The sequence below is a fragment of the Halosimplex halobium genome, from assembly GCF_051414055.1.
Classification (GTDB): domain Archaea; phylum Halobacteriota; class Halobacteria; order Halobacteriales; family Haloarculaceae; genus Halosimplex; species Halosimplex halobium.
On the sequence record NZ_JBLKNX010000009.1, the window covers coordinates 1 to 55,045 of the forward strand.

The window sequence follows — 55,045 nt, forward strand, 5'->3', positions numbered from 1 at the left end:
GCCGATTCCGAGATGAATCGGCTCCATGGGATCATATCGGGCACCGCTGGCGCGGTGCCCTTGCCCTCTTCGACTTTCAGCCGCAGCTCTCGCCGTCAACAATCTACTTCGCAAGAGCGTACCCATGTTTTTGGCTCGGGGGTCGCGCCACGCACGACCCCCCGAGCGACAAAGATGGATGGCAACGCTTGTATCGCGCCGTGCCCGTGTACCGTCAATGAGCCACTCCTCGCCGCCGGTCCGCCGCGTCGCGGACTGGGACTCCGACCAGCTGTCGTCGCTCGCGGCCGACCACGGCACGCCGCTGTACGTCGTCGACCTCGACCGTGTCGCCGAGAACTACGAGCGGTTCGCGTCGGCGTTCCCCGACGCCCACGTCATGTACGCGGCGAAGGCCCACACCGGCCGCGCGGTGCTCGCGACGCTGCTGGAGGCGGGCGCGGACATCGAGTGTGCGGCCCGGGGGGAACTCCAGCGGGCCATCCAGGCGGGCGCCGACCCGGACACGCTGCAGTACACGGCGGTCAACCCGCCGGACGCCGACCTCGAGTACGCCGCCGAACTGGGTGCCGACCACCCCGGGCTGACCGTCACGGGCGGCGCCCGGGATACGTTCGACCGGCTGGAAGATCGGGGGTACGACGGCCGCGTCGCCATCCGGGTCAACCCCGGCATCGGCACCGGCCACCACGAGAAGGTCGCGACCGGCAAGGACGCCAAGTTCGGCATCCCCTACGACGAGGTGGTCGAACTGGCCGACGACCTGCGCGAGCGGTTCGACCTCGTGGGGTTGCACGCCCACATGGGGTCGGGCGTCCTCCACGACGACCTGGACGACCACTGTCGGGCCATCGCGAAGGTGGCCGAGCTGGCCCGCGAGGTCGGCGACGCGGACCTGGAGTTCGTCGACTTCGGCGGCGGGTTCGGCGTCCCCTACCGCGAGGACGAGGAGCCGCTGGACATGGATGTCGTCGGCGAGCAAGTGCGGGAGGCCGTCGGCGGCCTGGACGCGCAGATCAAACTCGAACCGGGGCGTTACGTCGTCGCCGACAGCGAGGTCATCCTGACCGAGGTCAACACTGTCAAGGAGACGCCGGAGACGACCGTCGTGGGGGTGGACGCGTCGCTGGCGACGCTGATCCGGCCGGCGATGTTCGACTCCTACCACCCCATCGGCAACGTCTCGGCGCCCGACCGGGCGGCCGAACCCGTCTCGGTCGGCGGCCCGTGCTGTACGAGCGCGGACGTGTTCTGCACGGACCGGCCGGTCGCCCGGCCCGAGCGCGGGGACCTGCTGGCCATCGGCAACGCCGGCGCGTACGGCTACGAACTCGCCAACCAGTTCCACTCCCAGCCCCGGCCGGCCGAGGTGGCCATCGAGGACGGCGACGCGCGGGTCGTCCGCCGCCGGGAGTCGATGGACGACGTGACCCGCGTCGAGCGCGAGGCGGGGGAGCGCGCCGCGACCGACGACGCCCCGGACGGAGGACTATGACCTTCGACGCGCTGGAGTTCCACGAGCGGGCGGTCCGCACCGGGTCCCACGAGTCCGTCGACGAGATGCGCGACCTGCTGGTCGAGACGCTCGAAGCCGCCGGCGCCGACCCGGTCGTCGACGAGGCGGGCAACACGCTCGCCACGCGGACGGGCGAGGGGTACGAGCCCGGCGACGAGGCGAAGAGCGGTTCTGACGAGGGAACCCACCTCGTCCTGAACACCCACATCGACACGGTGCCCCCGCACGTCCCGTTCGCCGAGCGCGAGGACGGGGCCGTCGTCGAGGGCCGGGGCGCCTGCGACGCGAAGGGGCCGCTCGCGGCGCTCGTGGACGCCTTCCTCAGCGCCGGCGTCGGCGAGGACAACCGGCTGACGCTGGCGATCACGCCCGACGAGGAGACGGTCCAGTCGGGCGCCGCCCACCTCAAGGGGACGCTCGACGCGGACGGCTTCGTCGTCGGCGAACCCACGGGACTGGACGTGTGCAACGCCGCCCGCGGTCAGTACGAGGGGACGGTCACGATCACCGGCGCCGCGGCCCACGCGGCCACCCCCGAGAGCGGCGCGAACGCGGTCCGCGCCATCGCTCCGATACTCCAGGCGATGGAGAGCTACGATGAAAAACGGGGTCCCGGCGAACACGAGTCGCTCGGTCGACCGACGCTCACGCCGACTGTCGTCGAGGGCGGCGAGGCCTCGAACCAGGTGCCCGAGGAGTGTGTCCTCACCTTCGACCGGCGGCCGGTCCCGCCGGAGACGCCGGAGGAGTTCGAGGCGGGGCTGGCCGAACACCTCTCGCAGTGGGTCCCCTCGGGGATGGACCTGGACGTGAATCTCTCGCCGCGGGAGACGCCGTTCCTTGCCGCGTTCGCGACCGGCCGGGACGACCCGCTCGTCGAGGCGCTGGCGGCCGCCAGCGGCGGCGAGGTGCGGCCGTTCGGCGCCGCGACGGAGGCCTCGTACTTCGCCGAGCACGCCCCGACGGTCGTGTTCGGCCCCGGCGACCTCGCGGACGAGGAGGGCGCGGTGGCCCACAGCGAGCGCGAGTACGTCCGCCGCGACGAGATCCGTGCGGCCGCGCGGGCCGTCCGCGACGCGGTCGACGCGTTGCTGTAGAGCAGTCCCGGTGGGGCTGTGCGGGCCGACTTACTCGACCAGCGGCGCGACGACGCCGAACACGAGCGGCGAGAACAGCCCGAGCGCGATGCCGAGGACCTCCATGTCGAACAGCAGCGTCTGTTCCCAGCCCGGGAGTCCGCCGAGGACGGCAGCGCCGACTATCTCGCCCGCCCCGCCGAGGACGAACAGCGCGACGCCGAGGAAAAAGCCCGCCTTCGCGTACGTGGCGTAGTCCATGCTCGCGTGGTGTGTCATGGATTCCGGTATCCCGCCCCGTGGCAAAAATCCACTGTGAGAGTTCGTCACGCTGTCTCACGGAAATCCTTTGGTCGGGTGTGGCATACGGGGTGGCAATGCGAGAACTCCTGCTCGGACCGGTCGCCGAGGCGCTCGGCGTGGTCCTGTACGTCGTGGTCGCGGGCGCGATGGCGGTCGTCGGCGTGCTCGCCGAACAGGCCGGAATCGACAATCTCGGCGCCGGACAGACGACGCTGGGACTCTGGGAGGTCGCCGTCGGCGCCCTGCTCATCTACGGCGCGCTGAACGTCGCCTACCACATCGTCCTGCCGCGCCTGCGCGGCGCCGAACCGACGGCCTGAGCCGGCGGGAGCCCGCCCGAGTACCGACGCGGCGTTCACGCCAGGTACGACATCGCCTCCTCGTCGCTGACCTGTGCGAAGTTCCGGTAGTGAGCGCCGACCGCCCGGAAGTTCCGGGGGCGCTCGACGGCGACCACCTCGTCGGCCAGCGCCGCGAGTTCGTCGAGTGTGTCCGGCGGGCCGACGGGGACGGCGACGACCAGTGATTCGGGCTCCTCGTCGCCGACGAGCCGTAGACAGGCGCGCATCGTCGCGCCGGTCGCGACCCCGTCGTCGACGACCACGACTCGCTTGCCGGTCAGATCGGGACGGTCGCCGTCGCGATAGGTCGCGGCCTTCCCGGCGGCGACCTCGCGCTCGCGCTCCCGCTCGCGGGCGAGGTAGGCGTCGCTCACGTTCAACCGGTCGAGCGCCTCGTCGTTGAGCCACGCCGCGCCGTCCTCGGCGACCGCGCCGATCGCGTACTCCTCGTTGTGCGGCGCGCCGACCTTCGAGGCGACGACCACGTCCAGCGGCGCTCCGAGGCGGTCGGCGACGACGCGACCCAGCGGGAGGCCGCCGCGGGGGATCGCGAGGACGATGTCGGCGGCGACTCCCCGCTCTTCCAGAGCGTCCGCGAGCCGTTCGGCCGCGGCAGTCCGGTCGCGGAACATGTCTGTGGGTACGGCTCACACGGACAAAGGTCTGTGGCCGACCGTCGCCGGTGTCCGATGCGGCCGGTGTCGAGCCCGCTACTCCCGCGCGTCGTCGACGAGGTTGCTCGCGACGCCGGTGTAGCCCGCCGGCGTCAGCGCGTGCAGTTCCGCGCGGACATCCTCGCTCACGTCGAGGTCGTCGATCATCGCCTCGAAGTCGGCCATCGACACGTCCCGGCCGCGGGTCGCCTCCTTCACGTGCTCGTAGGCGTCGTCGAACCCCTCGCGGCGGAGGACCGTCTGTACCGCTTCGCCGATGACTTCGGGCGTCGCTTCGAGGTCGTCGCGCATGACCTGCTCGTTGGGGACGACCTTCCCAAGCCCGTTCTCCAGCTTCGCGTAGCCGATGAGACAGTGGGCCAGCGCCGCGCCGATGTTCCGCTTGACCGTCGAGTCCGAGAGGTCCCGCTGGAGCCGCGAGGTCGTCACGTAGTCGCCGAGGAAGACCAGGTCGGAGTTGGCCTTCGAGAGGTTGCCCTCGCTGTTCTCGAAGTCGATCGGGTTGACCTTGTGGGGCATCGTCGACGACCCCGTCTCGCCCTCGGCGGCCTCCTGGCCGAGGTACCGATCGGAGACGTAGAGCCACACGTCCAGATCCAGGTCCAGCAGGACGTTGTTGGCCCCCCGGAGCGCGTCGAAGACGGCCGCCAGGTCGTCGCAGGGGTTGACCTGCGTCGTCAGCGGCTCGTGTTCCAACCCCAGGTCGCGGACGAACGTCCGCGAGAAGGCCCGCCAGTCAACGTCCGGGTAGGCGGCGTCGTGAGCGGCGTAGGTGCCCGACGCGCCGGCGAGCTTGCCCGAAATCTCCGCGGTCGCCCGCTCGATGCGGCCGAGCGCCCGGCCGAGTCGCGAGGCGTAGACGGCCAGTTCCTTCCCGTAGGTCGTCGGGGTGGCGGGCTGGCCGTGGGTCCGGGCGAGCATCGGCAGGTCGCGGTGCTCGCGAGCCTGCTCGACGAGGGCGTCACGCACGTCGCGCAGTTGCGGGACCAGCACCTCCTCGACGGCGGGCTTGACCAGCAGCCGGTGGGCGAGGTTGTTCACGTCCTCGCTGGTGAGCCCGAAGTGGATCCAGTGGGCCGCGTCGAGGTCCTCGGGCAGGTGCTCGCGGACGAAGTACTCGACGGCCTTCACGTCGTGGTTGGTGGCGGAATAGTCGCCGTAGCCCTCCGTCTCGATGCGCTTGACGAGCGCCGCGTCCTCGTCGTCGAACTCCTCGTAGACGGCCCGCAGGTGGTCGCGCTGGGCGGAGTCGATCTCCAGCGGCGTCTCGGGCAGGTCGGCGAGCGCGATCAGGTACTCGATCTCGACGCGGGTACGCGCCCGTATGAGCGCCGCCTCGCTGGCGTAGTCGACCAGCGGTTCGGTGTACCGCGCGTAGCGGCCGTCTAGCGGCGAGACGGCCCGCAGTGGCGATCGGTCGGTCATGGTCGCCCCTGCGGCGAGTCGGCCAAAGAGCGTGTCGGTCGGCGGTCGCGGCCGCGATCGAGTCGTTGAACGCCCGGCGGATCGCTCGGGCGCCCCTACTCGCCGTGGGTCGGGCGCTCCCCACCGACAACGGATCGCTCGGGCGCCCCTACTCGCCGTGGGTCGGGCGCTCCCCACCGACAACGGATCGCTCGGGCGCCATATGGCGCCCGAGCGATTGTGTCGACCGTGTCGACTGTGTCCCTCGCCATTCGCAACTACTTTGCGCGGCCGCGGCGGCCCTTCGAACATGAAACTCGCAGGGATGGCGAGCAACCGCGGGCGGAACCTGTTGAACGTCGCCGACCGCGCCCCCGGGGGCGCCGAGTTCTCGGTGATCCTGACGAACGACGCCGACGCACCCGTCCTCGACGCGGCGGCCGAGCGAGAGATTCCGACCGAAGTCGTCGAGCGCGAAGCCGACGAGGACCGCCGCGACCACGAGCGGCGGGTCCTCGACGCGCTGGACGGCTACGACTTCGATCTGGTGACCCTGGACGGCTACATGCGCCTGCTGTCGGACACGTTCCTCGACGCAGCGCCGACGACGCTGAACGTCCACCCGTCCCTGCTGCCCGCCTTCCCCGGCATGGACGCGTGGGGCGACGCGCTCGACTACGGCGCGGACGTGGTCGGCTGCACCGTCCACGTCGTCACCAACGCCATCGACGAGGACGGGGAGATCATCGAGGAAGAAGTCGACGGCGGCCCCGTCGTCACCCAGGAGCCGATCCCCGTCTACGAGGGCGACGACGAGGGCGACCTCAAAGACCGGGTCCTCTACGAGGGCGAATTCAAGGCCTACCCGCGTGCGGTCAAATGGTTCGCCGAGGGCCGCGTGACGGTCGACTACGACGCGAACCGCGTCTCTGTCGAGGGCAACACCGGCGGGGACCTGCCGACCCGCCTGTTCAGCTCCGAGGACCGCGCCGCCGACCTGCGCTACGGGGAAAACCCCCACCAGGACGCCGCCGTCTACGCCGACAACACCGTCGACGAGGCCAGCGTCGTCGGCGCCGACCAGCTGAACGAGGGCGCCAAGGCCCTGTCGTACAACAACTACAACGACGCCGACGGCGCCCTGAACCTCATCAAGGAGTTCGACGAGCCGGCCGCGGCGGTCATCAAACACACCAACCCGGCGGGCTGTGCGACCGCCGACACGCTGGCCGACGCCTACGCCGACGCGCTGGCGACCGACCCCAAGAGCGCCTTCGGCGGCATCGTCGCTCTGAACCGTGAGTGCGACGAGGCGACCGCCGAGCAGATCGTCGACTCGTTCAAGGAGGTCGTCGTCGCGCCCGGCTACACCGACGCCGCGCTGGAGACGCTGTTCGAGAAGGACAACCTCCGCGTGCTCGACGTGAGCGACCAGTACGAGGTCACGGAGACGACGACGGAGAAGAAGCTCGTCGGCGGCCGGCTCGTCCAGGAACGGGACACCCAGTCGCTCACACCCGACGATCTGGAGGTCGTCACCGAGCGCGAACCCACCGACGAGCAGGTCGAGGCCATGCTCTTCGCCTGGCAGACCATCAAGCACGTCAAGTCCAACGCCATCGTCTTCGCGACGGGCACCGAGACGGTGGGCGTCGGCGCCGGGCAGGTCTCCCGCGTCGACGCGGTCGAGATCGCGGGGATGAAAGCCGAGAAGGACGCCGAGGGCAAGACGGCCGAGGGCGCCGTCATGGCCTCGGACGCCTTCTTCCCGTTCCCGGACGGCATCGAGAAGGCCGCCGAAGCCGGGATCGAGGCGGTCATCCAGCCCGGGGGGTCGAAGAACGACGACATCGTGACCGAGGCCGCCGACGAGCACAACATCTCGATGGTCATGACCGGCCAGCGGGCTTTCAGGCACGATTGAGGCGCCGTGCCGCCCCGGCGACCGGCTGACCGGGTTCCGCCCCGCGGCTCGTTTCTCCCCGACCGGGCGATTTACAGTCCGCTGGGGCGGGCGATACGCCATGACCTACCGCGTGATCCAGGTCGGGACCGGCGGCCAGGGCGGCCGCTGGTGCGAGACCTTCCTGCCACCCAATATCGAGAAGGGACTGATAGACGTCGTCGCCGCCGTCGACGTGGACCCCGGCGCCCACGAGAACGCCGTCGAACACCTCGGGCTCGACCCCGAGGACTGCTACACCGACGCGGCGACCGCCTTCGCGGAGCACGACGCCGACTTCTGTACGGTCGTGACCCCACCGTGGGCCCACGAGGAGGTCGTCGACGCCGCTGTCGACCACGACCTGGACATCCTCTCGGAGAAACCGATCGCCGACACCCTGGAGGCGTCGGTCCGCATCGCCGAGAAGGTCGACCGGGCGGGCCTGAAGATGGGCGTGACGATGAGCCACCGCTTCGACCGCGACAAGACGACCGTCCGCCGGCGCCTGCGCTCGGGCGAGCCCGGCCCGCTGGACTACCTCGTGGGCCGCTTTACCTGCAACGCCCGCACCTACGGCCGGTGGGGCGAGTTCCGCCACGAGATGGACAACCCCCTCCTCGTCGAGGGCGCGGTCCACCAGCTGGACTACCTCGCGGACATGGCCGGCGCGAAGTGCGAGCGGCTCTACGCCGACACGTGGCTCCCCGAGTGGGCCGAGTACGAGGACGACGTGCAGGCCACCGTCCAGATGCGCTTCGGGAACGGCGTGCGGGCGACCTGGGAGGGCGCGAAGGCCAACGCGACGACGCTGAACGGCTGGGGCAGCGACTACCTCCGCGCGGAGTGTCGCGACGAGACGCTCGTGCTCGACGACCGCGAGATCGAGCGCTACCCCTACGAGCAGGAACGGGAGTCGGTCGTCGGCGCGACCGACGCCGAGGGCGAGCCGGTCCCGCTGGACGAGCAGGACGCGTGGGGCAACACCTGGCTGGTCGAGCAGTTCGTCGAGTGGCTCGACGGGGGCGAACCGATGGCGACCGACGTGGGGTCGAACCTCCAGTCGGTCGCGCTGGTCGAGGCGGCCATCGAGAGCAGCGAACGCGACGAGGCCGTCGACCCGCAGGCGTTGCTCGCCGAGGCCCGCGAGTCCGTCGAACTCTGAGCGATGTCGAGGCTTTCGGGCGGCGACCCCCGGACGGCACCCCGGCCGTGAGCCTTAGGTGCGCCCGCGTCGTGGACGGGATATGGAACTGACGCACTGGGCTCGCGACCACGTCCCGGCCGCGGCGGTGCTGACGGTCGCGTTCGCCGCGCTGTCGGCCGTCTCCGTCGCCGGCGCGACGGGGTGGCTCCTCCTCGCCGCGCTGGAGGTCGGCGCGGCGTCGACGCTCGGGACCTTCCTCCCCTTGTTCGCCCTCGGGACCGTTCTCGGCCTCCCGCTGACCGTCGCCGCCGCGGCCCTCGCAGTCGTCGGGGCGGTCGCGCGGGTTTCGACGACCGTAGCGGCGAAGCGTCGCGCGGCGAGCACGCGTCTCGGTCTGGTCGCGTCCCGGGTCGAGCGGAATCCGCTCGCGCGCCTCCTGGGCGTCGCCGCCCTCGTCGAGGATCTCGACACCCGCTCGCCCGAACGGCGGGCCGACGACCGGATCGAGCGCCTGAAGGAGCGCTACGTCGACGGCGGCCTCTCGGAGTGGGAACTCGAAGAGCGGACGCGGATGGTCCTCGACGAGGAAGGGGTCCCGCGGGAGGGTCCCGACGAGCTCGACGACCAGTTCCGAGAGACCGAACGGAGCTGAGTTCGAACACGGCACCCGCATCGGTCCTGCCGTATCCGGTTCGGCCCGCGGATCGGTCGCCACGCGACAGCCGCCGACCTCGTATCCGATCGCCCGGTACGGCCATGGATATAGCGAGATACGGACAGGGTCGGAGAGCGGATGCCGGGGCGTTCTCGGCAGGTCACGAAGGTCCGTATCGTGTCGAAACCCTGTACCGACGGTAGAGATAGACGGGTATCGTGACGAACCAGGCGACGACTACACCGGGGAGATAATACCTGAGTCGCGGGGTCCAGTCCGTCCGTCGACGGACGTGAACCACATCGATCACCAGCCCGACGTAGATGATCGAGTTCACCGCGAGCATCGCGTACGGAGAGACGACGGCGAAATTGAGAGACAACTGCTGTGTCGCAAGGCCGTACACCACGAGCACGCTTGCCCACTGTGCAACCGCCGTGTAGACCGCCGCGCCAGCGAGCAGCTCCTCACCTTGTATCGAGGGAGCCATCAGCGGTGAGAGGACGAACGCCGGGGGAGCGATCACCCCCAGCATCAGGAACGCGGTCACCGACCACAGCGGTTTCGCGCCGTCGTTCGCCCGGTCGACAGACCGTCCGGACTCCGTGGTTGACGCCGGCTCCCCGTTCGAAGGATCCAGGGAGGTCTGCCGGTCGGTGTCTCGTTCCGATTCGACGTCTGCCGTCCGGTCCCGAGTCTCCGTCGCTCTCTGCTCAGGTCCCGCTGTGGTGGTTGTCTCTCCCCGTGCCTGTCCGGTCCCGTTGGATTCTGCCCCGTCTTTCGGAAATTCGACCCGCTGCGTCCGGGCGACGAAGTGGTCTCCGGCGTCGAATTCCACCGCGCCACCGTCTCGCTGGGCCCTTTCGAACAGCTCACCAGCCATTCGAACCGCGGTATCGTGATTCGGTGAGTAGAGCCAACGGAAGCCGATCGGATCGGTCCCCTCGTCGTTCCTGATACGGTACAGATATCCGCGGTCGTCGGACGGCCGGAGATAGATCTCGTACCCGTTCCCCTTCGAGAGCAGTGAGACCCCTTCGATGTCGCTGTACGGGAGCCGCCAGGAGCCGGCCTGCTGGTCGGCCTCCGCCAGTGGGGCCTCGTACGGATTGTAGATGCCCAGGCTCCGGAGGGGATTGAACGGCCCCTTGGAAAAGACGTTGTCGAGCAGATTCTTGGCCGTGCTCTCGGTCGCGGACTGCGCGAAGACCACCTGATCGTCCAGCAAATAGAGTTGTCCGCGTGAGAAGCTCGCGTCGACCGTCCCTAACTGCTTGATCTCTCTGCCGGCCTGCTTGACAGCTCCGGTTTTCGAGGAGCTATCCGTTATTTCTTCGATTTCCCCACGAACTTTGTATGGATCGGTCATTGTCCGTTCGATATACGGACTCCCTTATTTTCTTTCGGCCGCTTCGACGGTTTCCGCCGGCCCTCTCAGCGTAGTGTCCGCTCGTTCGCTCTGACGGTGGTTTCACCACTGCTCCAACTCGAGGAGGGGCGGAGTTTATTGATCCCGCCGAAAGAAGATGGCTCAGTTATTTCCGGCGGCTGGCCCAACGGTGAGACATGGGACGAACGCTGCTGGGGATCGACCTCGACGAGTCGCCCGTCGGCGGGCTCATCGAGGGACTGCTCTCCGACGAGGACCTGGAGAAACTCACCGACGGCGGCCGCGACGTGGACGAACGCGACGCCGAGGAGTCCGGTGAGGGGACGGGCGACGACGGGACGGATGTCGGCACCGACCTGGTCGACGACGCCGTCGACCACGAGGGCGACGACGGGGACGGGGGAACCCAGTCGGAGTCCGGGTCGATCCCGGTGGGGACCAGCGGGGGCAGTGGCGGCGAGGCGTGGGACTCGCCGAGCCCCGACGGACCCGAACCGGTGCCCTCGCCCGGCGCCGAGGATGTCGACGACGAGGACGGCGGCTGGAAGTCGAAGCTCCGACCTCTCCTGCTGAAGGGCGCCGCCGCCCTGGCCGTCCTCGCCGTCGTCGCGTTCCTCGCCTATCGCTACCTCGGGAAGGCCAAGTCCGTCGCGAGCGACAAACTCGGGAGCGACGACGGGACCGACTCGCCGCCGACCACCGACCCGGCCACGGACGACGCCCCCGAGGCCCGCCGGCGAGCGAAGGCGCCGGACCGCGACGACCGCGAGGAGTTCGCCGACCGCCCCGTCGACGAGACGGTCGGCCACGCCGAGCGCGCGGCGTCGGCCGGCGAGAGCGAAGCGACCGAAGGGAGCGACGGGGACGAAGCGGACCGGGCGGCCGACGAACGGGACGGCGAACCCGACACGGTCGGGCGGCCGGCCGCCGACTCGGACGTGGGCGCGCTGGTCGGGCTGGCCGCGCTGGCGCTGGTCGCCGCCGTCGTCCGGAAGTTCGGGGAGGACCGCGAGTACGACCCGCTCGTCGACGGACCGGTCGACGACAGCGACGATGAGTGAGGACGCCGCGAGCGACCGCGACGACCGGGTGGACGCCGAAGGAGACAGCGACCCGACCGCCGGCCTCGCCGGGCGCGAGGGGTGGCACGTCGAGGGGGCGGCCGCCCGTGTCCACTACGAGGGCGAGGGCGACCGCTACAGCGTCGAGTACTACGCCCCGAGCGACTGCGTGCTCTACTGGAAGGTCCCGCCCGAGGACGGCGGCGAGACGGCGGTCCCGGTGGGTCGGGAGACCGTCCCGAACCCGCTGCGCGAGCGCATCCGGATGGACCTCGACGCCGCCGGTATCGACCCCGAAATCGAGCGGCGGTCGCTGTAGCGGGTCCGACCCGACGGGCGTTCCGTGACGACTGTGTCGCGAGTCGCGACGGTCCGGTTGGGGACTCCGACAGGTCTAAGCGGGCCCATCCGGAACCGCACGTGCATGGAGTTTCACGAGGCGGCGGACTTTCTCTTCGATCTGCGACGGTTCGCGCCGCGGCCGGGCCTGGACCCGACGCGGGACCTGCTCGGCCACCTCGGCGACCCCCACGAGCGGCTCGCCCCCGTCCAGGTCGCGGGGTCGAACGGCAAGGGCAGCACCGCCCGGATGGTCGAGCGGGCGCTGCGGGAGGCCGGGCTCTCGGTGGGGCTGTACACCTCGCCGCACCTCGACGACGTGCGCGAGCGGGTCCGCGTCGACGGCCGGCCGATGACGGAGTCGGCTCTGGTGGAGTTCGTCGAGTCGTTCCGCGAGTACGCGACCGACCGGGCGACCGACGGCGACTCGCCCACCTTCTTCGAGACGCTCACCGCGATGGCGCTGTGGGAGTTCGACCGACAGGACGTGGACGTGGCCGTCCTCGAAGTCGGGATCGGCGGGACGCTCGACGCCACGAGCGTCGTCGACCCGATCGCCAGCGCCGTCACCGCCGTCACGCTGGAGCACACCGACCTGCTGGGCGACACGGTCGCGGAGATCGCCCGCGACAAGTCGGGGGTCGCGCCGGCCGACGCGCCGCTCGTGACCGCCGCGACCGGCGACGCGCTCGCCGCGATCCGCGAGGAGGTCGACGACGTGGTGACCGTGGCCGACGCCGACTGGACCGAGCCCGACGACCCCGACGTCGTCGTCGAGTACGGCGGCCGGGAGGGGCTGGAGGGGGCGGTGACGGTCGAGGGGACCGGCACCGTCGCCAGCGGGGACGGCGGCGACGGAGCGGACAGGGGGACCGACGCCGACGGCGACGCGTGGACCGTCGACACCCACCTCCCGCTGCTGGGTGCCCACCAGGCACGCAACGCGGGCGTCGCGGCGGCGCTCGTCCGGCAGGTGGCCGACCGTCTCGGGACCGACGTGGCGACCGAGGCGATCGAACGGGGGTTCCGCAACGCCCACTGGCCGGGGCGGTTCGAGGTGATGGACCGCGACCCGCTGGTCGTCCTCGACGGCGCACACAACCCCGGCGGCTGCGAGACGACCGCCGAGGTGCTCTCCACCTTCGACTACGACGAGGCCCACCTCGTCGTCGGCGCGATGACCGACAAGGACCACCGCGGGATCGCCGCGGCCTTCGCCGACGCCGACCTCGGCCGGGTCGTCGCCTGCCGACCCGACCACGACCGCGCCGAGTCCGCAGAGGTGGTCGCCCGCGCGTTCGCCGGGGAGACCGACGCCGACGTGACGACCCACGAGCCGGTCGCCGGCGCGCTCGACCGCGCGCTCGACGCCGCCGGCCCGGAAGACGCCGTCGTCGTCTCGGGCTCGCTGTACGCCGTCGCCGAGGCGCGCACCCGCTGGTCGCGACCCACCGTCCCGCTCGACGTGGACTCGGTGGCCGACGCCGAGGCGGCGCTGGAGCGGGCGCACGTCCCGGCGGACGACGCGAGCGGCGTTGCGGGCGACGCCGTCCACCGCGTCCTGCGGACCAGGCTCCGACCGCGCCGCGCCCGCCGTCTGCAGTCCGAACTGCGGGCGCTGGGCGGCGAGGTCGCCCTCTCGGCGCTGGCCGACCAGGACGAGGAGCGCGTCGACGCGGTGGCGATGGCGACCCGCGACCAGTTCGAGCGCCTCGCGGACGCGCTTGCCGACCGTTCGGACGACCTGACGCCGCTGGCCGGCGAGATCCGGACCGCGATCGACGCGTCGCCGACGCCCAACGCGGCAACGCCGACGCCCGACGCCGAGCGGACGGCCGCCGAACGGGGCTACCCGTGGGCCGACGGCACCGCGGTCATGGGCATCCTCAACATCACGCCCGACAGCTTCCACGACGGCGGCGAGTACAACACCGTCGCCGACGCCCGCGAGCGGGCCGAGCGGATGGTCGAGGCCGGCGTCGAGATCCTCGACATCGGCGGGGAGTCGACGCGGCCGGGCGGCGAGGTCGTCCCCGCCGAGGCGGAGAAAGAGCGCGTCGTCCCCGTGATCGAAGAGATAGCCGACCTCGACGCGATGATCTCTATCGACACGCGCAAGGCCGAGGTGGCCCGCGCCGCCCTCGACGCCGGCGCGGACCTGCTGAACGACGTGTCCGGGCTCGAAGACCCGGAGATGCGGCTGGTCGCCGCCGAACACGACGTGCCCGTGGTCGTCATGCACAGCATCGAGGCGCCGGTCGATCCGGAGACGGACGCCGAGTACGACGACGTGGTCGACGACGTTATCGACTACCTCGCCGAGCGTGTCCTGCTGGCGGAGAAGGCCGGGCTCGACCGCTCGCAGATCCTCGTCGACCCCGGACTGGGCTTCGGCAAGTCCGCCGCGGAGAGCTTCGAACTCCTGGGTCGGCTGGACGAACTCGCCGCGCTCGGCTGTCCGGTCCTCGTCGGCCACTCCCGGAAGTCGATGTTCGAACTCACCGAGGGCGGTCGCGAGGGCGCGCTCGACGAGACGGTCGCCGGGACGGCGCTGGCGGCCGAGCGCGGCGCCGACGTGATCAGGGTCCACGACGCCCACGAGAACGTCGCCGCCGTCCGCGTCGCCCAGGCCGCCGCCGACCCCGAGCGGTTCGCGGAGGAATGAGCGACGAACGCAACCTCGACGAGTGGTCGAGCGAGGTCATGGCGGGCTACGACGACCTGGCCGACGCCTACGACGCCGACCGCAGTCCCGCGGCGGAACTCCCGCTGGTCGAGGGCCTGGCCGCGGACCTCCCAGCGGACGCCCGCGTCCTGGACGCCGGCTGCGGCGGCGGCCGCGCGGTGCTGGAGACCCTCGCCGACGAGTACGACGCCGTGGGCGTCGACCTCTCGCCGGAACAGCTGGCGCTGGCCCGCGAGCGCGCCCCCGCGGCGGCGCTCGCCCGCGGCGACCTCACTCGGTTGCCGGTCGCCGACGGCGCCGTCGACGCGGTGACGGCGCTACACTCGGTCATCCACGTCCCGCGCGAGCACCACGAGCGGGCGTTCGCGGAGTTCGCCCGCGTCCTCCGACCCGGCGGGCATCTCCTGTTGACCACTGGCGTCGGCGAGTGGGAGGGGCGCAACGACGACTGGCTCGACAGCGGCGCCGCCATGCAGTGGAGCTTCCACGGCCGCGAGCGGAGCCTCGAACTGCTCGACTCGGTCGGGTTCGACGTGACCGACGAGACCGTCCGCGACGACGAACTCGGCGGCGGCGAGTGGCTGTTCGTCCGCGCGCGGTTCCGGCCCTGACGGCGGCCGCTCAGTTCAGCGTCGGCCGGTCGACCGGGCGGAACCGGTGCCCGCAGCGCGGGCACTCGACGAGCCGTTCGCCGCCGGTGTCGACTGCCTCGAACGAGCGAGCGAGGCCGGTCTTCCCGCAGTCGGGACACCGGCGGAGGAAGGGCGGTATCATCGGGGTCACCGATCGGTAGACGGCCGAGCGACAAGGGTCCGTCGGCGGAACGGCTTTGTCGCGAGGCCTCCTCACGGGAGCCGTGAGCGGCATCGTGTTCTTCCGGACCGAGGACGAGGCGCGCGCCGTCGCGTTCTACCGCGAGCGGGTCGGCGCCGAGACGTGGCTCGAACAGGACGGCTGTACGATCCTCCGCCACGGCGACCTGAAGTTCGGCTTCTGCGGGCGCGAGGAGACCGACGACTGCGGGATCCTCACGTTCTACTACGACGACCGCGAGCGCGTCGACGCGATGTACGAGCGGCTCGACGACTGCGCGCGCGGTCCGCCGGAGACGAACGAGCAGTACGACATCTACCAGTTCTTTGCCGACGACCCCGACGGCCGGACCGTCGAGTTCCAGACGTTCCTGCATCCGCTGCCCGACGACGAATAGCCCGGGGACGGGGCGGGCGGGACGGGACAGGACGGACAGTCTGGCTACAACAGTCCGTAGTCGGCCTGGAGGTCGCGGTAGGTCTGGAGATAGCGTTCGAGGACGGCGTCGTGGTCGAACTCGGCGTACTCCTCGTCGACGGTCAGCCGCTCGAACTCGCCAGCGTCGACGATGGCGTCTGCGATCTGCTGGGGGTCGGTCGCGCGGAAGCTGCGTTCTTCCTCCTCGATGAGCTCGTGGGCGCTGGACTCGGCCTGGTACTCGACGATACCGACGCAGCCGCAGGCCAGCGCCCACAGCAGCTCGGTCGCGAAGTACTCCCGGTAGGCCGTCTGGACGAACGCGTGGGCGCCCCTGTAGTAGGCCACTCGCTCCGCGCGGTCGCAGGCGCCGGCGAAGGTCACCCGGTCGTCGATCCGCAGATCCCGTACCTGCCGCTCGTACCCCTCGCGCTCGGGCCCGTCGCCGACGATCGTCGCCGACCACTCGCGGTCGCGCAGCTCGGCGAGTCCCAGCAGGAGACTCTCCAGGTTGGCGCTTTCGTCGAGCGGGTGGGCGTAGACCACGTCGACTTCCTCGGCGGGGTCGGTCTCCCTGACCGTCTCCATGTCGATGCTCTCGGGGACGACCTGCGTGGCCTCGGCGGTCGCGCCGCGTTCGCGGACGCGCGTGCGGACCATCTCCGAGGGGCTGACCACCGCGTCCGGGAGGGTGGCGGCGCGGTCGGCGAACCGGGAGTCGTCGACGGACTCGTCGCCGAACCACTCGACGACGAGGGGCGCCCGGGCGAGCGTGCCGCCGAGGCTCGCGGCGAGGACGCCGACTGGTGGGTCGGGTCGGGCGTGGACCACGTCGGGGTCCTCGAGTGCGAGCAACGCGGGCAGCCGGACCGCGAAGGAGGTGAGCGCGGGCGAGATGGTGACGCCGCGGTAGGTGACGCCGTCGCGCTCGACGGTCTCCTCGTCGCCCTCCCAGAACTGGGCGCAGAAGACGGTCACGTCGTGGCCGCGGGCGGCGAGGGTGCGTGCGACGCGTTCGAACCGGCGGGCGCCTTCGGTGTCGCGATAGTGAGTCGTCTCCATCGAGACGAACGCGACGCGCATACGCCGGACGATGGCGGCAGGTATCAAAAATCCCCGCGATCCCTCGGGGGCGAGCGGGTACGGCCGCCCTACCGCGGCGACCCCTGTGCCCCGCTCCCGAAGTAAGTCGCACCTACCGTGCAACAACGCTTATCGCCGCCCTGGGGGGATCGGGCCGGTAGTGAATCGACGGGCGTTTCTCGGGAGCGCCGGCGTGGCGCTGTCGCTCGGCGTCGCCGGTCGTCGCGCCGCGAGCACGCCGGATCCGGTCGTCGTCCGCGTCTGGTTCAGCGAGTCCGCGGCCACGCACGACGCCCTCGAGGACAGGGTCGAGGGGTACCTCGGTGCGGCGCTCGACGAGGCGCTCGACGCCGCCGTCGAACTGGAGTTCGCGCCGTCGACGGTCGCGCTACCCCACGAGGGCGGCAAGGCCTCGCTCGGGATGGACTGGCCCGTGACGGTCGCCGAGGGGCTGGTCGGGCTCGGGGAGGTCGACCCCGTCGGGGACGTGAACCTGCTCGTCACCGACGGCGACCCGCGGCGCCAGCCCGCCGGGTACGCGCGCCCGCACGTCGCCGCGGCGACCGGCGGGGCGTACATCGCTCGAATGCCGCCCGCCGAGGATCTCTCGGCGGTCGTCCCCTACTCGGTCCCCGCCGCCGCGACGCAGTTGCTCCTCCACGAGGTCGGCCACGCCCTCGGTGCCACCCACGCCCACGGGACGGCTCGCCGCGAGGGCGACGCGCTCGTCGCGAGCCCGATGGTCGGCAGCTACCTCTGGGCGTCCGAGCGCGTCCGCGAGGCACAGCTCGCCGACGGGAGCGCCTGCGGCGGCGCGTACCCGAGCGACGACGGCGCCTCGGAGCGGCGACTCGGCCTGCGCTACGCCGACTGCGCCGCGGGTGCGCTACGGTGACGAAAAATACGGCGAACGGTCGAGTCCTCAGCTCGCGTCGTCAGTTTCGGTCTCGGTGTCGTCCCCGACGATCCCGTCGTCGGTGTCGGTCTCCGTCTCGTTACCGACGACGCCGCCCTCGTCGGTGGGCGTTCCGTCCTCGGTCTCGTCTCCGAGGCCGTCCTCCTCAGTTTCGGTTTCAGTCTCGTCGCCGAGGCCGTCGCCTTCGGTCTCGGTGTCCATCAGGCCGTCGTCTTCCTCGGTCTCGTCGCCGGTCGCGTCGCCGTCGTCGCCGACGGCGGCCGTCTCGGTTCCGGCGCCCGGACCGGGACCCCCGCAGCCGGCGAGGGCGACCAGGGCGACGATGCAGACTGTCGCGAGTGTGCGGTACATGCGTTTCGACCCTGGGGAGTCGGCCGTTTCGTTATACGCTGAACAGGCGCAATACCACGGCCTTCAGGCCGTGGATACGCGCCGTCACTTGTGCTCACAGTCCACCGTTCAAACGCCGTCCCCGAGTTTCCCATAGTGACGTTTATGTGATAGGACGCCCTACTGAGGAGTAGGAATCGGTCGGAACGGAGCGGATTCCGAACCGTCCTTCGGAGGTGGCCTGTCCACCCACGTAACGAGGCAATATCCGAAAGGGCAGTCGGTGAACACACATGCTAGAAGCGTGTGCCCGTACCGACTGCTCAAAGCAAACCAGACGATACCCCCAAGTCCGGTGACGCTTGCCGGCGTCCCCGTGGCAAAAACAACACAGGGACGCTGTACACGGTCGAGGAGAGGGGTAACGGCGGCTTGGCACCGCCAGCAGTCCACCAGTCCGATACCGTGGGACTACCCGTGCCCGAAAGGGCTTGGAGTCCGGTGATTGGACTGCAAACCTGAAACTCCCACCGCTCGGGATTCCTCCGCGTTTACGCGGAGGAGGGTGTCAATCGCGGGCATTCGAAGGAGGGACGCAACGTTTCCCCCGTTGTGTCCGTCCCGGCGGCGCCAAACCCACACTTACTGTGGCGGTCTGCCACGCCTACCCGAACCGCCGGACCGAACGGACACCGCCGCGGGACCGTCCGGCAGTACCCGGGGTCCACGAGCGCCGACACGGGACCGCTCGCAGGCACCGAGCAGAGCCCGGTCGCACGCCCCGGAAGGACTTTCTCCGTGCCGCCGTTTGCCCGGGGTATGTACGACCTCGACCGGTATCTCAACGTGCGCAGCGCCTACGGCGCGTCGTTCGCGCCCGACGGGACGCTGTCGTTCCTGCTCGACGCCACCGGCACCCCCCAGGTCTGGACGCTCGACGAACCCGGGCGGTGGCCGGTCCAGCGCACCTTCTTCGAGGAGCGGGTCACCTTCGCCTCGTGGTCGCCGGAGCGCCGGGAACTCGCCTTCGGCATGGACGAGGGCGGCAACGAGCGCGCCCAGCTCTACCGGCTGGACGCCGACGACGGGACGATCACCGACCTCACCGACCGCCCCGACGCCAAGCACCGCTGGGGCGGGTGGTCCCACGACGGCGACCGCTTCGCGTTCGCCGCCAACCGCCGCGACGAGTCCGTCTTCGACGTGTACGTCCAGGACCGGACGGGGACGGGCGACGACGCCGAACTCGTCCACGAGGGCGACGGCTGGCTGTCGGTCGGCGGCTGGGCGCCCGACGACGACCGCCTGCTGGTCTCGCAGGCCCACTGGAACTTCGACCAGGACCTGTACGTCCTCGACCTCGACTCCGGCGAGCGCCGACACCTCACGCCCCACGCCGGCGACGTGCGGTTCACGAGCGCCCAGTGGAGCCCCGACGGCGACGCCCTCTACCTGACCACCGACTACGAGTCGGACACGAAGTACCTCGCTCGCCTCGACCTGGCGGCCGTCGGCGACGACCCCGACGAGTCCGACCTCGCGGCGGCGCTCGACACCGTGGCAGACGGGGGCGAGTGGAACGTCGGCGGCGTGGCGCTGGACGACGAGACCGGCCGGCTCGTCTACTCGCGCAACGTCGACGGTTACACCGACCTCACCGTCGGCGAACTCGCCGGACCGACCGAGATCGACGAGTTCCCCGCGCCGGACCTCCCGGGCGGGGTCGCCGGCGGCGTCGCCTTCGACGACGACGCCGGGCGGTTCGCGCTCTCGGCGACCGGCCGGACCGAGAACACGAACGTCTACGTCGTCGAGGCCGAGACGGGTGACGTCGAGCGCTGGACCGACGCCTCCACCGCGGGCATCCCGAAGTCCTCGTTCGTCGAGCCCGAACTCGTCCGCTACCCCACGTTCGACGACCGGGAGATCCCCGGGTTCTTTTCGCTGCCGGACGACTGGGAAGCCGGCCAGACCCCGGTGATCGTCGACATCCACGGCGGTCCGGAGAGCCAGCGGCGGCCCTCGTTCGCCGGACTCACGCAGTACTTCCTCTCGCGGGGGTACGCCGTCTTCGAGCCGAACGTCCGCGGGTCGACGGGCTATGGACGGGAGTACACCCACCTCGACGACGTGGAGAAGCGGATGGACTCCGTGGCGGACGTCGAGGCAGCCGTCGAGTGGCTGACGGACCACGAAGCGATCGACCCCGACCGCGTGGTCGCGATGGGCGGCTCCTACGGCGGGTTCATGGTGCTGGCGGCGCTGACGGAGTACCCCGACCTGTGGGCCGCCGGCGTCGACGTGGTCGGCATCGCCAACTTCGTCACGTTCCTGGAGAACACCGGGCCGTGGCGCCGCGAGTTGCGGGAAGCGGAGTACGGCTCGCTCGACGAGGACCGGGCGTTCCTCGAATCGGTCTCCCCGATCAACAACGTCGAGTCGATCGCGGCGCCGCTGTTCGTCCTCCACGGCGCCAACGACCCGCGGGTCCCCCTGGGGGAGGCCGAACAGATCGTCGAGAAAGCCGCCGAGCAGGGCGTCCCGGTCGAGAAGCTCGTCTTCGACGACGAGGGCCACGGCATCACCAAGCGGGAGAACCGGATCGAGGCCTACACGGCGGTCGTCGACTTCCTCGACGAACACGTCTGAGCGATGAGGGGACACCGGGGATGACCGACGCCGACCTGCAGCGGCGTTCCCGCGAGCGCGTCGCCGACTGGCTGGCAGACCTGCGCGAGCGCGGCGACGGCTTCGAGCGTGTGGAAAAGCGCTGGGAACTCGCGCCCGACGCCTACGAGCGCGACCGCGAGCGGATCGCCGCCGGGGCCAACGGCGGCGCCGGGATCTGGGTCACGAACGACGCCGGCGAGGTGCTGCTCGTCCGCAACGAGGGCGACGATGGGTGGGCGGACCCCGGCGGCAAGCGCGAGGCCGGCGAGTCCTTCGAGGCGGCCGCCTGCCGGGAGGTCCGCGAGGAGACCGCCGTCGAGGCGACGATCGCGGGCGTCCGCGAGGCGCACGTCCTCGAACTCGTCGACCGGACGGACCCCGAGCGGCCGGCACTGGCCAGCCTCATCGTGATCTTCGACGGGGAGCACGCGGGCGGCGAGCCGCGGCCACGGGAGGGAGAGATCGCCGCCGTCCAGTGGGCCGCGGAGCCGCCGGAGACGGTGCTGTACCCCGAGGTCGCCGACCGGCCGTACCCGGCGGGCGAGTGACCGAGGCGGCCGGCGACCCGCTCGCGAGCCCTGAACGAAGGAACGGGTTTATGGTGGAGTGGGCGCTGGTGCGGACGATGGCCGTGGCCGAGGTCTCCCGGGACAGGGTGGAGGAGCGGCTGGTCGCGCTGGAGGACGAGTACAGCGGATTCCCGGTCAACCAGACGACGCTCGCGGTGGCGAGCGACGCCTACGAGCGGGCGGGCGACCGCTGCGAGGACGGGATCGTCGACGCGTACGTCCAGCTGTACAACGACAGCGAGGACGTGCTGCTGGTCGAGCGCGACGGCGAGTGGGCCGTCCCCCACGGCGAACCGGCGACCGACGAGCGCGTCGTCCCCGGGACCGAGGCCGCGATCCGCGAGGCCACGGGGGTCGACTGTTCGCTGACCGACCTCGCGCGCGTGACGATCCTCGGCGTCCGCGACGAGGACGACCCCGAGCGGCCGCCGGTCTACCGCCTGATCGCCGTCTTCGTCGCCGAGACGGAGGGCTCGGCGGCGACCGGAGCCACGTCGGCGGAAGGGACGACCCGGGGAACCGGGACGGACGGCGACCCCGCCGGCGACACAACCGACGATACGACACCCGAGGGCGTCCGCTGGCACCCCACCCTGCCCGAGTCGGCCGTCCCCCCGCACTGACGGGGCTCTCGCGGCGCCTCGGAGCGGCGGGAACTCGATCCACCGGAACACTTACCGCGGCGCTGTCCCCTACACCCGGCAGTGGCAGCCATCGAGACCGACGGGCTCACGAAGCGCTACGGGTCGGTCGCCGCCGTCGAGGGGCTGGACCTGACCGTCGAGTCGGGGACTATCTACGGCTTCCTCGGCCCCAACGGCGCCGGCAAGACGACCACGATGCGGCTGCTGACCGGGCTGACCCGCCCCAGCGACGGGACCGCGACCGTCGCCGGCGTCGACGTGCGCGACCGCGACCGGCTCGGCGAGCGGATCGGCTACGTCCCCGACACGCCGCCGCTGTACGAGAAGCTCACCGCCCGCGAGCAGCTCTCGGCGGTGGCCGACGTGCGCGGGCTCGACCCCGAACGGGCCCGCGAGCGGGTCGACGCCCTGTTCGACCGGTTCGGGCTGGCCGCCGCCGACGACCGCATCCAGAGCTACTCGAAGGGGATGAAACAGAAGACCAGCGTGATTCAGGCCGTCGTCCACGAGCCCGACGTGCTCTTCCTGGACGAGCCGACCAGCGGGCTCGACCCCAACGCCGCGCGGACGCTCAAGGAACTGCTCGTCGAGCTGCGCGACGACGGGACGGCCGTCTTCCTGTCGACGCACGTGCTCTCGGTGGTCGACGAACTGGCCGACACCGTCGGCCTGCTCTCGGACGGGCGGCTGCTCGCCGAGGACGACCCCGAACGGCTGGTCGCCGCCCGCGACGGTGACACGCTGGAGGACGCCTTCGTCGAGTTGACGAGCGACGACGTGGCGGTCCGCCTGCGCGAGTCGCCATGACCGACCCGGCCGTCGTCGTCGCGCGGACGGCCCTCCGCCAGACCTACCGGAAGGTCCGCGAGTCGGCGCGGATGACGGCCTTCTTCCTGCTCATCCCGGCGTTCTTCGGGCTGCAGGTCTCCGGCCTCGTCGGGCCGGGCGCCTACGACCTGGGCCGGCGGTTCGCCGCCGGCGAGGTCGCGCCGGTCGTGACCCGCCTCCGCGGGGCGGTGCTGGCGGGGCTCGTCCTGCTCGCGCTGATGGGCGTGCTCGGCGCCGCGGGCGGCAACAGCGAGTTCAAGGACCGCTACGTGGCCTTCCTGACGGCGACGGACACCCGCGCGGTCGCCGTCGGGAGCGTCGCGCGCCAGACCGCCGTCTGGACGGCGCTGTTCTGGCCGGTGGCGCTCGCCGGCGCGGTCGCCTTCTCCCTCGGCGCCGGCGAGCCGGTCGCGGCCGTCTCGCTGGTCGCGGGCAGCCTCTGGCTGTTCGTCGTCGCCGGCGTCGCGACCGCCCCCGTGGGCTTCGCCGCGCGGTGGGTGCTCGACGGCTACGGGCTCTCGAACAACGCCCGGTTCAGCCTCGGGGTCGGGATGCTCGGGCTGTTCTACCTCGTCCTGTTCACCCGCGAGGCGGTCGGCGCCGCGCTGGCGCCGACGCCGCTGTCGTGGGCCGGGGACCTGCTGCTCGTGACCGTCCCCGGCGCCGGCGCCTCGCTCCCCCGCGCCGGCGGGTTCCTCCTCGGGAGCGTCGGCCTCCTGTTCGCGTCGCTGGCGGCCACGGTCCGCCTCGCCGAGGCCGTCTGGTACGGCGACCGCCCGATCGACGACGGGGGTGACGAGGCCGGGGCGCCGCCGGCGACGGCGACACCCGTCAGGGACGTGCTCGCGTCGGTCGTCCCGCGGCCGACCGCCGCGCTCGTCGAGACGACCTGGCGCCGGACGAAGCGCACGCCGAAGACGCTGTGGTACGTCTACCCGGCTATCTTCGTCGGGCTCGTCACGGCCGAACAGCTGGTCTACAGCGGCCCCTTCGGCGCCGCGATGTACGCGCCCCTCGTCGCCTTTACCGGCGCGCTGGCCGCCGGCAGCGGCTTCACGCTCAACCCGCTGGGTACCGAGGGCGACGCCCTGCCCGCCCTGCTCACCGCCGGCGTCTCCGGGGCGACGTTCGTCCGCGCGAAGGCCTACGCCGTCGTCCTCCCCGCGATGCCGCTGCTCGTCGGCGCCGCGCTGGGCACCGCCATCGGCGCCGGCGTCCGCTCGCCACTGGTCGTCGCCGCCGTCGGCGTGTTCGCCGTCGCCCTGGCGGTCGCCGCGCCGCTCGTCTCGCTCGCCGTCGGCGTCCACTACCCGCCCGGCGACGAGGGGCTGCTCGGCGAGGACGTACAGATCCCGAACAAGTCCGCCTCCGCGGCCTACACCCTCGGGATGATCCTCGTCGGCGCACCGGGGCTCGGCACCCTCGGGGCCTACGCCCGACCGGCCGCGGTCGACCCGGTGACCGTCGCCGCCGGCGTCTGCGTGACCGCGGTCTTCGCGGCCGCCGTCTCCTGGCGGGCCTACCGCCACGCCGTCGCGAAGGTCGACGCCTACTCAGTGGAGTGACGGACCCGAACCGAAACCGACTCCCGTCGAGCGGGGGCTCCTGGTACCATGACGGAGAACGCAGACGGCATCAGCGTCGAGGGGCAGAACGCGGTGGTCATCGGCGGCACGAGCGGCATCGGGCTGGAGATCGCCCGGGCGTTCGCCCGCGACGGGGCGGACGTGGTCGCGACCAGCCGCTCGGAAGAATCGGTCGCCGAGGCCGCCGCGGAACTGCGGGACCTGGGCGCCGAGACGGTCGAGGTGACCTGCAACGTCCGCGACCCCGACTCCATCGAGAACCTCCGGGAGACCGTCGAGGAGGCGCTCGGCGAGATCGACACGCTCGTCACCTCCCAGGGCTCGGTCGCGACGACGCCGGTCACGGAGATGAGCGACGAGGAGTGGGCCCAGGACATCGACGTGCTCCTGACGGGCGCGTTCCGGGCGATCCGCGAGTTCGGCGCCGCCATGGACGAGGGCAGCATCATCAACATCTCCTCGATGTCGGCCCGCCAGTCCCGGGAGGCCCGGCCGAGCTACGTCTCCGCGAAGGCCGGCCTGGACGGGCTCACCCGCGCGGCGGCCGCCGACCTCGCGCCCGAGGTGCGAGTCAACGCCATCGCCCCCGGCTTCGTCAAGACCGAACTCGCCGGCCCGAAACTGGAGGACGGCTCCGAGTTCCGCGAGGGCGTCGACGAGCGGACGCCGATGGACCGCGTGGCGACCCCCGACGAGATCAGCGGCGCCGCGCTCTACCTCGCCAGCGACGCCGCCTCGTTCACCACCGGCGAGATCGTCACCATCGACGGCGGCTACGACCGCAGTTCGGTCTGACCGGGACCGCCCGTGCTCCCCGGCGGTATCGGTGCCGAGCAGTCCACCGATTCGGGTAGCGCTGACAGGTGCCCGCGCCGGCCGGCGCGAGACCGGGGCTGTCGACCGGTCCCCGCGTCGCCGACGGGTCGACGGTTGCCACTGGAATCGCTGGACGGCGGCGACAAATATCGGCTTTTTCGCGCCGTGGCTCGCCCTACCGATGGGCCGGACGGCGTCCGTCCGGGCACACCCCCGGGCCGTCACTCGGTCGAGGGGTCGGGCAGTCTCTGCGGGGTGAGCGACCGCTCACTCCGCGGGTAACGAGAGGTTGTCGCGGCGCCGGCCCGCGGTTACTCGGAGTGGTCGCCGCGTTACTCGGAGTGGTCTCCGAATAACAACGACCGCGGTATCCGTGGCCGGCACCATGTTCGAGTCGGTACTCGGAGGCGGATCGACACGGGGACGGACTCTCCTGGTCGTCGCAGTGGTGTTGCTCGGGAGCACAGTCGCCGTCGGCGCGGCCGGGCTGGTCGCCGGGACCGACGACGGCGAGGACGCCCCGGGAGTACACGCCCAGGAGGTACAGGAGTCGCCCGACGCCTACCCACCGTCGGTGAACCTCTCGTCCGCGAACGCGACCCTCCACGGTGAGGCGGCCAACGACACGGCCGGCTGGTCGGTCGCGTCGGCCGGGGACGTGAACGGCGACGGGATCGAGGACCTGATCGTCGGTGCCCCGCGCAACGCGTCGGCGGGACCGAACACCGGCGCGGCCTACATCGTCTACGGTCCGGTCGACGAGTCGTCGGTGAACCTCAGCCGGGCCGACGTGGTACTGCGCGGCGCCGACAACAACGACCTGGCGGGCTGGTCGGTCTCGACCGCCGGCGACGTGAACGGCGACGGCTACGCCGACGTGGTCGTCGGCGCGCCGTACAACGACAGCACCGCGCCCAACGCGGGCGCGGCCTACGTCGTCTACGGCAACGAGTCGATGCCGGCGACGATGAACCTCACCGACGCCGACGCGGTGCTGACCGGCGCCGGGGCCAACGCCCTCGCCGGCTACGACGTGTCGGCGCTCCGGGCGAACGCGAGTGACGGGAACCCGAGCGACGCTGACGACAGCGACGAGGCCGACGACGCTGATGACAGCGATGAGGCCGACGACGCTGACGACAGCGACGAGGCCGACGACGCTGACGACAGCGACGAGGCCGGCGCCGCGAACGCGAGCGCCGTCCTGGTCGGCGCGCCCGGTGTCGACACCGACGAGGGGAGCGACGCCGGCGCGGCCTACGTCGTCGACGGCGAGTCGATCGCCGACGCCGCCGACGAGGTGGAAGACGCTCCGGGCGAGGTGAACCTCTCCGACGCCGACGCGACGTTCGTCGGCGAGCGCGCGGGGAGCCGCGCCGGCTGGGCGGTCGCGCCGGCCGGTGATTTCGACGACGACGGCGCCGCCGACGTGGTCGTCGGCGCGCCGCGGTACAACGCCAGCGCCCCCGAGGACGCCGACGAGGAGTGGATCAACCAGTCCGGGGCGGCCTACGTCGTGAACGGCTCCAGCGAGGGGGCGGTCTCGCTGTCGGACGCCACGGCCACCTTCGTCGGGGAGTCGGAGCGCGACCGGGCCGGCTACGCCGTCTCGACCGCGGGCGACGTGAACAACGACAGCGTCGCCGACCTCGTCGTCGGCGCGCCGTACAACGACTCGCGCAACCGCACGAACGCGGGCGCGGCCTACGTCGTCTACGGTGACGACGACTTCGCCGAGTCCGGCGACAGCGACGAGTCCGACGACAGCGGAGACGAGGCTGAAGACGGCGACGAGGCCCGCGAGTCGTCGCTCGCCGGGGCCGACGTTCGGCTGGCGGGCGCCGAACCGTTCGACCGGGCCGGCTGGTCGGTCGCCGACACCGGCGCCGACGGCGCCACCTGCGACGGCGTCGCGGACGTGCTGGTCGGCGCGCCGCTGAACGACTCGACCGCGCCGAACGCCGGGACCGCGTACCTGGTCGCCGGCGACGAGTCGCTCCCGGCGGAGGCGAACCTCTCCGACGCGTCGACGGCGTTCCTCGGCGCGGCCGACGGCGACCGCGCCGGCTACTCGGTCGGTGCCGGCGACTTCGACGGCGACGGCTTCGCCGACGTGGTCGTCGGTGCCCCGTACAACGACTCGCTGAACCGCACGAACGCGGGCGCGGCCTACGTCGCTCTCAGCGGCTGCGAAGCCGTCGAGCCGACGGAGACGCCGACGCCGACCGAAACGCCGACGGAAACCCCGACGCCGACCGAAACGCCGACGGAAACCCCGACGCCGACCGAAACGCCGACGGCCACGCCGACCGAAACGGCAACGCCCACTGAGACGGCGACGGCGACGGAAACGGCTACCCCGACGCCGACCGAGACGCCGACGGCCACGCCCACCGACACGTCGACGCCGACCCCCACCGCAACGCCGACCGAGGTGCCCGAAACGGGGACCCCGGACGGGACCGAGGTGCCACCGGGCACGGAGACGCCGGATGACACCGAGACGCCGACCGCGACGCCCGGAACGGAGACCCCGACCGCGACTCCGACGGCGGCGCCGGGAACCGAGACGCCGACTGCCACGCCGGAGCCGGCCGAGGAGACGATCGACTTCGTCGCGTTCTGTTTCCCCTCGGACCAGACCGAGCGGCGGGTGATCATCTTCTCGGACGTGGCGGAGGTTGACGGCGAGCCGGTCGCGGCCGAGTACGACGAGGGCGGGAGCGGTCCCGCGCCGGTCTCGGTCGTCCACCAGGCCGGCGGCGCCCTCTACGAGGTCTCCGGCAGCCCTGGAGAGATCGAGGCCGGCCAGGGGACCGAAGTGACCGGCGAGCGCTCGGCGAGCGAGCCCTGCGCGGCGGGCCAGGCCGACCTCCGGTTCACGGCCGGTGAACTCGACGACGGCGCCGCCAAGGCGTTCCCCGACAACGCCGACGTGGACACGCCGACGCCGACCGCGACCCCGACCGCGACGCCCGACGGCGGTGCGGGTAACATGGCGGCCGGCGACGCCACCGCGCTGGAGACGATGTCCCGGTCGCCGCTGTTCCCCGTGCCCTTCTTCGCGATGATGGGCCTCTCGATGGTCGTCCTCGCGGGCAACAAGCTCCGGACGGGGGAGTGATCGGGCGGTAAGGGCCCGTTCCCCTCCGCCCCGCCACCGCGCTAGTTTCGTTCTCGCGAGACGCGTCCCGCGGACAGGAACGCGTGAGGCGCAACGGATTTCCCGCGTCGCTGCCGAGAGGGGAGCAACGTGGACGAGACGATCCGCTGGCTGCAGGGCCGCCCGTACTACGAGGGCCAGATCACCGAGCGGCGGACGACGCCCGGTCACGAGGCGACCTTCGGCGACGTGGAGCTGGACTCGCGGCTGGCGAGCGCGCTCGAATCGAAGGGGATCGACCGGCTGTACGACCACCAGGCGCGGGCCGTCTCGGCCGTTCGGGAGGGTGACAACGTCGTCCTCGCGACGCCGACCGCCAGCGGGAAGTCGGTCGGCTACACGGTCCCGGCCTTCGAGCGGGCGCTCGACGAGCGGGCGACGACCCTCTATATCGCCCCGCAGGTCGCGCTCATCAACGACCAGGAGGAGACGCTCTCCGACCTCGCGCACGGCCTCGGCTTCGCCTCGGGCGTCTCCGTCGCGCAGTACACCGGCCGCCAGGACAGGACGGAGAAGGAAGATATCCGCGACAGGCAGCCGACGGTCCTGCTGACGACGCCGGACATGCTCCACTACGGGATCATGCCCCACGGCCACCGGCTGTGGGACTGGTTCTTCGAGCGCCTGGAGACCGTCGTGGTCGACGAGGTCCACGAGTACCGCGGCGTGTTCGGCAGCCACGTCTCGCTGGTCTTCCGCCGGCTGGCCCGGCTCTGCGAACGGTTCGACGCCGACCCCGACTGGGTCTGCTGCTCGGCGACGATCGGCAATCCGGTCGACCACGCCGCGACGGTCACGGGTCAGCCGCCCGACTCGTTCGAACTCGTCGACGAGGACACGAGCGCGACGGGGCCGACCCACTGGCTGTTCTGGAACCCGCCGGAGTACGACGCGGGCGAGGGATTCGGGAGCGGCCGGCGGCGCTCGAACCACGTCGAGACCAAGCGGCTGTTCGTCGACCTCGTGACGAAGGGCCACCAGACCGTCGTGTTCACGCAGTCGCGGCAGGTCGCGGAGCGCTACGCGACCGACAGCGCGAGCGACCTGCGCGAGCGCGGCGAGCACGACATCGCGCGGTCGATCGAGGCCTACCAGGCCGCGCTCACCGACGAGCGCCGCGGCGAGATCGAGGACGGCCTCGACTCCGGGGAGGTCCGGGGGGTCTGGTCGACGAACGCGCTCGAACTCGGCGTCGACATCGGCGGCCTCGACGCGGTCCTGCTCGACGGCTACCCCGGGACGCGGATGGCCGCGTTCCAGCAGGGCGGCCGCGCCGGCCGCGGGACCGACCCGTCGCTCGTCGCGATGGTCGCCGGCGAGGACCAGCTCGACCAGTACCTGATGGCCCACCCGCGCGACTTCTTCGACGAGGAGCCCGAGGAAGCCATCTCCAACCCCGAGAACGAACACCTCCTGCCGGACCACGCGCTCGCGGCCGCCCGCGAGACGTGGCTGCGGCCCGACGACGACCGCCACTTCGGCGAGCCGTTCCCGGACGTGGTGGCTGCCCTCACCGAGAGCGGCGACCTCGACCGCCGGAACACCGACGCGGGCCTGCGCTGGCTGTACTCGGGGGAGGGCAGCCCCCAGCACGAGATGAGCCTGCGGACCGTCGGGGACCGCGAGGTCCAGCTGCGCGACCGCCGCGACGGGGACCGGATCGCCGAGCTTCCCTTCGCCGACGCGCTCCGGGACGCCCACGAGGGCGCCGTCTACCACCACCAGGGCCAGGACTACGAGGTCGTGGACCTGGACCTGCGTGCGGACGTGGCGGAGTTGGCGCCGGTGCGCCCGGACTACTACACGCAGGTGCTCCACGACAAGACGATCACTGTCGAGGACGACCGGCGCGAGCAGACGCTGCCCACCAACCCCGAGGTGACGGTCCGGTTCGCGGACGTGAGCATGCGCAAGCAGATCACGGGGTTCGAGCGCTACGACAGACAGAGCGGCGAGCCGATCGGTCGGGAGTCGCTGGACCTGCCCGAGACGACGCTGGAGACCGAGGCCGTCTACTTCACGGTCCCGGACGCGGTCGAGACCGATATCCGGGTCGCGGGCGACGACCCCGACGCGTTCCCGGGGGCGATCCACGCCGCCGAACACGGGATGATATCGCTGTTCCCGCTGTCCTTTCTCTGCGACCGCCGGGACGTGGGCGGGCTCTCGACGCCGCTGCACCCGCACACCGACTGCGCGACGGTCTTCGTCTACGACGGCTACCCCGGCGGCGTCGGGCTGACCGAGCGGGCCTACGAGACGGTCGTCGACCTGCTGGAGCGGACGCTGGGGATGCTCCGGGACTGCCCCTGCGACTCCGGCTGTCCGGCCTGCGTCCAGTCGCCCCACTGCGGCAACGCCAACGACCCGCTGGAGAAGGACCTGGCCGCCGACCTGCTCGCCGCGCTCGTCGACTAGCGGTCGCCGGCTGTCTCCGTTGTCCCGGTCCCCGTCTCTGTCCACCGGGTCGCCGGTCTCCCTTCGACGGATAGTCGTTCCCGACGTCGAGCCGCTGTCGAAACGGTCCCAGATCTGATTGTTTCGAGTGTTTCGAGCGTACGGTCGTCTGTTTCGACTGTTTCGGTCCGTTCGACAGGACCGGCCCAGGCAGCCTGTGTGCGGCGGTTTCGGTGGAACTGGCGCGACGGAACGGTGGTAAACCGTGGCAACCGACGGGACGTGTTTGCGGTTCTTTGGCACTGTCGGCCGTTCGAAGGGACACGGGGCGAGGTGGACCACCGGCGTCGGCGGCGCCGGCCCGGATCCCCCGTCACGAATCATGTCACACATGCACACGCGCACGGGAGCGACACGGGACAGCAGGCGGGTCGACTCGACGGGCATCCGGACCATGCACGACATCTTCTCGGACTGGGAGCGGCGAGCGATCCTCTATCACCTGCAGTCGGCCGGCGGCCGGTCGTCGGTGGAGGTTCTCGCGGCCCACCTCGTGGGGTGGTGGCGGGGCCGCGAGGAACCGGCCGCGGCCGACGGGGAGCTCGTCGACCGCGTCCGTCGGCGTCTCGGGTGCGCGCACCTCTCGAAGCTCGACGACTTCGGCGTCCTCGCGTACGAACCGCGCTCGGGGACCGTTCGGCTCTCCGAGGAGATGAAACTCTCCGTCAGCGAGCCGTGGACGGACCGCAGCGGGCGCGACTCCGCGGGCCGGGTGCTCGCCGATGTCACCGACGACCCCGCGTCCGACTCGGAGACGGGAGCGGGGACGGGGGAGGGGGTCGACGGCCCGTCCGGCGGCGACGCGGACGCCGCGACCGGGGGCGGGCGGCTCTCCTAACGACGGCTTACCGGCGCGGCCGGCCGGGCGGGCGTCCGGAAAGCGACGCCTGTCCGCGGAAGGGTGACCATACCCTTGAGACGGGGGCGTAAGGTTCCTAACGCCCGAAACCATACAGATAGCACTCCCGCCCGCACGTGCGCGGGACGCGGGAGCGGCCGGCCACGGCGGCGACGGCACACGATCCACGACTCCATGGTACGGAACGTCCACGTCTGGGCCCTCGCGGTGCTCTTACTGGCCGGTACCGCGACACCGCTCGCCCCGGTGGCCTCCGAGACGCCAGTCGGTGCCTCACAGGCGGACGCGCGGATCACGGAGACAACGTACGAGGGCGACGGCTCCGTCGACGCCCTCGGCGACGACCTCACGCTCTGGCAGTCCGGGGCGCACCGCTTCGCCGTCAGGGTCGAGAGCGAGCGCGGCCTCGACGGCGGGTCGGCATGCGTCGCCGTCGCGAGCGACGACCGCCGGCTGGGCTGCCAGTCCGTCTCGGTGGCGGCCGGCGACAACCGGACCGTCACCGTCGGCGCGGGCTCGTGGCCGGCCAACCGCACCGGCGAGCAGCGGCTCCGCGTCTCGGTGACGGCACCCAACGCGTCGACCCCGCTCGACACCGAGACCTACCCGGTCACCGTCATCACGCGGGGCGGCGACCTCGACGACGACGGCCTGACCAACGAGCGGGAGGCGTCGCTGGGCACCTCGCTCCGGTCGAACGACACGGACGACGACGGGCTCGACGACGGCGCCGAGGTCGAGACCTACGAGACCTCGCCGACGAACCCCGATACCGACGACGACGGGCTGGAGGACGGCGCCGAGGTCGAGCGCTACCAGACCGACCCGACGAAGGTCGACACGGACGACGACGGCCTCGCCGACCAGCGCGAACTCGAACTCGGGACCAACCCGAACAAGGCCGACACGGACGGCGACGGCGTCGGCGACGGCCAGGAGGTCAACACCTACGAGACCGACCCGACCGACCCCGACAGCGACGGGGACGGCCTCGACGACGGCGCCGAGATCAACGAGTACGAGACGAACCCGCTGGAGAACGACACGGACGGGGACGGGCTCGACGACAACCTCGAGGTCAACACCTACGAGACCGACCCCAACCAGGTCGACACCGACGAGGACGGGCTGGAGGACGGCGCCGAGGTCGACCGCTACGAGACGGACCCGACCGACCCCGACACCGACGACGACGGGCTCGACGACGGCGCCGAGGTCCACACCTACGACACCAACCCGACCAACCCCGACACGGACGGCGACGGCCTCGAGGACGGTCCGGAGGTCCACCGCTACGGGACGGACCCGACCGACCCCGACACGGACGACGACGGCGTCCCCGACCCCAGGGAGGTCAGCACCGTGGGCGACCGGCTGTCGCTCGCGCTCGCCGGCCTGGTCGGCGTGACCGTCGCCGGGATCGCGGTGGTCGCCCTGCTGGCGTGGTCCGGCCGCGCGCCGCTCGCGCGGCTCCGCCGGGTGTTCGGAACCGGCGCTTCGGGGGACGAATCCGGTGATTCCGGCGGACCCGAAGCACCGGGCGCGGCCGCCGTCTCCGGCGACGGGGCCGGGACGACCGAGGAGCCGTCGGTCGCCGACGAGGAGGTGCCGACCGAGTTCCTCTCCGACGAGGAGGTCGTGTTCACGCTGCTCGACGACCACGACGGGCGCATGCGCCAGGCCGACCTCGTCGAGGAGACCGACTGGTCGAAGTCGAAGGTCAGTCGCGTCCTCTCGGCGATGGAAGAGGAGGACAGCATCGTCAAGGTCGACGTCGGCCGGGGCAACGTCGTCATGCGCCCCGAGGACCTCCCGCCCGGCGCCGAATCCGCCTTCGAGGAGTGAGGGCCGAGTCACTCCGTCCCGACCGAAATTCTCCGCGCCCCTGCCGGAACTGACGTTCAGTGCAGATGGCAGCTGTTGCGGTGCGGTCGGCGTGCGCTGTCGCGAGTCTCGTCTCGTGACAGCGTCGCGCGAGGGATGAGCATCGCAGGCCGCAGGCCGAGAAGCGCAATCGGCTGGGGAGGTATGTGGCTGTCTGCGGTGCTGTGCGGGTTGGTTGCGGTGCCGTGCGGTACTGTGCGGGGCGGTCCCTGGCGGACTGAAAGGGCGAGGCGCGCTCGCGTGCAGTTCAGTCGCCTGAGCGACCCCTACCCGAAGCGGTCTCCGGCCGCGAGGGTATGTCGCTCAGCGACCGCGAGCGCGCCGAGGGCTTTCATCGCCTGCTGTCCTCTGCGGTAGTGTCTCCTGCTAGCGAGCCGGCGAGGGCGTTCAACACCCGTCGTCGCCGCTGGCTCACCCACACCATCCCGATGGAAACAACCGACACGCTTCCACGCGAGACCGAACGCCGTCCTGTGCCGGCCGAGCTATTTCACCCGTCCGCGAGAACCGACGGGCATGCACGCTCGCACGCTCGCGGCGGCCGCCGTGGCCGGGCTGGCGGTCTTCCTCGCGGTCGGGGTCGCGGTCACCGAGGTCGCGCTCCGGTGGGTCGAGTTCTCGCTGTTCGTGGGGACCCCGATCGGGTTCGTTGCGGGCGCGACCGCCGCCGCGCTGGTCGTCGCCGGGAGCGGCGCGGACGCCTCCGCCCGCCAGCGCCGCGTCGCGGTCGCCGTCGGCGCGTTCGGCGCCGCCTTCCTCGTCGTGCTCGCCGTCGCGGTCGGGGTGTTCTCGCTCCCGCCCTCCCGGGCGCTCACGCTGGCGACGCTCGTCGCCGTCCTCACCGCGGCCGGGACGAACGCCCTGAAACTCGTCGAGACCGACTCGCTGACGAAGTGACCGGAACCCGAAGGGGACGGTCAATCGGGCCGAAACCGCTCCAGCACCGGGATCTCGTCGATCCGCTCCTCGGAGAGCGCCGTCCAGTCGACCCCGCCGGGCCGCTCGAACGGCGAGTCGGTCCGGATCGTCCGATCGGGGGTGACGACCACGTCGACGGGCACGTCGTGGGCGTCGGGCTCGATCCCCTCGCGGACCTGGCTCTCGTGGACCGTCGTGACGACGGTCGTGTCGGCGTCGACCAGTCCAAGCTCGGCGAGGACGGCGAACTCCAGGTCGCTGTAGCCCTCGCCCTTGCCGACGCGGGCGCCGGCGGGGGAGACGGCGACGCTCCCGACGAGGACGAGGGCGACCCGGTCGACGGCGTCGGGGCCGACCTGCTCGGCGTGGGCGTCGACGCCCGAGACCGTTGCGGCGGCGTCGGGGTCGTCGAGGTCGGCGGGGTCGAGGCTGTAGAAACAGCGCTCGTCGCGCAACCGCGGGACGGCCATGTAGGCGGTCTTCCCCGCGTCGAGGGCCCCGCGGCGGGCGGGCAACTGCGGCGCGTCGGGGTTGGCCTTGAGGGTGTCGGCGTCGGCCCACTCCGGCAGGTCGGCCAGCCGCTCGGCCGCCCGGTCGGCCCCGGCGAAGTTGGGGATGCGGCCGTGGGGCGGGAAGGGGAACCGCGCCTCGCCGCTGTCTTCGAGGTCGTCCCAGACGGTCTGGCGGAGGGTCTCCTTGTCGGAACTCATCGTTCGACCGGTCAGAGCACGTCGGAGGCGGCGGTGTCGGCGCCCACGTCGGTGGTCACGTCGATGTTCTGGATCAGTTCGACGAGGTCGGCGAGCTGCGGGAAGGTGTAGACGGTGACCGCCACGTCGGCGTCGGTGGCGACGATGTGCGAATCGATCACGAAGGCGATCTCCTCGTCGGGCCAGCCGCCCATCTCGTCGACGATGTCGCTGGCGGGGCCGAAGACGAAGGAGGGCGTCGACATGTCGATGGTGGTGTCGAGGACGTTCGCCCAGCCGTCGATGAAGCCGCTCGTCATGATGTTGCCGATCTCCTGCATCGCCGACCGTTCCATCTCGGTGAAGAAGCCGTCAGCGGCCTCGCCGCTTCCCATGTCACCGACCATGCCACTGGCGAGCCGCTTGCTCCCGGCGGGTTCGAGCACGAAGAGGACGTAGCCGTACGGCGGTTCGGTCAGTTCGACGTAGATGCCGACCTGTTCGTGCTCCCCCAGGTGGGTCCGCACGTCCGCCATGTCGAGGAAGTTGATCTTCGAGACCTCGATCTCGGTGTCGAGCCCGGAGAGCTGGTTGAGGTGGTCGGAGACGGTGGCCGCCCCCTCCCTGGCCATCTCGTTGAAGAGTTCGAGTTTCCGCACGTCGACCTCGTAATCCATACGTTCCGGTGGGACCGGACCACCGTAAACGTGCTGGCGGCGGCGTATAGCCCCGCTCGTTGTCCCTGCGGCTTCGACAGCGGCGGCGAGACGGTAATCCCTCGATACCGGGCGATAGGGCGCATAAGCGACGTATACTCTTGGGCGTGTCGCTCCCGGTAGCAAACGGCGGGTGGGCGGTTCGACGTGCCCCCGGCGACCGACCGACCCGTCGCGACTCCACACATGCCGCTCGCCACGACCGATCCGACCGCCATCGACTCGTCGGCCCTCGACGAGCCCCTCGGCGCCGTCCCGGGTTCCGTGTCCGACCTGGAACTGCTGCTGTGGGTGCTCGTCTGCTGGGCGCTGGTGCTCGATATCGTCCTGACCGCGTACGGCCTCTCGATCGGTCTCGTCGAGCGCAACCCGTTCATGCGACAGGCGCTCGAGACGGTCGGCCTGGCGGCGCTCGGCCTCGCGAAGGCCGGCGCCGTCGCCGTCGCGCTCCTCTTCCGCGTCCTCTGGCCCGAGTACGCCATCGTCGCGCCGCTCGGGCTGGCCGTCCCGTGGGTGCTCGCGGTCCTGTTCAACGCCGCGCTCCTGGCGTCGCTGTGACAGCGGGCCGCTTCCGTGTTCCCGGCACCGCCGTGACAGCGGGGCCGCCCGAGGCCCCGACGACGTGGCGCCCCGGCCGCTCCCCTGTTTCGTTCCTGTCGCGCGCACCCGTCCCAGTCGGCGGCGTGAGTGTGGCCCGAAGCGATCCTTTTTTTACGGGCTGTGACGAGCACCCACACGCACGATCCACCCCTCTGGGTGGGGGGTGGCGTGCGGTGGGTACGATGCGCGGCACACTACTGGCGAGTACGGACAGACTGCGGGGGATCGACGACCTGCTCGGCGTCGCGGCCGACGGCCGGGCCGTCGAGCGAGCGCTGTGGGTAGTCGTCGTCGCGTCGGTGGCACTCGACGTGTACACCACGTGGCTGGGACTGTCGATGGGGCTCTCGGAGGGCAACCCGGTGATGCGCTGGGCCATCGGCGGCCTGGGGGTCGCCGCGCTCGGCGCGGCGAAGCTCCTGGTCGTCTGCGGGGCCGGCGCGCTCCGGGCGCTCCGCCCGCGGTACGGGACGGCCATCGCACTGGGGCTCGCGCTCCCGTGGACGGCGACCGTCCTCGTCAACTCGGTCGCGCTCGCGACCGCCTGACCGACGGGGTCGTGTCCGGACGACCGGGACGGCCGTGGGATCCGTCCCGGCGGCTCCCCCCAACTCTCCACAGAGGGACACGCTCCCCGTCCGGTTTTCCCGACGCTCCGCAGTCACTGCTCGTCCGGTCACCGCTCGTCTAGTCGCCGCTCGTCAGGTCACTGTTCGCCCGGTCGCTTCTCCGCCAGCACCGTCCGGTCGAACTCGCAGACGAGCGTGTCCGCGCCGTCCTCGACGCGGTAAGCCTCGACGTGCATCGTCACGACGCCGCGCTCGCCGTCGCTCGTCTCGCGTCTGTCCGTCACCGTCGACTCGGCGCGGAGCGTGTCCCCGTGGAACACCGGCGCCGGGTGCTCGACGCCGTCGTACGAGAGGTTCGCGACGATGGTCCCGTCGGTGGTCTCCGGGATCGACAGCCCCACCGCGAGGCTCATCGTGTAGAGGCCGTTGACGACGCGCTCGCCGAACTGCGTGTCGGCGGCGAACGCGGCGTCCAGGTGCAGCGGCTGCTGGTTCATCGTCAGGTCGCAGAAACGCTGGTTGTCCGCCTCCGAGACCGTGCGGCGCTTGTCGTGGACGATCGTCTCGCCCACCTCGAACTCCTCGTAGTAGCGCCCGGGCATACCCGGAGGGTCGGCGCGACGGCGGTTAATAATTCGGTAGCGGTTCCCTGTCGCGGGACGGACGACCTATTCGTCCCGACGCATCTTCCGGCGAGCGGTAGCCACGCCCTCGTAAGCCTCTGTGGGGAACACCTCGAAGAGGTCGGCTTCGATATCGCGCTCTCTGTTGTACGCCTCGTAGGCTTTCATCACCCGTCTCCCCAGGAGGCCGTACACGAGAGCGAGAGCCACTACGATGCCGGCTCTCGTCACTGTGTGGGTCGCGATGGTAGTCGACAGCCCGGTGTTACGGAGCCCGTCGAGCCAGAACGCGGCCAGCCCGGCCCAACAGGCGACGACGTAACTGAGCTTGGCTATCAGCCGGAGTCCGTGGTCGACGTGGTCGTTGGCCGGGGTCGGCTGCTCGTCGCCGCCGAGATAGCTTCTGAGCGGATGGGTTCCCGTGTCGAGGGTCCCGTAGTAGGACTCGTACTCGACGCCAGGGTAGTCAATCTGTTTCTCGATTCGGCCGACGATGCCGGCCAGTTCTGTCACGTACGTCTGCGCAGAGATATGTGACAGATACTGGAACGCCAACACCAGCGGGAGGAGCGCGACCAGCCGGAGGTCCCCGCCCCTGGCGAACACGTAGCCGACGACCACGCCCGTGACGGTGAACGTCGCGACGAAGCGCCTGCTCTTTCGCTTCCCGTGACTGCGTATTTCCTCGCGAAGCTGCTCGTGGGTGTGCAGCAGGACCTCCAGCTCCTCGCCGCTCACCCCGGGCTGACTTCGGGTCTCGGACTCGCGCGGCGGTTCCTCGGACTCGTCCATCGATGACTCGGACCTACCGGCGACTGTACGCAGTCTGTCAGATAAAACTACTGTAGACTGGGTCGGTCAGACGAATCTCACGCCGGCGCGAGGGTCGGAACTGGTATCGATCTGTGGCGGTCGCGGCGCTCCCCCAGGCGAGACAGGGGGATCCGTGCGACACGTCTCGCCAGCCAGGGACCCACCCTCCCCGTAGTTACAAATCGCTGGCCGACCCACCCGATCACATGGCACGCCGGAGCGTCCTGTTCGCGCCGGGCGACCGGCCGGAGCTCATGCGGAAGGCACCGACGACCGGCGCCGACGCCGTCGTCTTCGACCTCGAAGACGCCGTGGCGCCGGACAGGAAGGGCGAGGCCGGCGCGGCCGTGCAGGGGGCCCTCGCCGACCTCGACCCCGGCGCCGACCCGGAGGTGTGCGTGCGCGTCCGGCCGCCCGGCCGGGGCGCGGCCGACGACCTCGACGCGATACTGGCGGGCGACGCGCGGGCCGCCCTCGACGCGCTCGTCCTGCCGAAGGCCGAGTCGGCCGACGACGTGACCGACCTGGCGGACCTGGCCGCCGAACGCGACGCCGACCCGCCGGTCCTCGCGCTGGTCGAGACCGCGGCGGGCGTCCTCCACGCCGAGGCGGTCGCGGCCGCCGAACCCACCGACGCGCTGGTGTTCGGCGCCGAGGACCTGGCCGCCGACATCGGGGCGACCCGGACCGAGGAGGGGACGGAGGTGCTCCACGCCCGGGAGCACGTCGTCCTCGCGGCGGCCGCGGCGGGCGTCGACGCGGTCGACACGGTGTACACCGACTTCGAGGACGAGGCGGGCCTGCGCGCCGACACGGAGTTCGCGCTCGAACTCGGCTACGACGGGAAACTCGCGATCCATCCCGCGCAGGTCGGGCCGATCAACGAGACGTTCACCCCCGACCCCGAGCGCGTCGAGTGGGCCGAGCGGGTGCTGGCCGCGAAGGAGGACGCCGACGCCGAGGGCCGCGGCGTCTTCGCCGTCGACGGCGAGATGGTCGACGCGCCGCTGGTCGCGCAGGCCGAGCGGGTGATGGCGCGGGCGCGAGCGGCCGGCGTCCGCGAGTGAGGTGGCCGGAAGGAGCGAGCGATCGGCAAACGAGGGTGCGAGAGCGGTCGACCGGTGTCCGCGAGCGAGCGGTCGACCGTGTGGAGTGACCGCGGGCCGAATTCTTATCCCCGCGCTGACCTATATCTGACGCATGTCCGACGATACTAACCCCTTCGAGAGTCTCCGGGAGCAGGTCGACGACGCCGCCGCTCACCTCGACATCGATCCCGGCACGCTAGAGCGGATCAAACGCCCCGAGCGCGTGCTGGAGACGAACCTCTCGGTCGAACTCGACGACGGGTCGGTCGCGGTGTTCCGCGCCTACCGCTCGCAGTTCAACGGCGCCCGCGGGCCCTACAAGGGCGGCATCCGCTACCACCCCGAGGTGTCCCGCGACGAGGTCAAGGCGCTGTCGGGCTGGATGGCCTACAAGTGTGCGGTCGTCGACATCCCCTACGGCGGCGGCAAGGGCGGTATCGTCGTCGACCCCGACGACTACTCGCCCGCCGAACTCGAACGGCTCACGCGTGCGTTTGCGACGGAGCTGCGCCCCATCGTCGGCGAGGACAGGGACATCCCGGCCCCCGACGTGAACACGGGCCAGCGGGAGATGAACTGGATCAAGGACACCTACGAGACGCTGGAGAACACCACGGAACCCGGCGTCGTCACCGGCAAGGCGCCCGACAGCGGCGGATCGGCGGGGCGCGTCGAGGCGACCGGCCGGTCGGTGATGCTCACCGCTCGCGAGGCGTTCGACTACCTCGACAAGGACGTGGAGGGCGCGACCGTCGCCGTCCAGGGCTACGGCAACGCCGGTTCGGTGGCGGCGAAGCTGCTCGAGGACCTGAGCGCCAGCGTCGTCGCCGTCTCGGACTCCGGGGGTGCCGCCTACGACCCCGACGGGCTGGACACCCGGGCGGCCAAGGCTCGGAAGGACGAGACTGGCGAAGTGACCGACTACGACGCGCCCGAGACGCTCTCGAACGAGGAGCTACTGACGCTGGATGTCGACCTGCTCGTCCCGGCGGCGCTGGAGAACGCCATCGACGGCGACCTCGCCGCAGACGTGCAGGCCGACGTGGTCGTCGAGGCCGCCAACGGCCCGCTGACGCCGGACGCCGACGACGTGCTCACCGAGCGGGACGTACACGTCCTCCCCGACATCCTCGCCAACGCCGGCGGCGTCACCGTCTCCTATTTCGAGTGGGTGCAGAATCGCCAGCGCTTCTACTGGCCCGAGCAGCGGGTCAACGACGAACTGGAGACCGTCATCGTCGACGCCTTCGACCGGCTGACCTCGGCCTACGAGGACCGCGACCTGCCGAACTTCCGGACCGCCGCCTACGTCGTCGCCATCGAGCGCGTGCTGCGCGCCAGCGAACAGGCCGGTGTCTGGCCGTAGCGCTCGCGGAGACGGCCGCGAGGGTCCGCCCGCGCGACCGCCGGACCACACTCGTTGGACACGCCGGTTTTACGGCCCGGGGACCAACCGACGGGTATGCCGGTCTACGAGCGGGAGACGGTCGTCGACGCGCCGTTCGAGGAGGTCTGGAAGTTTCACTCGCGAGCCGAGGGCCTGGAGGCGCTGACGCCCGACTGGATGCACCTCCGGATCGAGTCGTCGGTCGGCCCCGACGGCGAACCCGACCCCGAGGTGCTGGAGACGGGGTCGGAGGTCGAGACGACTGTCGCGCCGTTCGGCGTCGCGCCGCGCCAGCGCTGGGTCTCGGCCATCGTCGCCCGCGAGGAGGGCGACGGCCAGGCGTTCTTCCGCGACGAGATGCGACAGGGACCGTTCCCGGAGTGGGTCCATACCCACTCCTTCGAGGCGGTCGAGGGCGGCACCCGCGTCCACGACCACGTCGAGTACGAACTCCCCGTCGTGCGGGGGCTGCTGGGCCCTATCGGGCGGGTCGGCTTCGAGCCGATGTTCCGCTACCGCCACCGGAGGACGAAGGAACTGCTCGAGTGAGCGCGCGTCGCCGCTGTTCGGTGGGAGTTCCGGAAACCGACCCCGGGTAGGCCAACGACTTTCCCGTCGGCCGTACATTGTGCACGTATGACAGACGTAGCTGTCGTCGGCGGGGGTCCCGCCGGCCTGAGCGCCGCACTGTTCACCGCGAAGAACGACCTCGACACCGTCGTCTTCGACACGGACGAGACCTGGATGCACAAGGCCCACCTGTTCAACTACCTCGGCATCGAGAGCGAGGACGGGACGGCCTTCCTCGAGGACGCCCGCGAGCAGGTCGACTCCTTCGGCGTCGACCGCCGCCAGGGCGAGGAGGTCCAGACTGTCGAGCAGGACGGCGACGGCTTCCGCGTCGTCACCGAGGACGACGACCTCGCCGCCGACTACCTCGTGCTCGCGACGGGCGCGGACCGCGATCTGGCCGAACAGCTGGGCTGTGCGTTCACTGACGAGGACACCGTCGACGTGGACGTGGACATGGAGACCTCGGTCGCGGACGCCTATGCCACCGGCGCGATGGTCCGCGCCGAGGAGTGGCAGGCGATCATCTCGGCCGGCGACGGCGCCGCCGCCGCGCTGAACATCCTCACCAAGGAGAGAGGCGAGCACTTCCACGACTTCGACACGCCCGCCGACGCCGAATAGATCCCGTTTCGGGTCTCTTCTCGCGGGGGAGAGGCGGATCGGGAGACTGTGACACGCTCGCTAGCTTTCGTCTTGACCGCAGACGACAGCAAGGGATGAAAACTCTCGGCGCGCTCGCGGTTGCTGTCTCCGAAAATCGGAGATCTTCGAAATCGGGCGAGAGCACAGCTCCCACAGACCTCGCGAATGTTCGATTCGCTCAGTGACGAGAGAGCTTTGCTCTCTCGAACCAGGCGGGATATCCGCGCTCTCGGCACTGCCCGCTCACGGCAGAGCCGTTCGCTTCGAGGCGCCCACCCCCTCGCACCGCGTGGATAGTCGCCCGCTCAGACGACCGAAGTGGACGCGAGCGCGCCTCGCCCGTTCAGTCCTCCGTGGAGAAGGTCGAACAGCCGTGAAATCGTGGTCGGTCGGGGCGTCGAAACCTCCGGCCGGTCACTGCATCGTGACGTACGTCAGGAAGAGCAGTGCGAGGAACTGCAGGGCACGGAGGACGACGACTGACTGCTGGGCGACGGGGTCGCTGGCGTAGAGCATCCCCATGCCGAAGAAGTAGTAGATCGCGACGAGGTTCTCGACCAGCATGACCCCGGCGAACGCGAGCAGGCCGAGGATGAGGGTGGTGCCGAACGTTCGGTAGTTACGCAGCCAGACGGCGCCGAGCGCCACCAGTAGCAGGGCGTTCAGCCCCGCGAGGGCGGTCGCAACGGTCAGCCAGGGTCCCATCGCCATAGTATCACTCGATTTGGTCGGTTATGGTCTCGAACTCCTCGCGGTGGTGGTCGAACCGGTCCGTGAGGAAGTACATCGCACCGTAGTCGTCGCCGCCGCGCTCGACCACGTCGTGGTCGAGCAGGACGTCGAGGTGGTGGCGCACGGTGTTGTAGTCCACGTCGAGTTCCTCGGCGAGCTGGTTGGCGTTGCGCGGCCGGTCGTCCAGCAACCGGATGAGCCGCGCGCGGTTTGCCCCGCCGCGCGTCCCGGCGAGCAGGTACCAGAGTGCCTTCTCCATCGACGCTCGTACCTCCCTGTCCCCCGCCTGCGATTTAGGCGTGCTGGTTCCTCCCACGGGCGCCGCACTGCCGTCCGCCACTCACCCCACGCTCCCCGGGTCGACCGTCTCGCTCACCCACCCGGTCGCCCCGCTGGGGTAGGCGTCCCGCTCCTCGCTCGGCTGGACAGCCCCCGTCCCGTCCGTGGCGCGGACGACCACCTCGTGGTTCCCCGAAGGCGGGTCGTAGGCGTAGCGCCACTGGCGCCAGGCGTCCTCGGCGGTCTCGGGCGGGTCCTCGACCGCGCCCGTCGCGCCGGGCAGGCGCTCGGTGAGCTCCGCGTCGGCCCAGGTGTCGCCGCCGTCGGTCGACACCTCGACGCGGTCGATGCCGCGGGTCCCCGCGTAGGCGTGCCCGCCGACAGCGATACGGCCGTCCTCGGTCCGGGTGGTCGCGTGGAGCTTGGCGACCGTCTCGACGGGGCCGGTGCCGTGCCAGCCCTTCTGCTCCCAGTAGCCGTCGGCCTCGCGGTCGAGGAACTCGATCTCGGTGATCCACTTGACGCTGATCTCCCCCCAGTGACCGGGGACGAGCAAGCGGACGGGCGCGCCGTGGCTTCGCGGGAGCGGTTCGCCGTTCATCCCAAGCGCGAGGAAGCCCGATTCCAGCGCGTCAAGCGGGAACTCCTCGTAGTAGTCGTCCGCGGCCCGGACCATGACGCACTCGCAGTCCGAGTTCGGCTTCGCGTCCTCGATGAGCGACGCGATGGGGACGCCGCTCCAGACCGCGTTGTCCATCTTCTTCCCGTTGAGCGCCTCGCCGACGCAGCGCAGCGTGACGAACCGACGCTGGAACTCCCGGTCGGCGAGGTGGTCGTAGTCGTAGGACAGTTCCTCGTCGACTTCGCCGGTGACCGACAGCGACCACTCGGCGGCGTCGGGCGTCGGCGAGATCGAGCTGTAGGAGACGTTGAAGAAGCGCTCGCTAACCAGCGGCTCCGTCCCGTCGAGGTCGAACGTCCGCTCTTCGGCGGCCGCGAGCTGGTCGCTCGCGTCGAGGCTCGGCACCTCGACGTTACCGTAGATGTCGGGGTCTCCGCGGGGACGGTCGCCGGTGTCGCCGCCGTCCTCGTCGGATCCGCCCGACCGGGCGCGCCCGTCGCGCCCGATCAGGTATCCGAGCGCGCTAGCGCCGAGGGCGGTGCCGAGCGCGGTGAGGACGCGCCGCCGGCCGTCGGCCGTGGGTCGCCGATCGACTCGACTTCGGGACGCCGACAGCTCGGTCACGAGGAGGACGACGCCGGCGCCGGCAGCCGCACCGAGCGAGGCGACCGGCCGCCCGGTCAGCGCGGCGGTGACCGCCCAGACGAGCGCCGGGCCGGCGACCAGCGGGACGAGTCGCTCGTCGAAACGACGGCCGAGGGCGACGCCGAGCACGACCGCCTGCGCGTAGAAGGCGACGACCAGCGCCCCCGCCGTCGCGAGGTTGAGCTGCTGTCCGAGGTCGCCCAGCACCGTGATCGCGAACGTGACGACGGCGCCCGGCATCACCCGCGAGAGCGTGCTCTCGACCGGTGCGACGACGAACCCCGGTGCGAAGCCGACCGCGGCGAACGAGCCGAGCAGCGCGGCCACGCCCGCGGCGACGGCGATAGCGCCCGTGCCGACCCCCGGCGGATACCGCTCGGCCAGCGGCGTGTCTCCTGTCATGGGTCCCACTGGCGACTACCCACGGATAGGCGTTGTTCGAAAACCGCTCGGACTCTCTCTAGAATTCGTTCGGGTTGACCGCGCCCGCGGTCGGAACCGGCGAGGAGGACCGCCGGAGAACAAGGCTCAAGCGCCGCCGGTCCGAGGCGAGGATATGAGCGACGCAGGCGGCCGGCCCTGTCCGATCTGCGAGCGGCCGATGACTCACCGTCACTGCAAGTACGTCTGCCCGGAACACGGCGTCGTCTACGACTGCGCGGACACCTTCTACTGAGTCGTCGCCCCCGACTCGCCACCGGCCGCCGCTCGCCGGCCCGTCACTGCACGTCGACGCCGAGGTCGTAGCGCTCGCGGACCAGCCGGTAGGTCGGTCCGGCGAGCAGGAGCCCCGAGACGGCCGTCGCGGCGGCGACCAGGGCGATCCCCTGGTCGAGGCCCTCGACCGAGAGGGTGTGCATCGACGCGCCGGCGACGACGGCGCCGACGATCCAGGGCGTCTCGCCGACGAGCGTCCCGGCCAGGTACGTCCGCGGTGAGATCCCCGAGAGGCCCGCCGCCGATGAGATCACGTCCGAGGGGATCGGGGCCAGCCGCGCGGCGACGAGCCCGCGAAAGCCGCCGGTCGCCGCGACCACGCGGTCGCCGACGCCGGCCGTCCGCCCGAGGATCCCCTCGTCGGTCCGGACGTGGCGGGCGACCAGAAACGGCGTCGCCGTGGAGACGGCGAGCCCCGCGGCGGCGACGGGGATCCCGACCGCCACGCCGTAGACGTACCCGACCGTCAGCGAGAGCAGGCTGACCGGCCACAGGACCAGCGGCCGGGCGACGTAGAGGACGGCCAGGACTGCGAGGAACCGCCAGGGGTCCCCCGAGAGCGCGACGAGCGACTCCAGCACCGCGGCCGGCGAGAACACCACGGCGCCGGCCGCGAGCGCGACGGCGAGGGCCGCGAACCCCCCCAGCTGCCGGCGCGTCGCTCGACTGACTGCCATCGTTCGCCGTCCAGTCCCCGCCGGCACAAGTCTTGTGGTCGCCGCCAGACTCCGGGGGCTCGCGGTCGGACCCGGAAACGCTTAGGTCCCCTGGGACCCCACCGCCGAGCGTGGACGACCGCGTCGAACTCGGCGTCGAACTGCTCGCCAACCTCGAACACGCCGAGCTGTCGCTGGCGGAGGCCGTCGACCGCATCGAGACGGTGACCAGCGACCCCGCCGTCACCCGCGAGATCCTCGAAACCGCCGAGCGCCGGGGGATCATCGACCGCGAGGGCGACACCGTCGTCCCGACGACCGGGGACTACGTCAGCTTCGAGGGCGGCGACGTGGTCAGCAAGGACGGCGAGTTCACCTGCCAGCGCTGCGGCGCCGGCATCACCACCGGCTACTTCATCGAGTTCGACGCCGGCGAACACGGACCGTTCGGCTCCTCCTGTATCAGGAAGGTCACCGGCCGCGAGGACTGAACGGCTCTCTGTCCGGTCACGGGACCGCGCGCCATCCGGAGTGTTGCCGCGCTACTCGGAGTTCTGCCCGACCAGCTGCTTGAGCGCGCGGTGCTGGCGCTTGAGCAGTTCGTTCTGCCGGTCGACCGCCTCGGTCAGCTCGTCCAGCCGCTCGGCCATCGCCTCGAACTCCTCGCGCGTGACCGGCGCGGGCTCGGCCTCATCGCCGGTCCCGCTGGCCGACGGCGCGGCCGTCTCCCCGGCTGACGCACCGTCCGACCCGTCGGCCGTGGTGTCGGCGGTGCGGTCGGCCGACGCGTCCGCGCTCCGGGCCGACTCGGTCCGGACCGAGTCGGGCGTTCCACCGGTCGTCTCGTCGGCCGCGTTCGCCCGGCCGTCGGTACTTTCCGTCCCGGCGGCCCGGCTGTCGGCCGTCCCTGCGGTGTCGGCCTGCTGGGTGTCCGACCGACGGGTGTCCGCCTGCTGTGTCTCTTCCCGTCCGGTGTCGGCCTGCTGGGTGTCCGACCGACGGGTGTCCGCCTGCTGTGTCTCTTCCCGTCCGGTGTCGGCCTGCTGGGTGTCGGGCTGCTGGGCTGTCGTCTCACTCTCGACCCCCCGGCCCTCGTCCGTCCCGGCGTCCGATGGGGAACCATCGGTCGGCTCGCTCGCGTCGCGAGTCGCCGGTTCGGGGGTGTCGCCGGCATCCGGCCGGCCGCCAGCGGCGTCGGCGCTCCGACCGGCTGCCTGGTCGTCGGCCTGCCCGCCGGGCTGACTCTCCGGCTGGCCATTCGGCTGACTCTCCGGCTGGCCATTCGGCTGTCGCGACGGCTGTCCCGCCCCCGTGTCGTCGGCGAGTCGCTCCTCGCCCTCGACGGATTCGGCGAGGTCCGCCTCGTCGCTGACGAGCGGGTCGAAGTCGTCCCCGAACGAGAAGTCGTCGTCATCGTCGGCCGCGGGCTCGACGCCGCCCGCGTCCGTCTCCGGGCCGACGACGCGGTTGAGCTCCTCGACGTTCGCCACGTCGTAGTAGTCGAACAGCGCCTCCTCGAGGGTCTGGCGGACGACGGGCGCTTTGTCGTTGGGCACCTTGATGCGCTGTGGGCGGCCGTCCACGGAGAGGGCGATACTGGTCGCGACGCTGGCCCGCTCGAACTCCAGGCCGGTCACGTCGTCGTAGGCGTAGACCTCGTAGTCCTCGGACCAGACCTGGCTGCCGATGTGTTTGATCAGCCGCCCCTCGGCGATGATGAGCGTGAGCTCGCTGAACCGGTAGACGCCTGCCAGCGACTCGCGGTCCCCGATGACGCCGTCGAGCTTGAGCACGCCCTCGAGGAACAGCTCGAGCACCTTCTCGCCGCGGTTGGCCGGGACCGTGAACGACTCGGTGCCGTCGATGTACTGCATCGTGAACTTCGTCTTGCGGCGCCCCTCCGAGACCGCGAGCTGTTCGATGTCGTGGGAGTACTCCTCGACCGTCTCGTCGCTGAGCAAGCCTTCGCCGCGGTAGACGAGCGTACGCGTCGGTGTGAGACAGACCGCGTCCTCGTCGCCGAGCGAGACGCCGGCCTGGATCTCCTCGCCGTCGAGCGCCCCCTTGACGAGGTCCGGGATGTCCATGGCAGAGGTGTACCCGTCCGGGTGTATAAATCCGGGGGTGGGCGGTGCCGTCCCCGCGTCGTCCCCGGTCGGCGCCGTGCCGGCCGAAGGGTCACCGAAACGACGGGACGGCGGGCGGTCGCCGGCGGAGATGAGAAGGTTAAAGGCCGACACCACAGTATCGACGAGTGCGCCCGGGTGGCTTAGCTGGACATAGCGCCGCACTCATAGGGTTTCCTTGCGCGGCAGCCGGCATGCCCCCACGAGGCCCGTCAGCCTCGGACCTGGGACATGCGGAGATCGAGGGTTCGGAGCCCTCCCCGGGCATACCTGTTTCACGTCCCCGAGTCGCGACTACCCGAGTCGGGAGAACACGATACGACCGCGGAGAACCGCCGCTCAGGCGTCGCCGGGGAACTCCTGGAAGAGCGTCTCGAAGTCCTCCGATTCGCCGAGGTCCGAGACCGTCCGGTCCGCCTCCTGCCGGAGGTCCTCGACCTCCGATTCGAGCCGCTCGTACTCCTCGCTGTTCTGGAGTTCGACGAAGTCCTTCTCGGCTTCGAGCGTCGCCTTCTTCGAGGCGAGCGAGAAGAACTCCTGCATGCGCTCGTCGTAGTCCTCGCGGTCCAGCATCCGCTCGGCCGCCCCGTGGAGGTCGTCGAGCATCACCGGCTTGGTCAGGTAGTCGTCGAACGGCATCTCGACGATGTCGAAGTCCGGGTCCACGGCGGTCACCATCACGACGCGGCAGTCGATCCGCCGCTCGCGCAGGGCTTCGAGCACCTCGTCGCCGTTCATCTCCGGCATCTGCCGGTCGAGGAAGACGATGTCGACCGCCTCGTCTGTCTGCTCGAGCGCCTCGTGGGGTCCGTACGCCGTCCTGACCTCGTACTCCTCGGCCAGCCAGGTCGAGTACAGGTCCGCGATGTCGCGCTCGTCGTCTACGACGAGCACGGTTTCGTCTCCTGAATTGCGCGTTGTCATCGTGAATCCCGTGGTTCGAACGGACGGATTACCGATAATCCGGTGAACCAGCGCATAAATCCACCCCACAGATTATCATGTGTGAAAACGGCACGGGTCGGAGAGCCCGTCCATCGACGGCGTTATGTCGCCGAGCACCCTGGTACCCGGCGAATGGACCGCACGTCGGACGACCCGCGACGGATCCGGACGCTGGCGGTGACCGCTGAGGACGTGGTCGCCGCGCTGGAGGCCCGGGCACAGCGCGACCGGCCGGTCGTGCTGCGGGCGACGCCGCCGTTCAGCGGCCGGATGCGCGCCCGGCTGCACGTCGAGACCGGCGAGTACGACGAGTCGCCGGCACCGCTGCACGTCGACCCGGGGGCGCTGCTCGACGACGCGGCCCCGACCTACCCGCGGCCCGCCGACACGGAGGACGAACTCCGGGCCGACCCGGACACCGAGTACACCGTCGAACGCCACCACGACCGCCACGAGGACGCCGTGGCGACCTGGCGGGAGACGGTCACCGACCACGTCTGCGACACCGCAACCGTCGAGACCCCCTGCGGCCCACACGAGGTCGAGGTCTCGCTACTCGACTGAATCGCCCGACCGAGGGCGTACGTTTGGCAACTGATCGCACAGTATCCGTCAACTGATCGACGAGAACGACGCAGCGGGCTCGATAAAACGTCTCGCCGTCTCTCGACCATCGATGAAACGAAATCGGGGTTCGTAAAACATCCACTACGCGCGGGAGCGCCGTCTGAAACGTTGTGAAATCACCGGAAGCCTCGAACGGTTATAAGGTAATGCCGGGCGATAGTGAAAGTACGAGGGTTCCCCGCATGTCAAGTCGCTCGTCCGACCTCACGCCATCGCTCGACACGGCCGACATCGCAGTCCCCGACGTCGGCAGGAGCGTCGTCGCACCGATCACCGGCGCCGCCTTCTGGGCGGCCGTCGCGCTCCCCTTCCTCCACCTGCCGCTGTTGCTGGCGACCGGGCTGTCCGCCGAGCCGTACACCGACGCGTTCCTCGCCCTGCTGGCGCTGAACGTCGTCGCGCTGCTCGTCGGCCACCCCCACTACCGCGACTGACCCGCCGACCGCCGGGACCCGCCGGGCGCCCTCCACCCCGGCGGCGCCGGTCGAATTGCCCCACCACACTCCGACGAACTGCCTATCGACGTTCTCGGTGCCGTCCCTCGCCGCCGGCCAGCGCCGCTCTCAGCCGTGGGATCTCCCGGCGGAGCGCCCGACGCTTGATCAGGACGAACCCCAGGAAGATACAGCAAAAGCCCGCCGCGGTCCAGGCGTCGACCACCTCTTCGAGGAGGAGGAACCCGGTGACGGCGGCGAACAGCGGCGCGACGTAGGAGACGAGGTTGATCTCGACGGGGCCGAGCCGCTCCAGCAGGTCGAAGTAGACGAGGAAGCCGACGGCGCTGGCCCCGACCGAGAGGTACGCCAGCGACCACAGCGCCGTCGGCGACCACGTGATCGCCGCGAACGACTCGCCGAGCGCGAGGCTGACGAGGTGCATCAGGCCGGCGCCGCCGAGCATCGACCACGCCTCCATCGTCTCGATCTCGACGCCGGCGTCGATGTAGGTGGTGAGCACGCTCCCCAGCGCGAAGGATAGCGCCGCGGCGAACACGAGCAGCTGCGGGAGCGTCTCGCTGGTCAGCAGCGTCGCGGGATCCGGCTGGGCGACGGCCGCGACGCCGACCAGTCCGAGCAGGATGCCGAGGGCGCCGACGGCCGACAGCCGCTCGTCGGGGAGCAGCCCGCGGGCGAACACCGTCGTCAGCACGGGTGAGAGGCTGACGATGACCGCGGCGGCGGCGCTGGTCGTCCCCTGCTCGCCGACGAACAGGAACGCGTGGTAGGCGGCGATCATCAGCGCCGCGCCGACGGCGACGGTCGCCCATTCGTCGCGACCTCGCGGGTACCAGCTGTCGGCCCGCAGGGCCGCGTAGCCGAGCATCACGACCCCGGCCACGTCGTAGCGCAGCGCCGCGAACAGGACCGGCGGGAACGCAGCGAGCCCGGCCTTGATCGCAACGAACGCCGAGCCCCACAGCGCCGACAGCGCCAGGAACAGCCCCAGGTTCCGGTACGTGGACACGCCCCGAGGTTCGGACGGCCGCCCCTGAACCTTTCGGGTTCCGCCTCTCCCGTGCGGGCCGAGGACGCCCGTCGGGCCGAACGAGGGTGAGTCACCGGCCGAAACCAGGCGACCGGGGTGGGACCGACCCCCGAAGCCCCCCTACGTTTAAATTACCGCATCACCAAGGCATCGTATGGCCGCATACGGCCGGCCGACGCTTCGGGACCTGTTCGACGAGGCACCGACGCCCCACATCGCACACCCGCCGCGGACACACCACCGGGACTTCTATCTCGCGACCGACGGCTCCTACCGGGCCGCCGGCGGCACCGCGCCGGGCGACGACGCCCGCGAGTTCACCGGCGGGCTCGGCGTCGTCATCGAGACGCGCGACGGCGAGCGCGTCGCGCGGCTGTCGGTGCCCGACCGCGCCCCCGACAACAACGTCGCCGAGTACCGGGCGCTGCACCTCGGCCTCGACGTGCTCGCCGCCCGCTCGCCCGCCGACGCGAGCGTGGGCGTGCTCATCGACCACGACACCCTCGCCGAGAACGTCAACGCCAGGGTCCTGACCGAGCGCGACCCCGAGCTGGAGCCGACCCACTCGGTGACCCACCCGCCCGCCATCGGCCTCCACTGGCGCGGCATCAGCTCGCGGCTGCGCGACTTCGCCGAGATCCGCGCCGCCCGCATCGACAGCGGGTACAACCCCGCCCACCCGCTCGCCAACGCCCCCGACGAGTACGCCCACGTCAACGGCGAACCCGACCGCTGTCTGCTCCCCGACGACCCCGCCACGGCCGGCGACGACCGCTACCCGCCGCCCTCGCGCGCCGACCGCGGCAGCGCGAGCGACTGACTCACTCCTCTCGCTTCCGTCGCCCACGTCGCTCCCCCTCGACGTCGTCGCCGTCGTTGTCCGGGAGCCGCTCGATCGCCCGCTCCCAGCTGTGGCGCGCGAGGCCGCCGTGGCCGGCGAACCGCCCGAGGTACTGTTCGCGGGGAACCATCGCCCACGGGTCGCCGTCGGCCGTCCGGAGCCGACGGATCCAGAGGACGGACAGGGCCACCCACAGGACGGTGAACCCGACGAGCCACGGCGTCGGGTCCCCGTAGGGAACCGGGACGTCGAGCGCGAGGACCACCCCGCGCCCCACGAGCGCGGCGACGAACAACACCCCGAAACGAACAGGCTGGCCATCACGTACTGGAACGCCCGCGTCGGCCAGCCCGAGATGTCGACCGTCCTGTCCATCGCTCTATCCGGACGATCCGTGCGGTAAAATGTCTTGTGAGGGCGATGAACCGGCGCCTCCGGCGCTGAACGTTTACTCGGATTCTTCCTGCTGCTGGGCCTCGACGACGGCCGCCGCGACGAGATTGACGGTGTCGCGACTACCTTTTTCTCGTCGGGTTTCCTCGCTCACTCCGTTCGCTGCGGGGAACCGCTCCTCGAAAAAGATGGGGCAAAAAGCCGCCCTCGCTACGCTCGGGCGACGAACCGGCGCCTTCGGCGCCGGACGTTTACTCGGATTCTTCCTGCTGCTGGGCGTCCACCACGGCGGCTGCGCCGAGATTGACGGTGTCGCGACCACCTTTTTCTCGTCGGGTTTCCCCGCTCACTCCGTTCGCTGCGGGGAACCGCTCCTCGAAAAAGATGGGGCAAAAAGCCGCCCTCGCTACGCTCGGGCGACGAACCGGCGCCTTCGGCGCCGGACGTTTACTCGGATTCTTCCTGCTGCTGGGCGTCCACCACGGCGGCTGCGCCGAGATTCACGATGTCCTTCACTTCGTCGCCGCGCTGGAGGACGTGGACGGGTTTGTCCATGCCGACCAGCATCGGGCCGATGGCGTCGGCGCCGCCGAGCCGCTGGAGCAGCTTGTAGCCGATGTTGCCGGCCTCGAGGTTCGGGAACACGAGGACGTTCGCCGGGTCCTCCAGGTCGGCGAAGTCGTAGGTGCCGTTGAGGATGTCCTCGACGACGGCGGTGTCGGCCTGCATCTCCCCGTCGACCGGGAAGTCGACCTCGGGGTCGTCGTGCAGCGAGCCGACGGCGTCGCGGAGCTTCGCGGTCCCCTCCGTCTCGACGCTGCCGAAGTTCGAGTACGAGAGCAGCGCCGCCCGCGGTTCGATGTTGAAATCGCGTGCGAGGCTGGCGGTGTGTTTGGTGATCTCCGAGAGCACGTCCGCGTCGGGGTCGAGGTTGACCGTCGCGTCCGCGCAGAAGACGACCTGATTCTTGAAGGTTAGCATGTAGACGCCAGCCGCGTAGTCGGCGTCGGGCGCCGTGCCGATGACCTCCAGCGGCGGGCGCAGCGCGGAGGGGTAGTGGTGGGTGAGGCCGGTCAGCATCGCGTCGGCGTCGCCCCGTTCGACCATCACGCTGGCGAGGTAGTTGGTGTCGTTCTCGATGAGTTCGGCCGCCTCGCTGCGGGTGATGCCCTTGCGCTGGCGGAGTTCGTGGAGCCGCTCGGCGTACTCCTCGTAGTCGCCGTTCTCGGGGTCGACGATCTCGGGCTCGAACTCCAGGCCCAGGTCGTCCCGGGTGTCCTCGATCTCCTCGCGCTCGCCGATGAGGACCGGCTCGGCGATGCCCTGCTCCTGGAGCTGGAAGGCGGCGCGGATCATCTTCTCGTTGGCGCCCTCCGCCAGCGCGAGCCGCTTGGGGTCGCTCTGGGCCTTGTTCAGCACCACGCGCATCATCTCGCGGGACTTGCCCAGCCGGGCCTCCAGCCGCTCGACGTACTCGTCTAAGTCGAGTTCCCGCCGGGCGGCGCCCGACTCCATGGCCGCCTCGGCGACGGCGGGTGCGACCTCGAAGAGGACGCGCGGGTCGACGGGCTTGGGGATGATGTACTCCGGGCCGAACTGCAGCGGCTGGTCGCCGTAGGCCTTGACGACCTCGTCGGGCACGTCCTTGCGGGCGAGCTCGGCCAGCGCCTCCGCGGCGGCCCGCTTCATCTCCTCGTTGATCTCCGTCGCGCGGGCGTCCAGCGCCCCGCGGAAGATGAAGGGGAACCCGAGCACGTTGTTCACCTGGTTCGGGTAGTCCGAGCGTCCCGTGCCCATGATGACGGTGTCCTCGCGGGCGGACTTGGCGTCCTCGTAGGTGATCTCGGGGTCGGGGTTGGCCATCGCGAAGATGATGGGGTTCTCGTTCATCGACCGGACCATCTCCTGGGAGACGATGCCGCCGATCGACAGGCCGACGAAGGCGTCGGCGTCGTCCATCGCGTCCGCCAGGTCGCCCTCGGGCACGTCGCGGGCGAACTCCCGCTTGTACTCGTTGACGTCACCGGCCTCGGCGCGCTCCTCGGTGATGATCCCCGAGGAGTCACACATGAGGATGTTCTCCTTTTTCGCGCCCAGCGAGACGTAGAAGCGGGCGGTCGCGATGGCGCTGGCGCCGGCGCCGGAGAAGACGATCCGCATATCCTCGAGGCTCTTGCCCGTGATCTCGGCAGCGTTGAGCAGCGCGGCGCCGGAGATGATAGCGGTGCCGTGCTGGTCGTCGTGGAACACGGGGATGTCCATCCGCTCGCGGAGCTGTTCCTCCATGACGAAACACTCCGGCGCGCTGATGTCCTCCAGGTTGATCCCGCCGAACGTCGGCTCCATCGCGGCGACGGCGTCGATGAACGCCTGCGTGTCCGTCTCGTCGAGCTCCACGTCGAACACGTCGATGTCGGCGAACCGTTTGAACAGCACGCCCTTGCCCTCCATGACGGGCTTGGAGGCCTGGGCGCCGATGTCGCCGAGGCCGAGGACGGCCGAGCCGTTCGAGATGACCCCGACCATGTTGCCCTTGGCCGTGTACTCGTAGGCGTCGGCCGGGTTCTCGTCGATCTCCAGGCAGGGCGCCGCCACGCCGGGCGAGTACGCCAGCTGCAGGTCCCGCTGGGTGTTCGTCGGCTTGGTCGTCGCGATCTCCAGTTTGCCGGGCGGTTCCGTCCGGTGATACTCCAGTGCGTCCTCGTCGAGTCCCATACCGGATCCGCGAACGGCGCCGGCAAAAACTTTCGCGTTTGGCCAAATGACGGGCAGTTGTTCGCTGTTCGTCGA

The 55,045-nt window shown here is 70.9% G+C and carries 54 protein-coding genes and 1 tRNA gene; 35 read left to right on the forward strand and 20 right to left on the reverse strand.

The window, feature by feature from the left end:
• Positions 1–217: 217 nt before the first annotated feature.
• Both lysA and ACMGFG_RS10370 read left to right on the forward strand, forming a co-directional pair.
• Positions 218–1,495, forward strand: coding sequence for a diaminopimelate decarboxylase (lysA, locus tag ACMGFG_RS10365; protein WP_436930267.1), 1,278 nt, complete (start codon positions 218–220; stop codon positions 1,493–1,495).
• Complete coding sequence (locus ACMGFG_RS10370; protein WP_436930268.1) at positions 1,492–2,613, forward strand: M20 family metallopeptidase; 1,122 nt, start codon at positions 1,492–1,494, stop codon at positions 2,611–2,613. The genes lysA and ACMGFG_RS10370 overlap by 4 nt, the downstream gene beginning before the upstream one ends.
• 30 nt (positions 2,614–2,643) lie before the next feature.
• Here the strand turns inward: ACMGFG_RS10370 and ACMGFG_RS10375 are convergent, their stop codons facing one another.
• Positions 2,644–2,871 carry a DUF7860 family protein gene (locus ACMGFG_RS10375; protein WP_436930269.1) on the reverse strand — a complete coding sequence of 76 codons (228 nt, stop codon included), beginning with the start codon at positions 2,869–2,871 and terminating at the stop codon, positions 2,644–2,646.
• Between the two features lie 98 nt (positions 2,872–2,969).
• On the opposite strand from ACMGFG_RS10375, the gene ACMGFG_RS10380 reads away from it, so the two are divergent.
• Complete coding sequence (locus ACMGFG_RS10380; protein WP_436930270.1) at positions 2,970–3,215, forward strand: DUF8151 family protein; 246 nt, start codon at positions 2,970–2,972, stop codon at positions 3,213–3,215.
• A 35-nt stretch (positions 3,216–3,250) separates the two neighbouring features.
• On the opposite strand, the gene ACMGFG_RS10385 is transcribed toward ACMGFG_RS10380, so the two are convergent.
• Entirely contained in the window at positions 3,251–3,868 is a 618-nt protein-coding gene (locus ACMGFG_RS10385; protein ID WP_436930271.1) for a phosphoribosyltransferase, read from the reverse strand.
• Between the two features lie 78 nt (positions 3,869–3,946).
• Positions 3,947–5,335, reverse strand: coding sequence for an adenylosuccinate lyase (gene purB, locus ACMGFG_RS10390; RefSeq protein WP_436930272.1), 1,389 nt, complete (start codon positions 5,333–5,335; stop codon positions 3,947–3,949).
• Between the two features lie 289 nt (positions 5,336–5,624).
• Here purB and purH point away from each other — a divergent pair, with 289 nt between their 5' ends.
• From purH to ACMGFG_RS10405, 3 genes are all read left to right on the forward strand, one after another.
• A complete protein-coding gene (purH, locus tag ACMGFG_RS10395; protein WP_436930273.1) occupies positions 5,625–7,238 on the forward strand; it encodes a bifunctional phosphoribosylaminoimidazolecarboxamide formyltransferase/IMP cyclohydrolase in 1,614 nt (537 codons plus the stop codon).
• 100 nt (positions 7,239–7,338) lie between these two features.
• Positions 7,339–8,421 carry a Gfo/Idh/MocA family protein gene (locus ACMGFG_RS10400; RefSeq protein WP_436930274.1) on the forward strand — a complete coding sequence of 361 codons (1,083 nt, stop codon included), beginning with the start codon at positions 7,339–7,341 and terminating at the stop codon, positions 8,419–8,421.
• An 82-nt stretch (positions 8,422–8,503) separates the two neighbouring features.
• Complete coding sequence (locus tag ACMGFG_RS10405) at positions 8,504–9,055, forward strand: SHOCT domain-containing protein (RefSeq protein WP_436930275.1); 552 nt, start codon at positions 8,504–8,506, stop codon at positions 9,053–9,055.
• Between the two features lie 163 nt (positions 9,056–9,218).
• Here the strand turns inward: ACMGFG_RS10405 and ACMGFG_RS10410 are convergent, their stop codons facing one another.
• Entirely contained in the window at positions 9,219–10,427 is a 1,209-nt protein-coding gene (locus ACMGFG_RS10410) for a hypothetical protein (RefSeq protein ID WP_436930276.1), read from the reverse strand.
• Positions 10,428–10,624: 197 nt separating this feature from the next.
• Between ACMGFG_RS10410 and ACMGFG_RS10415 the strand changes: the two genes are divergently transcribed.
• From ACMGFG_RS10415 to ACMGFG_RS10430, 4 genes are all read left to right on the forward strand, one after another.
• The gene (locus ACMGFG_RS10415) at positions 10,625–11,509 is read left to right on the forward strand and encodes a hypothetical protein (protein WP_436930277.1); all 885 of its coding nucleotides are present in this window, start codon (positions 10,625–10,627) and stop codon (positions 11,507–11,509) included.
• Positions 11,502–11,828 (forward strand): DUF7538 family protein, encoded by a 327-nt coding sequence (locus ACMGFG_RS10420; protein ID WP_436930278.1) that lies wholly within the window; start codon positions 11,502–11,504, stop codon positions 11,826–11,828. The genes ACMGFG_RS10415 and ACMGFG_RS10420 overlap by 8 nt, the downstream gene beginning before the upstream one ends.
• 105 nt (positions 11,829–11,933) lie before the next feature.
• Complete coding sequence (gene folP, locus ACMGFG_RS10425) at positions 11,934–14,513, forward strand: dihydropteroate synthase (protein ID WP_436930279.1); 2,580 nt, start codon at positions 11,934–11,936, stop codon at positions 14,511–14,513.
• Positions 14,510–15,145, forward strand: a complete 636-nt coding sequence (locus tag ACMGFG_RS10430) for a class I SAM-dependent methyltransferase (protein WP_436930280.1) — start codon at positions 14,510–14,512, stop codon at positions 15,143–15,145. Before folP ends, ACMGFG_RS10430 begins: the two co-directional genes overlap by 4 nt.
• A gap of 10 nt (positions 15,146–15,155) precedes the next feature.
• On the opposite strand, the gene ACMGFG_RS10435 is transcribed toward ACMGFG_RS10430, so the two are convergent.
• Positions 15,156–15,308: a hypothetical protein gene (locus tag ACMGFG_RS10435; protein WP_436930281.1), complete on the reverse strand. Its 153-nt coding sequence runs from the start codon at positions 15,306–15,308 to the stop codon at positions 15,156–15,158.
• Between the two features lie 82 nt (positions 15,309–15,390).
• Between ACMGFG_RS10435 and ACMGFG_RS10440 the strand changes: the two genes are divergently transcribed.
• Positions 15,391–15,744, forward strand: a complete 354-nt coding sequence (locus tag ACMGFG_RS10440; RefSeq protein WP_436930282.1) for a VOC family protein — start codon at positions 15,391–15,393, stop codon at positions 15,742–15,744.
• Positions 15,745–15,788: 44 nt separating this feature from the next.
• Here the strand turns inward: ACMGFG_RS10440 and ACMGFG_RS10445 are convergent, their stop codons facing one another.
• Positions 15,789–16,847, reverse strand: a complete 1,059-nt coding sequence (locus ACMGFG_RS10445) for a glycosyltransferase (RefSeq protein ID WP_436930283.1) — start codon at positions 16,845–16,847, stop codon at positions 15,789–15,791.
• Positions 16,848–17,007: 160 nt separating this feature from the next.
• On the opposite strand from ACMGFG_RS10445, the gene ACMGFG_RS10450 reads away from it, so the two are divergent.
• Positions 17,008–17,742 carry a zinc metalloprotease gene (locus ACMGFG_RS10450; RefSeq protein WP_436930284.1) on the forward strand — a complete coding sequence of 245 codons (735 nt, stop codon included), beginning with the start codon at positions 17,008–17,010 and terminating at the stop codon, positions 17,740–17,742.
• A 27-nt stretch (positions 17,743–17,769) separates the two neighbouring features.
• Here the strand turns inward: ACMGFG_RS10450 and ACMGFG_RS10455 are convergent, their stop codons facing one another.
• Positions 17,770–18,114, reverse strand: a complete 345-nt coding sequence (locus tag ACMGFG_RS10455) for a hypothetical protein (RefSeq protein WP_436930285.1) — start codon at positions 18,112–18,114, stop codon at positions 17,770–17,772.
• A gap of 798 nt (positions 18,115–18,912) precedes the next feature.
• Between ACMGFG_RS10455 and ACMGFG_RS10460 the strand changes: the two genes are divergently transcribed.
• The 11 genes from ACMGFG_RS10460 (at position 18,913) to ACMGFG_RS10510 (ending at position 34,466) form a co-directional block, all read left to right on the forward strand.
• Positions 18,913–20,742 carry a S9 family peptidase gene (locus tag ACMGFG_RS10460; protein ID WP_436930286.1) on the forward strand — a complete coding sequence of 610 codons (1,830 nt, stop codon included), beginning with the start codon at positions 18,913–18,915 and terminating at the stop codon, positions 20,740–20,742.
• Between the two features lie 20 nt (positions 20,743–20,762).
• A complete protein-coding gene (locus ACMGFG_RS10465; protein WP_436930287.1) occupies positions 20,763–21,311 on the forward strand; it encodes an NUDIX hydrolase in 549 nt (182 codons plus the stop codon).
• A gap of 50 nt (positions 21,312–21,361) precedes the next feature.
• Positions 21,362–21,955 carry a hypothetical protein gene (locus ACMGFG_RS10470; RefSeq protein WP_436930288.1) on the forward strand — a complete coding sequence of 198 codons (594 nt, stop codon included), beginning with the start codon at positions 21,362–21,364 and terminating at the stop codon, positions 21,953–21,955.
• Positions 21,956–22,036: 81 nt separating this feature from the next.
• On the forward strand, positions 22,037–22,783 hold the full coding sequence (locus ACMGFG_RS10475) for an ABC transporter ATP-binding protein (protein WP_436930289.1): 747 nt from the start codon (positions 22,037–22,039) through the stop codon (positions 22,781–22,783).
• Positions 22,780–24,369 carry a hypothetical protein gene (locus ACMGFG_RS10480; RefSeq protein WP_436930290.1) on the forward strand — a complete coding sequence of 530 codons (1,590 nt, stop codon included), beginning with the start codon at positions 22,780–22,782 and terminating at the stop codon, positions 24,367–24,369. The genes ACMGFG_RS10475 and ACMGFG_RS10480 overlap by 4 nt, the downstream gene beginning before the upstream one ends.
• Positions 24,370–24,417: 48 nt before the next feature.
• Positions 24,418–25,185, forward strand: a complete 768-nt coding sequence (locus ACMGFG_RS10485) for an SDR family NAD(P)-dependent oxidoreductase (RefSeq protein WP_436930291.1) — start codon at positions 24,418–24,420, stop codon at positions 25,183–25,185.
• A gap of 406 nt (positions 25,186–25,591) precedes the next feature.
• Positions 25,592–28,330 (forward strand): integrin alpha, encoded by a 2,739-nt coding sequence (locus ACMGFG_RS10490; protein ID WP_436930292.1) that lies wholly within the window; start codon positions 25,592–25,594, stop codon positions 28,328–28,330.
• A 129-nt stretch (positions 28,331–28,459) separates the two neighbouring features.
• Entirely contained in the window at positions 28,460–30,787 is a 2,328-nt protein-coding gene (locus ACMGFG_RS10495; protein ID WP_436930293.1) for a DEAD/DEAH box helicase, read from the forward strand.
• Positions 30,788–31,157: 370 nt separating this feature from the next.
• Positions 31,158–31,664, forward strand: coding sequence for a DUF7344 domain-containing protein (locus ACMGFG_RS10500; protein WP_436930294.1), 507 nt, complete (start codon positions 31,158–31,160; stop codon positions 31,662–31,664).
• 195 nt (positions 31,665–31,859) lie between these two features.
• The gene (locus ACMGFG_RS10505; protein ID WP_436930295.1) at positions 31,860–33,530 is read left to right on the forward strand and encodes a helix-turn-helix transcriptional regulator; all 1,671 of its coding nucleotides are present in this window, start codon (positions 31,860–31,862) and stop codon (positions 33,528–33,530) included.
• Positions 33,531–34,085: 555 nt separating this feature from the next.
• Positions 34,086–34,466, forward strand: a complete 381-nt coding sequence (locus tag ACMGFG_RS10510) for a DUF8147 domain-containing protein (protein WP_436930296.1) — start codon at positions 34,086–34,088, stop codon at positions 34,464–34,466.
• 20 nt (positions 34,467–34,486) lie between these two features.
• Here ACMGFG_RS10510 and ACMGFG_RS10515 read toward each other — a convergent pair whose 3' ends face one another.
• Complete coding sequence (locus tag ACMGFG_RS10515) at positions 34,487–35,197, reverse strand: 5-formyltetrahydrofolate cyclo-ligase (protein WP_436930297.1); 711 nt, start codon at positions 35,195–35,197, stop codon at positions 34,487–34,489.
• A gap of 11 nt (positions 35,198–35,208) precedes the next feature.
• A complete protein-coding gene (locus ACMGFG_RS10520; RefSeq protein WP_436930298.1) occupies positions 35,209–35,853 on the reverse strand; it encodes a chemotaxis protein CheC in 645 nt (214 codons plus the stop codon).
• 225 nt (positions 35,854–36,078) lie between these two features.
• Here ACMGFG_RS10520 and ACMGFG_RS10525 point away from each other — a divergent pair, with 225 nt between their 5' ends.
• Both ACMGFG_RS10525 and ACMGFG_RS10530 read left to right on the forward strand, forming a co-directional pair.
• The gene (locus ACMGFG_RS10525; RefSeq protein ID WP_436930299.1) at positions 36,079–36,450 is read left to right on the forward strand and encodes a DUF5658 family protein; all 372 of its coding nucleotides are present in this window, start codon (positions 36,079–36,081) and stop codon (positions 36,448–36,450) included.
• 224 nt (positions 36,451–36,674) lie between these two features.
• On the forward strand, positions 36,675–37,040 hold the full coding sequence (locus tag ACMGFG_RS10530; RefSeq protein WP_436930300.1) for a DUF5658 family protein: 366 nt from the start codon (positions 36,675–36,677) through the stop codon (positions 37,038–37,040).
• A 158-nt stretch (positions 37,041–37,198) separates the two neighbouring features.
• Here the strand turns inward: ACMGFG_RS10530 and ACMGFG_RS10535 are convergent, their stop codons facing one another.
• Both ACMGFG_RS10535 and ACMGFG_RS10540 read right to left on the reverse strand, forming a co-directional pair.
• Positions 37,199–37,663 carry a MaoC family dehydratase gene (locus ACMGFG_RS10535; protein WP_436930301.1) on the reverse strand — a complete coding sequence of 155 codons (465 nt, stop codon included), beginning with the start codon at positions 37,661–37,663 and terminating at the stop codon, positions 37,199–37,201.
• 66 nt (positions 37,664–37,729) lie between these two features.
• The gene (locus tag ACMGFG_RS10540) at positions 37,730–38,476 is read right to left on the reverse strand and encodes a hypothetical protein (RefSeq protein ID WP_436930302.1); all 747 of its coding nucleotides are present in this window, start codon (positions 38,474–38,476) and stop codon (positions 37,730–37,732) included.
• A 227-nt stretch (positions 38,477–38,703) separates the two neighbouring features.
• On the opposite strand from ACMGFG_RS10540, the gene ACMGFG_RS10545 reads away from it, so the two are divergent.
• From ACMGFG_RS10545 to ACMGFG_RS10560, 4 genes are all read left to right on the forward strand, one after another.
• Complete coding sequence (locus ACMGFG_RS10545; RefSeq protein ID WP_436930303.1) at positions 38,704–39,564, forward strand: HpcH/HpaI aldolase/citrate lyase family protein; 861 nt, start codon at positions 38,704–38,706, stop codon at positions 39,562–39,564.
• Positions 39,565–39,697: 133 nt separating this feature from the next.
• The gene (locus ACMGFG_RS10550) at positions 39,698–40,951 is read left to right on the forward strand and encodes a Glu/Leu/Phe/Val family dehydrogenase (RefSeq protein WP_436930304.1); all 1,254 of its coding nucleotides are present in this window, start codon (positions 39,698–39,700) and stop codon (positions 40,949–40,951) included.
• A gap of 96 nt (positions 40,952–41,047) precedes the next feature.
• Positions 41,048–41,521: an SRPBCC family protein gene (locus tag ACMGFG_RS10555; protein WP_436930305.1), complete on the forward strand. Its 474-nt coding sequence runs from the start codon at positions 41,048–41,050 to the stop codon at positions 41,519–41,521.
• 87 nt (positions 41,522–41,608) lie between these two features.
• Complete coding sequence (locus ACMGFG_RS10560; RefSeq protein WP_436930306.1) at positions 41,609–42,166, forward strand: NAD(P)/FAD-dependent oxidoreductase; 558 nt, start codon at positions 41,609–41,611, stop codon at positions 42,164–42,166.
• Between the two features lie 435 nt (positions 42,167–42,601).
• Here ACMGFG_RS10560 and ACMGFG_RS10565 read toward each other — a convergent pair whose 3' ends face one another.
• From ACMGFG_RS10565 to ACMGFG_RS10575, 3 genes are all read right to left on the reverse strand, one after another.
• On the reverse strand, positions 42,602–42,898 hold the full coding sequence (locus ACMGFG_RS10565) for a DUF8036 family membrane protein (protein ID WP_436930307.1): 297 nt from the start codon (positions 42,896–42,898) through the stop codon (positions 42,602–42,604).
• 4 nt (positions 42,899–42,902) lie between these two features.
• The gene (locus tag ACMGFG_RS10570; protein WP_436930308.1) at positions 42,903–43,178 is read right to left on the reverse strand and encodes a winged helix-turn-helix domain-containing protein; all 276 of its coding nucleotides are present in this window, start codon (positions 43,176–43,178) and stop codon (positions 42,903–42,905) included.
• A gap of 81 nt (positions 43,179–43,259) precedes the next feature.
• Positions 43,260–44,867, reverse strand: coding sequence for a molybdopterin-dependent oxidoreductase (locus ACMGFG_RS10575; protein ID WP_436930309.1), 1,608 nt, complete (start codon positions 44,865–44,867; stop codon positions 43,260–43,262).
• Between the two features lie 154 nt (positions 44,868–45,021).
• On the opposite strand from ACMGFG_RS10575, the gene ACMGFG_RS10580 reads away from it, so the two are divergent.
• A complete protein-coding gene (locus tag ACMGFG_RS10580; protein WP_006885078.1) occupies positions 45,022–45,141 on the forward strand; it encodes an HVO_2523 family zinc finger protein in 120 nt (39 codons plus the stop codon).
• Positions 45,142–45,184: 43 nt separating this feature from the next.
• Here the strand turns inward: ACMGFG_RS10580 and ACMGFG_RS10585 are convergent, their stop codons facing one another.
• Positions 45,185–45,859 (reverse strand): TVP38/TMEM64 family protein, encoded by a 675-nt coding sequence (locus ACMGFG_RS10585; RefSeq protein ID WP_436930310.1) that lies wholly within the window; start codon positions 45,857–45,859, stop codon positions 45,185–45,187.
• A 110-nt stretch (positions 45,860–45,969) separates the two neighbouring features.
• On the opposite strand from ACMGFG_RS10585, the gene ACMGFG_RS10590 reads away from it, so the two are divergent.
• Complete coding sequence (locus ACMGFG_RS10590) at positions 45,970–46,329, forward strand: DUF5830 family protein (protein ID WP_135364167.1); 360 nt, start codon at positions 45,970–45,972, stop codon at positions 46,327–46,329.
• 51 nt (positions 46,330–46,380) lie between these two features.
• On the opposite strand, the gene ACMGFG_RS10595 is transcribed toward ACMGFG_RS10590, so the two are convergent.
• Complete coding sequence (locus ACMGFG_RS10595; protein ID WP_436930311.1) at positions 46,381–47,925, reverse strand: DUF7115 domain-containing protein; 1,545 nt, start codon at positions 47,923–47,925, stop codon at positions 46,381–46,383.
• 171 nt (positions 47,926–48,096) lie between these two features.
• On the opposite strand from ACMGFG_RS10595, the gene ACMGFG_RS10600 reads away from it, so the two are divergent.
• Positions 48,097–48,231 (forward strand) — tRNA-Met (locus ACMGFG_RS10600).
• A gap of 72 nt (positions 48,232–48,303) precedes the next feature.
• On the opposite strand, the gene ACMGFG_RS10605 is transcribed toward ACMGFG_RS10600, so the two are convergent.
• On the reverse strand, positions 48,304–48,888 hold the full coding sequence (locus ACMGFG_RS10605) for a response regulator transcription factor (RefSeq protein ID WP_436930312.1): 585 nt from the start codon (positions 48,886–48,888) through the stop codon (positions 48,304–48,306).
• Between the two features lie 153 nt (positions 48,889–49,041).
• Between ACMGFG_RS10605 and ACMGFG_RS10610 the strand changes: the two genes are divergently transcribed.
• Positions 49,042–49,473, forward strand: coding sequence for a DUF8009 family protein (locus ACMGFG_RS10610; protein ID WP_436930313.1), 432 nt, complete (start codon positions 49,042–49,044; stop codon positions 49,471–49,473).
• Between the two features lie 245 nt (positions 49,474–49,718).
• Positions 49,719–49,970 carry a DUF8028 family protein gene (locus tag ACMGFG_RS10615; RefSeq protein WP_135364163.1) on the forward strand — a complete coding sequence of 84 codons (252 nt, stop codon included), beginning with the start codon at positions 49,719–49,721 and terminating at the stop codon, positions 49,968–49,970.
• An 82-nt stretch (positions 49,971–50,052) separates the two neighbouring features.
• Here the strand turns inward: ACMGFG_RS10615 and ACMGFG_RS10620 are convergent, their stop codons facing one another.
• Complete coding sequence (locus ACMGFG_RS10620) at positions 50,053–51,000, reverse strand: DMT family transporter (RefSeq protein WP_436930314.1); 948 nt, start codon at positions 50,998–51,000, stop codon at positions 50,053–50,055.
• A gap of 175 nt (positions 51,001–51,175) precedes the next feature.
• On the opposite strand from ACMGFG_RS10620, the gene ACMGFG_RS10625 reads away from it, so the two are divergent.
• Positions 51,176–51,841, forward strand: a complete 666-nt coding sequence (locus ACMGFG_RS10625) for a ribonuclease H family protein (protein ID WP_436930315.1) — start codon at positions 51,176–51,178, stop codon at positions 51,839–51,841.
• A gap of 1 nt (position 51,842) precedes the next feature.
• On the opposite strand, the gene ACMGFG_RS10630 is transcribed toward ACMGFG_RS10625, so the two are convergent.
• Complete coding sequence (locus ACMGFG_RS10630; protein WP_436930316.1) at positions 51,843–52,139, reverse strand: hypothetical protein; 297 nt, start codon at positions 52,137–52,139, stop codon at positions 51,843–51,845.
• A gap of 563 nt (positions 52,140–52,702) precedes the next feature.
• Entirely contained in the window at positions 52,703–54,970 is a 2,268-nt protein-coding gene (locus ACMGFG_RS10635; RefSeq protein WP_436930317.1) for an NADP-dependent malic enzyme, read from the reverse strand.
• Between the last annotated feature and the right edge of the window lie 75 nt (positions 54,971–55,045).

What these genes read in the sequence shown, in the direction of transcription:
- lysA (WP_436930267.1), top strand. Translation starts at nt 218, where the DNA reads ATGAGCCACTCCTCGCCGCCGGTCCGCCGCGTCGCGGACTGGGACTCC.
- ACMGFG_RS10370 (WP_436930268.1), top strand. Translation starts at nt 1,492, where the DNA reads ATGACCTTCGACGCGCTGGAGTTCCACGAGCGGGCGGTCCGCACCGGG.
- ACMGFG_RS10375 (WP_436930269.1), bottom strand. Translation starts at nt 2,871, where the DNA reads ATGACACACCACGCGAGCATGGACTACGCCACGTACGCGAAGGCGGGC.
- ACMGFG_RS10380 (WP_436930270.1), top strand. Translation starts at nt 2,970, where the DNA reads ATGCGAGAACTCCTGCTCGGACCGGTCGCCGAGGCGCTCGGCGTGGTC.
- ACMGFG_RS10385 (WP_436930271.1), bottom strand. Translation starts at nt 3,868, where the DNA reads ATGTTCCGCGACCGGACTGCCGCGGCCGAACGGCTCGCGGACGCTCTG.
- purB (WP_436930272.1), bottom strand. Translation starts at nt 5,335, where the DNA reads ATGACCGACCGATCGCCACTGCGGGCCGTCTCGCCGCTAGACGGCCGC.
- purH (WP_436930273.1), top strand. Translation starts at nt 5,625, where the DNA reads ATGAAACTCGCAGGGATGGCGAGCAACCGCGGGCGGAACCTGTTGAAC.
- ACMGFG_RS10400 (WP_436930274.1), top strand. Translation starts at nt 7,339, where the DNA reads ATGACCTACCGCGTGATCCAGGTCGGGACCGGCGGCCAGGGCGGCCGC.
- ACMGFG_RS10405 (WP_436930275.1), top strand. Translation starts at nt 8,504, where the DNA reads ATGGAACTGACGCACTGGGCTCGCGACCACGTCCCGGCCGCGGCGGTG.
- ACMGFG_RS10410 (WP_436930276.1), bottom strand. Translation starts at nt 10,427, where the DNA reads ATGACCGATCCATACAAAGTTCGTGGGGAAATCGAAGAAATAACGGAT.
- ACMGFG_RS10415 (WP_436930277.1), top strand. Translation starts at nt 10,625, where the DNA reads ATGGGACGAACGCTGCTGGGGATCGACCTCGACGAGTCGCCCGTCGGC.
- ACMGFG_RS10420 (WP_436930278.1), top strand. Translation starts at nt 11,502, where the DNA reads ATGAGTGAGGACGCCGCGAGCGACCGCGACGACCGGGTGGACGCCGAA.
- folP (WP_436930279.1), top strand. Translation starts at nt 11,934, where the DNA reads ATGGAGTTTCACGAGGCGGCGGACTTTCTCTTCGATCTGCGACGGTTC.
- ACMGFG_RS10430 (WP_436930280.1), top strand. Translation starts at nt 14,510, where the DNA reads ATGAGCGACGAACGCAACCTCGACGAGTGGTCGAGCGAGGTCATGGCG.
- ACMGFG_RS10435 (WP_436930281.1), bottom strand. Translation starts at nt 15,308, where the DNA reads ATGATACCGCCCTTCCTCCGCCGGTGTCCCGACTGCGGGAAGACCGGC.
- ACMGFG_RS10445 (WP_436930283.1), bottom strand. Translation starts at nt 16,847, where the DNA reads ATGCGCGTCGCGTTCGTCTCGATGGAGACGACTCACTATCGCGACACC.
- ACMGFG_RS10455 (WP_436930285.1), bottom strand. Translation starts at nt 18,114, where the DNA reads ATGTACCGCACACTCGCGACAGTCTGCATCGTCGCCCTGGTCGCCCTC.
- ACMGFG_RS10460 (WP_436930286.1), top strand. Translation starts at nt 18,913, where the DNA reads ATGTACGACCTCGACCGGTATCTCAACGTGCGCAGCGCCTACGGCGCG.
- ACMGFG_RS10465 (WP_436930287.1), top strand. Translation starts at nt 20,763, where the DNA reads ATGACCGACGCCGACCTGCAGCGGCGTTCCCGCGAGCGCGTCGCCGAC.
- ACMGFG_RS10470 (WP_436930288.1), top strand. Translation starts at nt 21,362, where the DNA reads ATGGTGGAGTGGGCGCTGGTGCGGACGATGGCCGTGGCCGAGGTCTCC.
- ACMGFG_RS10480 (WP_436930290.1), top strand. Translation starts at nt 22,780, where the DNA reads ATGACCGACCCGGCCGTCGTCGTCGCGCGGACGGCCCTCCGCCAGACC.
- ACMGFG_RS10485 (WP_436930291.1), top strand. Translation starts at nt 24,418, where the DNA reads ATGACGGAGAACGCAGACGGCATCAGCGTCGAGGGGCAGAACGCGGTG.
- ACMGFG_RS10490 (WP_436930292.1), top strand. Translation starts at nt 25,592, where the DNA reads ATGTTCGAGTCGGTACTCGGAGGCGGATCGACACGGGGACGGACTCTC.
- ACMGFG_RS10500 (WP_436930294.1), top strand. Translation starts at nt 31,158, where the DNA reads ATGCACACGCGCACGGGAGCGACACGGGACAGCAGGCGGGTCGACTCG.
- ACMGFG_RS10505 (WP_436930295.1), top strand. Translation starts at nt 31,860, where the DNA reads ATGGTACGGAACGTCCACGTCTGGGCCCTCGCGGTGCTCTTACTGGCC.
- ACMGFG_RS10510 (WP_436930296.1), top strand. Translation starts at nt 34,086, where the DNA reads ATGCACGCTCGCACGCTCGCGGCGGCCGCCGTGGCCGGGCTGGCGGTC.
- ACMGFG_RS10515 (WP_436930297.1), bottom strand. Translation starts at nt 35,197, where the DNA reads ATGAGTTCCGACAAGGAGACCCTCCGCCAGACCGTCTGGGACGACCTC.
- ACMGFG_RS10520 (WP_436930298.1), bottom strand. Translation starts at nt 35,853, where the DNA reads ATGGATTACGAGGTCGACGTGCGGAAACTCGAACTCTTCAACGAGATG.
- ACMGFG_RS10525 (WP_436930299.1), top strand. Translation starts at nt 36,079, where the DNA reads ATGCCGCTCGCCACGACCGATCCGACCGCCATCGACTCGTCGGCCCTC.
- ACMGFG_RS10530 (WP_436930300.1), top strand. Translation starts at nt 36,675, where the DNA reads ATGCGCGGCACACTACTGGCGAGTACGGACAGACTGCGGGGGATCGAC.
- ACMGFG_RS10535 (WP_436930301.1), bottom strand. Translation starts at nt 37,663, where the DNA reads ATGCCCGGGCGCTACTACGAGGAGTTCGAGGTGGGCGAGACGATCGTC.
- ACMGFG_RS10540 (WP_436930302.1), bottom strand. Translation starts at nt 38,476, where the DNA reads ATGGACGAGTCCGAGGAACCGCCGCGCGAGTCCGAGACCCGAAGTCAG.
- ACMGFG_RS10545 (WP_436930303.1), top strand. Translation starts at nt 38,704, where the DNA reads ATGGCACGCCGGAGCGTCCTGTTCGCGCCGGGCGACCGGCCGGAGCTC.
- ACMGFG_RS10550 (WP_436930304.1), top strand. Translation starts at nt 39,698, where the DNA reads ATGTCCGACGATACTAACCCCTTCGAGAGTCTCCGGGAGCAGGTCGAC.
- ACMGFG_RS10555 (WP_436930305.1), top strand. Translation starts at nt 41,048, where the DNA reads ATGCCGGTCTACGAGCGGGAGACGGTCGTCGACGCGCCGTTCGAGGAG.
- ACMGFG_RS10560 (WP_436930306.1), top strand. Translation starts at nt 41,609, where the DNA reads ATGACAGACGTAGCTGTCGTCGGCGGGGGTCCCGCCGGCCTGAGCGCC.
- ACMGFG_RS10565 (WP_436930307.1), bottom strand. Translation starts at nt 42,898, where the DNA reads ATGGCGATGGGACCCTGGCTGACCGTTGCGACCGCCCTCGCGGGGCTG.
- ACMGFG_RS10570 (WP_436930308.1), bottom strand. Translation starts at nt 43,178, where the DNA reads ATGGAGAAGGCACTCTGGTACCTGCTCGCCGGGACGCGCGGCGGGGCA.
- ACMGFG_RS10575 (WP_436930309.1), bottom strand. Translation starts at nt 44,867, where the DNA reads ATGACAGGAGACACGCCGCTGGCCGAGCGGTATCCGCCGGGGGTCGGC.
- ACMGFG_RS10580 (WP_006885078.1), top strand. Translation starts at nt 45,022, where the DNA reads ATGAGCGACGCAGGCGGCCGGCCCTGTCCGATCTGCGAGCGGCCGATG.
- ACMGFG_RS10585 (WP_436930310.1), bottom strand. Translation starts at nt 45,859, where the DNA reads ATGGCAGTCAGTCGAGCGACGCGCCGGCAGCTGGGGGGGTTCGCGGCC.
- ACMGFG_RS10595 (WP_436930311.1), bottom strand. Translation starts at nt 47,925, where the DNA reads ATGGACATCCCGGACCTCGTCAAGGGGGCGCTCGACGGCGAGGAGATC.
- ACMGFG_RS10605 (WP_436930312.1), bottom strand. Translation starts at nt 48,888, where the DNA reads ATGACAACGCGCAATTCAGGAGACGAAACCGTGCTCGTCGTAGACGAC.
- ACMGFG_RS10610 (WP_436930313.1), top strand. Translation starts at nt 49,042, where the DNA reads ATGGACCGCACGTCGGACGACCCGCGACGGATCCGGACGCTGGCGGTG.
- ACMGFG_RS10615 (WP_135364163.1), top strand. Translation starts at nt 49,719, where the DNA reads ATGTCAAGTCGCTCGTCCGACCTCACGCCATCGCTCGACACGGCCGAC.
- ACMGFG_RS10625 (WP_436930315.1), top strand. Translation starts at nt 51,176, where the DNA reads ATGGCCGCATACGGCCGGCCGACGCTTCGGGACCTGTTCGACGAGGCA.
- ACMGFG_RS10635 (WP_436930317.1), bottom strand. Translation starts at nt 54,970, where the DNA reads ATGGGACTCGACGAGGACGCACTGGAGTATCACCGGACGGAACCGCCC.